Below are 56,398 nucleotides of genomic sequence, written 5' to 3'. Positions count from 1 at the left end.
GTGACCGGCCTGATGTGCCTGGGCGTCTCACTCGCCGGGCGGGGGCGTCCGGGCCGGGCCGGCCTGGCGCTCGGAGTCGCCGCCGCCCTCAAGTGGACCGCCTGGCCCGCGCTTCCCGTGGCGCTCGCCCTGGTCGCCGTACGCCGGGGCGGGCGGCCCGCGCTGCGGTGCGCGGCCGTGGGCGTGTCCACCGCGACGGCCGCGGTGCTGCCGTTCGCCCTCGCCGACCCCTCCGCCTTCCACCGGAACGTCGTCGCCTTCCCGCTGGGCCTCACCGCCACCCCCTCCCCCGCCGCCAGTCCGCTGCCCGGACGTCTGCTGGCGTCGCACGTGCCCGGTGGCTCGGTGATCGCGCTGGTGCTGCTCTGCGTGGGCGCGCTGCTGATCGCCCTGTCGCTGGCGGTACGTCCCCCGGGGACGGTGCGGGCGGCGGGCGTCCGGCTCGCGCTCGGCCTGGGCCTGGCCACGGCCCTGATGCCGGCGACGCGCTTCGGTTACCTGGTCTACCCGCTGGTGCTCGGCGTATTGGCGTACCAGTCGGCAGGTGGCCGCGGCACCGCCGACATTCCCTCCGTGCCTTCCGCGCCTTCCGCGCCCTCCGTGCCCTCTGTGCCCTCCGTGCCCTTCGTGGACAAGGCGGCCATCGCATGACGAGCGGCTCTCGCACCCGAACCCTGATCGTCACCAACGACTTCCCGCCCCGGCGGGGCGGCATCGAGACCTTCGTCCGGGAGTTGGCCGACCGCTTCCCGCCCGAGGAGGTGGTCGTCCTCACCTCCACACCGACCGCCACGGCGGATCCCGGCGAGCCCTTCCCGTACCCGGTGATCCGCCACCGGGCCCGCACCCTCCTCCCCACCCCCCGCGCCACCGCGCACGCCGCGTCCGTGGCGCGGCGGTACGGCTGCGACCGGGTGTGGTTCGGCGCGGCGGCCCCTCTCGGGCTGATGGCGGGCCGGCTCCGGCGGACGACCGGGATCCGTACCGCCGTCGCCACCACACACGGCCACGAGGTGTGGTGGGCCCGCACCCCCGGCACCCGGGGCCTGCTCCGCCGCGTCGGCACGGAGGTGGACACGCTGACCTGGCTGGGCGCGAGCACCCGGGGTCCCGTCGAGGCGGCCCTCGCGCCCGGAACCCGGACCGCCCGGCTGGTCCCCGGCGTGGACACCGCGGCCTTCCATCCGGCTCTGGACGGCGGCCCGACCCGGACGAGGTACGGCCTGGGCCACCGCCCGGTGATCCTGTGCGCGGCCCGGCTGGTCCCGCGCAAGGGCCAGGACACCTTGATCAGGGCGCTGCCCTGGGTCCGCAGAGCGGTCCCCGACGCCGTGCTGCTTCTGGTCGGTGACGGCCCGTACGCCGCCGCACTGCGTCAACTGGCCCTGGAAGAGGAGGTCCTGGATTCGGTCGTCTTCGCCGGTGGCCATCCCCACCGCGCGCTCCCGCCCTTCTACGCCGCCGCCGACGTCTTCGCCATGCCCTGCCGTACCCGCCGGCGCGGTATGGAGGTGGAGGGCCTGGGCATCGTCTACCTGGAGGCAGCGGCGTCCGGACTTGCGGTCCTGGCGGGCGACTCGGGCGGTGCCCCGGACGCCGTACGCGACGGCGAGACGGGTCATGTCGTCGACGGCCGCTCGGTGGCCGCGACGGCGGACCGGCTGATCAGGCTCCTGCGCAACCCCGGCCTCGCCCGCGAGATGGGCGGGAAGGGCCGCCATTGGGTGCGTACGGAATGGACCTGGGACCACTCGTACGCGACGCTGCGGGACCTGCTGTGCCGACCGGCGGGGAGTGCGCCGGGGCCCTAGGAGGCGGCCGTCGGGCCGGCCGGGCGGTCCGCCGTGACCAGCCAGGACGTGCTGAGCAGCCGGACCGTTCCGTCGGCCCCCTCGTGGCCGCGCAGATGGCCGGTGAGCACCTGACGGGCGCGGTCCTGTGCGGCCGTGTCGACCTGGCCCAGGAAGTGCCGGCCGGGCCCCGTGTTCAGCAGGAACTGTGCCGCGTCATCGGCTCCGTGCCCCCACACCCCGTATGCCTCGACCGCGTCGACGGCCACTGTGGAGAACCCTGCGGCGGCGAGGACGGCGCGGATCCGGTCCGGCGACGACAGGGAGAACATGCCGGGCAGTCCCGGCGCGCCGAAGTCACCGAGCGGCAGGACGTCGCGCAGTGCTGACATGGCCGTCACCCAGCCGTTGAGCGAGGGCTCGGCCGGGCAGACGAACGCCAGTCGTCCGCCGGGTCGCAGTGCCCGTCCGACGTTCTGGAACGCCGCCTCGGGGTCGGAGAAGAACATCACCCCGTACCGGCTGATCGCCGCGTCGAACGCGCCCGGCTCGAAGGGGTACGCCTGTGCGTCGCCCTGCTGGAACGCGGCGTTGGCGATGCCCTCCCTCGCCGCCCGGGACCGCGCCTCGGCCAGCATCGGGCCGGACAGGTCGAGGCCCAGCGCGCTGCCCCGTGGTGCCCGGAGGGCGGCGAGGCGCGTGGTCTGCCCGGAACCGCAGCCGAGATCGAGGGTCCGGTGTCCCTCCGCGAGCCCGGCGGCGTCGAGCAGCGGTTCGTTGAAACCTTCGTTCACGGCGTTCCACCGGTCCTGGGCGCGCGCCCAGTGGGCGCCTTCGGAGCCGTTCCACGCCTTCGCCTGCTCGGTGTTGACGATCTCGGACACGAGTGCCTCCTGCTACGGGACGGAGAATGGGCGTGCGCCCAAACACTATGGGCGTGCGCCCATAGTGGCAATCCCCTTACGATCCGGGGGGGGATCGCGCCGTGCGCGGCGCCGAACACCGGAAGGAAGGCAGGCCCATGTCACCGCGTGGAGTGGCGACGCCGGACGTGCGCGAGCGACTGTTCGCGGCCGCCGAGCGGATCGTGGAGAGGGACGGACCCGGGGCGCTCACGAGTCGGGCCGTCACCACCGAGGCGGGCTGTGCCAAGGGGCTGCTGCACACGCACTTCGCGGGGCTGGACGAGTTCGTGGCCGAACTCTGCCTCGACCGTTTCGCCCGGACGGCGGCGAAGGCGCGGGCCCTGGAGGGACTCACCGGGCAGGGCACGGTGGCCGGGAACCTCGCCTCCGTCGCCCTCTCACTCCTCGACCGCGGCGGCCCGGCTCTGTCGGGTCTGGCCATGACCCGCCCGGCCGCGGCGTCGCGCGTCCGCGAGGCCATGCGGGACGGCGGGCCGGGCTTCGCCGCGATCCAGGAGGCGATAGCCGGCTACTTGGAGTCCGAGCGGGGCGGCGGACGGCTGCCGGCCACCGTCGACCCGCACACCGTGGCCCTCGCCGTCGTCGGCACCGCCCACCACCTGCTGATGACCGGCTGGCCGGGCGCCCCCGACCCGCGGCCGGCCATGGACCGCCTGGTGGCCGCGCTGGTGGGTGGCTAGGCGGTTGGTACGGGCCGTCGGCGGACGGCCCCGCTGCGCCGGATCGGCGCTGTCCCGACCGGACGATGCCGTGCTGTTTCCGTCCCGCGGGGCGTGGTGGCGTCGCGGGTACCCGGTGTCCGGAAGGGTGAACTTTCCCGCCGGAATGTTCACCCTCCGCTCAGATGAGCCCCTTGAGGACATTCCGCCCGCGGTGTCCTCGCATCGCGGACAGTGCCCCCGCCGCACCGGGACCAGGCCGTCGCCACCGGGCTGGTCCACAGGGCTGATTCAGAGCGCGAGGCCCGTCAGGACCAGGACCCGCTCGTAGGTGTAGTCGTCCATCGCGAACCTGACACCCTCGCGGCCCACGCCGGACTGCTTGGCGCCGCCGTACGGCATCTGGTCGGCGCGGTAGGAGGGGACGTCGCCGATGACGACGCCGCCGACCTCAAGGGCGCGGTGGGCGCGGAAGGCGGCCTGGAGGTCGTGGGTGAACACGCCTGCCTGGAGACCGTACTTGGAGTCGTTGACGGCGGCGAACGCCTCGGCCTCGCCGTTCACCCTCTGGACGCTGAGGACGGGGCCGAAGACCTCCTCGCGGGCGAGGGTGGTGTCGGCCGGGAGGTCGGTGAGGACAGTCGGCGCGTACGAGGCGCCGTCGCGCTTGCCGCCGGTGTGGAGGATGGCGCCGGCCTCCACGGCCTCCCGCACCCAGGCCTCGACGCGCTCGGCGGCGGCCTCGCTGACCAGCGGCCCGACATCCGTCGCGTCGTCGTTCGGGTCGCCGGTGACCTGGGCCTCGACGGCGGCGACGACACGGGGCAGGAGACGGTCGTACACGGACGCGTCGGCGATCACCCGCTGCACGGAGATGCAGGACTGGCCGCCCTGGTAGTTGGAGAAGGTCGCGATGCGTGTCGCGGCCCGGTCCAGGTCGTCGTCGCTCGCCCAGTCGCCGAGGACGACGGCCGCGCCGTTGCCGCCCAGCTCCAAGGTGCAGTGCTTGCGCGGGACCGAGTCCATGATCGCGTAGCCGACCGTCTCGGAGCCGGTGAAGGAGATGACCGGCAGGCGCTCGTCCTGGACGAGGGCGGGCATGCGGTCGTTCGGGACCGGCAGGATGCTCCACGAGCCGGCGGGCAGCTCGGTCTCGGCGAGCAGCTCGCCGAGGATCAGGCCGGAGAGGGGGGTGGCGGGCGCGGGCTTGAGGATGATGGGCGCGCCGGCGGCGATCGCGGGGGCGATCTTGTGGGCGCACAGGTTGAGGGGGAAGTTGAACGGCGCGATGCCGAGAACGACGCCCTTCGGGAAGCGGCGGGTGAGGGCGAGGCGGCCCTGACCGCCGGCGTCGGTGTCCAGGCGCTGGGCCTCGCCGCCGTTGAAGCGGCGGGCCTCCTCGGCGGCGAAGCGGAAGACGGACACCGCGCGGCCGACCTCGCCGCGGGCCCACTTGACGGGCTTGCCGTTCTCGGCGGAGATCAGCCGGGCGATCTCCTCGGTGCGCTCCACCAGGCGCCGGCTGACGTGGTCCAGGGCGGCGGCGCGGATGTGGGCCGGGGTGGCGGCGAACTCGTCCCGTACGGCGTACGCGGCGGCCACGGCCTCCTCGACCTGGGCGTCGGTCGGCAGGCTCACCGTGCCGACCCGGCTGCCGTCCCAGGGGGACGTGACGTCGAAGGTGGCCTCGCCGGTGGCCTGGCGGCCGGCGAGCCAGAAGGCGTGGGTGGAAGTCATCGTGAGTCCCGGCCCTTCCGCGTTGGGGGTGTGTACGTGTCCGTGGCTTGCGGATCCACGGTAGGGCGGAGGACGGTGGGGGGCGTTTGTCCGGGGCGTAGTGGTGGGGGTGGGAGGTTCGACGTTGTGGCCAGGTGGGGGCGGGTGGGGAGGCCGGCCGGAGGGGTTGGCCGCCCACGCGCCCGGCCGTTCCTTCCGTCGACGGGGGGGGTCAGTCCGTTGACGTGGCCTTCAGTGCCAGCCACAGCTCCATCCGTACGTCCGGGTCGTCCAGGGAGCGGCCGAGGATCTCCTCGACCCGGCGCATCCGGTAGCGCAGGGTGTGCCGGTGGACGCCGAGGTCGGCCGCCGCCGCGTCCCACTGGCCGTGGCGGGAGAGCCAGGCGCGCAGGGACGCCACCAGGTCGCCCCGGCCGGTGGCGTCGTGGTCGCGCAGCGCCCGCAGCAGGCCGTCGGCGAAGGCGCGCACCGCGTCGTCGGCGAGGAGGGGGAGGACCGATCCGGCCGCCAGGTGTTCGTGCTCCACGCAGGCGCGCCCCCGGCGGCGGGCCACCGACAGCGCCTGTTCGGCCTGTTTGTAGGCGGCGGACGCGGCGATGGGCCCGGACGGCGCCGACAGGCCGACCACCAGGCCCTCCTCGTCGCCGCCCGCCATCGGCTCGGGTGCCGGGCGGCCGGTCTCCAGCGCCGTGGCGTACTCGACGCAGGCGGTGACGGCGGCGCCCCCGTCGGTGGCCAGCACCACCAGTCGCTCTCCCTCGGGGACGACCAGGACCGACTCGCCGGAGCGGGCGGCGGCCGACTCCACGACCTCGGCGAGCGCGTCGAGCGGGTCGCCGTCGGTGTCGGCGGCGGCCAGCGCGGCGGCGGAGGGCCTGGTCCGGGTGGCGGGCACGCGGGCGTGCGGGCCGGCGTGGGCACGCGCGGCGGACGCCGACGCGGACTCGGCGACGATCATCCGGAAGGGCGCGTCCAGCAGGCCGCCGTACAGGTCTCCGGCGACCGTGCGCGCGTGGTCGGGTTCGCCGGCCAGCAGCATGCGCAGTACGGCCGCGTCGATGCGCTGCTCCGCCTCGTGGAGGGAGCTCGAGCGTTCCGTGGTGAGCGTCAGCAGGGCGATGGCGGAGTGCACGGCGTACCGTTCGGCGGTGCCGAGGGCGGCGGCCGTACCGACGGCGAGTGCGGAGCGGGGCCTGCGGGAGGTGCCGAGGGAGTGGAGTTCGACCCGGTCGGCGTTCTCGGGGTGCTCGCTGCTCTCCGCTCCGCCGACGACGGAGGAGGCCGGTGCGGGGCGCTCGCGCAGCCGCTGCACGTCCGCCGTGAGCCGTGCGGCCCTGCGGCCCGCCCACTCGGGTGCGGTGGCGACGACGGCGCCCGAGGCGTCGTACAGCGCCGCCCAGCCGTCGACCTGGGCGGCCAGCGCGCCGAGCAGCCCTTCCGGGCCGTCGGTCAGCGCCTGCCTGGTCAGCTCCCGCTGGGCGGCGAACCCCGCGGTGACCGCGCGGTACTGGTCGGCGGCGATGGCGGCGGACACGGCCTTGCTGATGGCCAGGAAAGGAGTGCGGCGCGGTACCTCCAGGAGCGGCAGCCCCTCCTGCCGTGCCGCCTCGACCAGCGCGTCGGGGATGTCGTCGTAGTTCACCCCGACGGCGAACCCGAGCCCCACGACGCCGGCGCCCGCCAGCCGCTTCACGTACCGCCGCATCGCCTCGGGGTCCGCGGCGTCCAGCTTGAGCGCGGTGATCAGCAGCAGCTCCCCGCCCTCCATGTAGGGCACGGGGTCGGCGAGCTCGCTGACGTGCGCCCAGCGCACCGGCACGTCGAGGCCGTCCTCGCCCGCGCGCACGGTCAGCCTGAGCGCGGAGTGGTGGACGAGGGAGGCGAGCGTGGGAGGCATGGGGACCTTGAGCCTTCGGATCTGCGTCAGCGGCGTGAGGTGTCAGCTACTGGCGCGAGGTGTCAGCCGCTGGTGCGAGGTGGAGGTGCGAGGTGTGGGCCATCTGTGATCTTTTGGCCGTCGCGTATGAACGACCTGTGCTGATTCTGCCTCACTGTACGGTCCCCGGGTGCCCGCCCCGGACAGGTCACCCGCGCAGATCCACCAGCAGCGGCGGCGCGTGCTCCCCCTTGACCGTCGTCAGCGACAGCACCGCGTGTCCGGCGGGCACCGCGTGCGCCAGCTCGGACGCCGACCACCGCTCCCGCTCGACCTGCCGCACGGTCACCGCGCGCGCGGTGGGCGCCTTCCCCGTGATCACCCGGCGCACCATGTGCACGGCCTTGCCCGCGGGTGTCTCGGCGATGATCTGCCGGTCGGTGACGTCCCGGGCCTCGGTCCACTCCTTGCCCCACACCTCGGCGAAGTCCTGCCCGTCCCAGGGGGTGAGCCCGGACAGCGCCATCCGGCAGCCGATGGCCCCGAGCAGCGGCCCGCGCAGCGGACGCGGTACGTCGTCCAGGGTGCGCAGGGTGAGCACGACCCCGGCGCCCGCCGAGCGCAGCCGCTGCACGCCCCGTACGGCCTCCGGCGTCACCACGCCGCTCGCGTCGTCCAGCACCAGGCAGGCGAACAGCGACCGGTCCTCCCGTACCGAGACGCTCGCCGTGAACTGGGCGAGGATCAGCCGGGCCAGCATGCGCGAGGCGTCCGCGTGGCCGCGCTGGGGCAGGTCGATACGGACCCGCACCGGGTGGTCGAGGGCCTTGAGCGAGAACGGCCGGGACTGTCCCGAGGTGTCGAAGAAGGAGGCGAAGGCGGGCCGGTCCAGCAGCGCCACCCGATCGGCCAGTACGCCGCCCACGTCACCGGGGTGACCCATCTGGCGCTCACGCGCGTCCAGTTCGCGCAGCAGCGAGTCCTGCCCGGCCGCCCGCAGCCCCTCACGCAGTTCGGCCAGCGGCCCGGGCGTCCCGTCGAGCAGTTGCCGCAGCTCCGGGACGCCGGGGAAGCGTCCGTGCACCGCGCGGAAGGGGCCCAGGAGCTGGGCGAGGACGGTGGTGGAGCGGCGGGTGTCGCTGCCCGGGTGGGGTTCGGCGAGGTCTCCGGCCAGGGCCTCGGCGAGTACGACCGCGGCCTCGTCCGGGTCGGTCGTGCCGCCGTACAGGTCGAGGTCGTACACGGAGTCCGGGTTTCCGATCCGTACGACCACGTCGTAGGCGTCGGCCGGACCGAGGTCAGCGCCCGCGGCGCCGACCACGACGACCGCGGCCCGCCCGGCGAGCGCGTGCAGGCACAGCGACTCGGTGAGCGGCCGTACGACGCTACCGGTCTTGCCCGATCCCGCCGGTCCGACGGCGAGCAGTGAGGTGCCGAGCAGGTCGGGGCCGAGGGCCAGGCCGCTGCCGCGGTAGGCGTAGGGGTTGCGGGCGTCGTCGGCGGCCGTGCCGATCCGCACCTGCCCGGTGACCAGGTCGTGCCGGGCCTGCCGGGCGGGCAGGTCGCGGGCGCCGGAGGGGTGCGCGCAGGCGCCGGCGCCGTGGGCGAGCACCGCGCCGGTGAAGGTGGCGAGGCTGTGCCGGCCGCCCCGCACGCCCTGCCAGGCGCGGGTGATACGGGCGTGGTCGACGTCCCGCATGAGTCCTGAGCGCGCGTCGGCGGCGAGCCGCTCGGCGGCGTCATGGGCACCGGCGGCGCGTAGCGCGGGCCAGGCGGCGGGGTCTTCCTCGGGAGCGGGCGGGGGGCCACCGCCCGGCGCGGCGCGGCGCCAGGCGCCAGGGCCGTAGCGCCGCCAGATCTCGCTCCAGCGGCCGAGCCGGCCGACGCCGACCATGATGGCGCCGGCGATGAGGACGTAGTAGGCGTAGACGACCACGACCGAGGCGAAGCTGTGCGGCTGGGCCCAGGAGTCCGGGATCATCGCGTAGAGGGGCAGCAGCCACCAGCCGCCCAGGTAGCCGTTCCACAGCAGCGACCAGATCAGCCAGCCGACGAGGAAGGCGATCAGCGCCCCGCTCAGCAGCTGCCGTCCCGGCACGCGCTCCGGCTCCTCCTCCGGCCGGGGCCGGTGTCCGAACCGCCACACGCCGGGCAACGTCTCCGGGCGCGGGGTGCGCAGCCAGGACAGGAACGCGGAGCCGTCGGGCAGTGGCGGCACACCCGGCATGCCCGGCATCCCCGGCGCCCCGGGCACCCCCTCCGCCCCCAGCGTGCCCGGTGCGCCCGGCGCGCCGACCGGTCGCGGTGGCACCGACGGCGCCGGCGGCACCTCGGGAGGCCCCGCCGGACGCGGTACAGGATTCGCATGCGTACCCCGCGCGTCCCGGTTCCCGTCGCTGTCCATCGCCCTTGCCCCCTGACCAGCCGCTCCATCCACCATCAGCGAGTCAATCTAACGCCCTCCCAGGGGGAGTTCACCGCTTACGCGGCCGGGCCCGCGTCGCCGTGTCCCTATGTCGCCCTGTCCACCTCCTGTCCATCGCGGACAACCGACTCCGCGGACAACGCCCACATGGAGCATGCCGACGCCCCTCTCCCGGTCCTAGCCTGCGAGAAAAGAAGGCAAGCGTCCGTAAGATCCGCAAGACCCCAGGAGCCCCCATGACCGCCCTTCCGCAGGAGCGCCGCGTCGTCACCGCCATCCCCGGCCCGAAGTCGCGGGAGCTGCAGGCCCGCCGCACGGCGGTGGTCGCGCAGGGTGTGGGCTCCACACTGCCGGTCTTCGTCTCGCGCGCCGCCGGGGGCGTCCTCGAGGACGTCGACGGCAACCGTCTGATCGACTTCGGTTCCGGCATCGCGGTGACCTCCGTCGGCGCCTCCGCCGAGGCCGTCGTACGCAAGGCGTCCGCGCAGCTCGCCGACTTCACCCACACCTGTTTCATGGTGACGCCGTACGAGGGCTACGTCGCCGTCGCCGAGGCGCTGGCCGAGCTGACGCCGGGCGACCACGCCAAGAAGTCCGCCCTGTTCAACAGTGGCGCCGAGGCCGTCGAGAACGCCGTCAAGATCGCCCGTGCGTACACCAAGCGGCAGGCCGTCGTCGTCTTCGACCACGGTTACCACGGCCGGACCAACCTCACGATGGCCCTGACCGCGAAGAACATGCCGTACAAGCACGGCTTCGGTCCCTTCGCGCCCGAGGTGTACCGCGTCCCGGTCGCCTATGGCTACCGCTGGCCGACCGGCCCGGAGAACGCCGGCCCGGAGGCCGCCGCCCAGGCCGTCGACCAGATCGCCAAGCAGGTCGGCGCGGAGAACGTGGCCGCGATCATCATCGAGCCGGTGCTCGGCGAGGGCGGCTTCATCGAGCCGGCCAAGGGCTTCCTGCCCGCCATCAGCCAGTTCGCGAAGGACAACGGCATCGTCTTCGTCGCCGACGAGATCCAGTCCGGTTTCTGCCGCACCGGCCAGTGGTTCGCCTGCGAGGACGAGGGCATCGTCCCGGACCTGATCACCACGGCCAAGGGCATCGCGGGCGGTCTTCCGCTGGCCGCCGTCACCGGCCGCGCCGAGATCATGGACGCCGCGCACTCCGGCGGCCTGGGCGGCACCTACGGCGGCAACCCGGTGGCCTGCGCGGGCGCGCTCGGTGCCATCGAGACGATGAAGGAGCTGGACCTCAACGCCAGGGCGAAGAACATCGAGGCGGTCATGAAGTCCCGCCTGGCCGCCATGGCCGAGAAGTTCGACGTCATCGGCGACGTCCGGGGCCGCGGCGCGATGATCGCCGTCGAGCTGGTCAAGGACCGCGACACCAAGGAGCCGAACCCGGAGGCGACCGCCGCGCTCGCCAAGGCCTGCCACCAGGAGGGCCTGCTGGTCCTGACCTGTGGCACCTACGGCAACGTGCTGCGCTTCCTGCCGCCGCTGGTGATCGGCGACGACCTGCTGAACGAGGGCCTCGACATCATCGAGCAGGGCTTCACCCGCGTCTGAGCCCACCCCCGGGCGAGCACGCGCGCGAGTGCCCGAACGCGCATCTGAGCTGTGTTTCGCACGCCTGGTGCGGTGAACCGCAGAGCGTGTGAAGAAGGTGTGCGGGGTGGATGGCAGGACGCCGATGCCCCTGTCCTGAGCCCACCCCCTGCCGTAGGTTCGACGCAGATGAGAGATACACCCGCCCACAGGGGACTGTGGGCGGATCTCAGGCCGGGGCTTCCCCAGCTTCGACCTGGTCGTGCCTCGCGCACACAACCGGAGCCCGAGGGTTCCGGGTCTCCTCACCGATCGGACGGTCGCCCGCCCCAAACCCCCCGGGGCGCGCGGCGTTCAGGTCAGAACGGCCGTTCCGGCACCCGGGACGGTGGTTCACCGTAGGGCCGGCACACTCCCCCCCTTGTGCCGGCCCTTCGGTGTCTGACCTCGGCGGGCCTGCGAAGCTGGGCGTCATGCCGGTCTCCCCTCCTCGCGCGCTCCGCACTCTCATCGGGCTGCCCGTTCTCGTAGGGCTGTGCGTTCTCGTCGGGCTGCCCGTCCTCGTCTTCGCGCTGATCACCTGGCAGGTCGTCGCCGACGGCCCGCTGATCGGGGTCGACGAGCGGCTGAGCAGGGCGCTCGTCCACCCGGACCGGCCCTCCGAGCTACTGGCCGACCTCGGCAACGTGCAGGTGGCGGTGCCCGTCCTCGTCGTCGCGCTGGCGTACGTCGCCTGGCACGGGCGCGCCCGCGGTGTGGACCGCTGGTGGCTGCCGCCGCTCGCCGGGGCGCTGGCGATGGCCCTGGTGCCGGTGCTGGTCGCCCCGCTGAAGGCGTGGACCGACCGCCCGGGCACCCCGGCCGTTCCGCCGGCCGTCGGCTACTACCCCTCCGGCCACACCGCCACCGCGCTCGTCGCGTACGGCGCGGCGACACTGCTGCTCCTTTCGCTGCCGCGGTCGCCGGCCGTCCGCCGTGTGCTCGTTGCGCTCTGCGCGGTTCTCGTCCTCGGTGCCTCCTACGGGCTGGTGCGCCGGGGCTACCACTGGCCGCTGGACGTGGTGGCGAGCTGGTGCCTGGGGGCGGTGCTGCTGGCCGGCGTCGCGCTGGTGGCCGGCCGCGGCGCCCCGCCGGTCAGCCGAAGTACGCGTCGAAGTTCTTCTGGAACTCCCAGTTCGAGTACCGGTCCCAGTTGATCGACCAGGTCATCAGGCCGCGCAGGGCGGGCCAGGTGCCGTGGGTCGCGTAGGAGCCGCAGTCGGTCTTCTTGGTCAGGCAGTTCAGGGCCTTGGTGACCTCGGCCGGCAAGACGTGACCGTTGCCCGCGTTGGTGGAGGCGGGCATGCCGATCGCGACCTGGTCGGGGCGCAGCGGCGGGAAGACGTTGCCGGCGTCGCCGGCGACCGGGAAGCCGGTGAGGAGCATGTCGGTCATCGCGATGTGGAAGTCGGCGCCGCCCATGGAGTGGTACTGGTTGTCGAGGCCCATGATCGGGCCCGAGTTGTAGTCCTGGACGTGCAGCAGGGTCAGGTCGTCGCGCAGGGCGTGGATCACGGGGAGGTACGCCCCCGCCCTCGGGTCCTGGCCGCCCCACTTGCCCGTGCCGTAGTACTGGTACCCGAGCTGGACGAAGAAGGTCTCCGGGGCCATCGTCAGCACGAAGTCGTCGCCGTACTTGGCCTTCAGGGTCTTCAGCGCCGAGATGAGGTTGACGATGACCGGGGTCTTCGGGTTCTTGAAGTCCGTGTCGTCGGCGTCCAGGGACAGCGAGTGGCCCTCGAAGTCGATGTCGAGGCCGTCGAGGCCGTACTCGTCGATGATCTTCGAGACGGAGGAGACGAAGGTGTCGCGGGCGGCGGCCGTGGTCAGTCGCACCTGGCCGTTCTGGCCGCCGATGGAGATCAGCACCTTCTTGCCGGCCGCCTGTTTGGCCTTGATGGCGGCCTTGAACTCGGCGTCGCTCTCCACGTTCGGGCACTCGGCGACCGGGCAGCGCTCGAAGCGGATGTCGCCGGAGGTGACCGAGGTCGGCTCACCGAAGGCCAGGTCGATGACGTCCCAGCTGTCGGGTACGTCGGCCATGCGGGTGTAGCCGGAGCCGTTGGCGAAGCTGGCGTGGAGGTAGCCGACCAGGGCGTGGGCCGGGAGGCCGGAACCGCCGCCGTCCGAGCCCTCGGTGGTGGTCGCCGTGACCGTGGCGGAGCGTGCGGACTCCCCGGCGTCGTTGACCGCCGCGACCTGGAAGGCGTACGCCGTCGACGGAGTCAGGCCGGTCATGGTGGTGGAGGTTGCGGTGACCGTGCGGACCTTGGTGCCGTCGCGGTAGACGGCGTAGCCCGTCGCGCCCGGTACGGGCGACCAGGACAGGGCGACGCTGGAGGAGGTGACGGAGCCGGTCGTCAGACCGCCGGGGGCCGCCGGGGGCTGACCCGTCTCCCCGCCCGGACCGGTCAGTGAGATGTCGTCGGCGTGGTAGGCGCCGGTGCCGTACCAGCCGTGGGTGTAGATCGTGACCCTGGTGGTGGACGGCCCGGTGCGGAAGGTGGTCGCGAGCCGCTGCCAGTCGGGGGCGGACTGGGCCCAGGTGAAGACGTCGGTGGTGCCGGTGCCGCTCGCACCGAGGTGGACGTACGTGCCGCGGACGTGGCCGGAGAGGGTGTACTGGGAGTCCGGTCTCACCGTCACGGTCTGTGCGCAGCGTGCGTTGTCGGCGCCGGCCGGGGTGGCCTTCAGGGCCGAGGTGCCGCCGTGCACGGGCGAGGTCACGGTCGTGCCGCCTGTGCAGGTCCAGCCGTCGAGGCCGGACTCGAAGCCGCCGTTGCGGGCGAGGTCCGCGTCGGCCGCACGGGCGGCCGACGAGAGCGCGGTCGTGCCGGACACGGCGAGAGCCGCGGCGGTGATCAGCGTGACGAGGGGGCGACGGGCGAGAGGTCTGGAGCGTTCCACAAGTGCCTCCGTACATGGGGGAGATGGGGAGGGTGGAGCGCGCCCAACTTGGTCCAGACCAATTCTGTTGTCAACCCCTCGCGCGGCTCACCCCTCGTTCTCCCCGACCGCGAGAGCCGCCGCCGCCTCGTGCATCGCGAGTTCCAGGAGTGACGGATCGGTGAGGGTGCCGGTCCCGTCCGGCGGGATCAGCCAGCGGACTTGGCCGGACGACACCTTTGCCGAGTACGCCGTGGCTCCCGGGTGCGGCACCACGATCCAGGCCCCGAGTCCGACCGTCCGGACGCCGGTGCCCAGCCAGCGGGCCGCCGTGCCGGCCGGCACGAGGAAGCCCGTGCGCGCGTCGCCGGAGTCGGCGAGCACCGGGCCGGGTTGGTCCAGGACGCGGGAGAACACGTCGAGGGTCGTACGGCCGAGCCTGTTCGGCAGGACGAGCACGTCCCAGGCCTTGCCGGCGGGCAGCAGCGCGAGCCCCAGTGGGTCGCGCTCCCATTTCCGCAGGCAGGACCCGGGATCCGGTGCGACGGATGCCAGCCACGCGACCGCCGTCTTGGCGCCAGGCATGGAGAACCTCCCTTTCACTCGTGTGGACGCGGGATGCGTCGTCACGGAGGAGAGGGAGGTCTCGGGCGGGCATTACGCGGGTTGGCCGGCCCGCCGGGGTGAGCCGGGTCACATGCCCGCGTGCGGTACGCGGCTCAGCTGTCGAAGCCCAGCCCCAGTCTGTCCATCGTCCGCAGCCACAGGTTGCGCCGGCCGCCGTGCGCGTCCGCGCGGGCCAGCGACCACTTGGTGAGCGCGATGCCGGTCCAGGCGAAGGGTTCGGGCGGGAACGGCAGGGGCTTCCTGCGGACCATCCGCAGTTCCGTGCGCTCGGTGCGCTCGCCCGACAGCAGGTCGAGCATCACCTCGGCGCCGAACCGGGTGGCGCCCACGCCGAGACCGGTGTAACCGGCCGCGTAGGCGACCTTTCCCTGGTGCGCGGTGCCGAAGAACGCCGAGAAGCGGGAGCAGGTGTCGATCGCGCCGCCCCAGGCGTGCGTGAAGCGGACGCCCTCCAACTGCGGGAAGCAGGTGAAGAAGTGCCCGGCGAGTTTGGCGTAGGTCTCCGGGCGGTCGTCGTACTCGGCGCGCACCCGGCCGCCGTACGGGTAGATCGCGTCGTAGCCGCCCCACAGGACGCGGTTGTCGGCGGAGAGCCGGAAGTAGTGGAACTGGTTGGCGCTGTCGCCGAGGCCCTGCCGGTTGTGCCAGCCGACCGAGGCCAGCTGCTCCGCGGTGAGCGGCTCGGTCATCAGGGCGTAGTCGTAGACCGGGACGGTGTACGAGCGGACCCGCCTGAGCAGGCTGGGGAAGATATTGGTGCCGAGCGCGACCGTGCGGGCGCGGACCCCGCCGTACGGGGTGCGTACGGCCATGCCCGCGCCGTACGGCCTCAGGGTGAGCGCCGGGGTGTTCTCGTGGACGCGGACGCCGAGGGCGACGCAGGCACGCTTGAGGTTCCAGGCGAGCTTGGCGGGGTTGACCATGGCCACGCCCCGGCGGTCGTACAGGCCGGCCCGGAAGGTCGGGGAGTCGACCTGTTCCCGGACGGCCTCGGCGTCCAGGTACTCGACGCCGTCGGCGAGGCCCTTGGCGCGGATCTCCTCGTACCAGTCCTTGAGCTCCCGGGCCTGATAGGGCTCGGTGGCGACGTCGATCTCGCCGGTGCGTTCGAAGTCGCAGTCGAGGTCGTGGCGGGCGACCGCCGCCTCGATCGCGTCGAGGTTGCGGGCGCCCAGCTCCTGAAGCCGGTGGATCTCGTCGGGCCAGCGGGCCAGGCCGTTGGACAGGCCGTGGGTGAGGGAGGCGGCGCAGAAGCCGCCGTTGCGGCCGGAGGCGGCCCAGCCCACCTCGCGGCCCTCCAGCAGCACCACGTCCCGCCCCGGGTCGCGCTCCTTGGCGATCAGCGCGGTCCACAGTCCGCTGTAGCCGCCGCCCACGACCAGCAGGTCGCAGGTGTCGGCGCCGGTGAGGGCGGGCCGGGGGCGGGGGCGGCCGGGGTCGTCCAGCCAGTACGGGACCGGCTGGGCGTCGGAGAGGGATTTCGTCCAGTCGTTGCTGCGGCTCATGGCGCTCGGGGCCATGATTTCAACTCCCTACGAATGCGGTACGAGACGCGCTACGCCTTGCGGCGGTTTCGGCGGTTGCCGATGACCATGGAGGCCAGGACGAACAGCACGGCGATCACGAACATGGCCGTACCGACGACGTTGATCTGAACGGGCGTGCCGCGCTGGGCCGATCCCCAGACGAACATGGGGAAGGTGACGGTGGAGCCCGCGTTGAAATTGGTGATGATGAAATCGTCGAAGGAGAGCGCGAAGGCGAGCAGCGCGCCGGCGGCGATTCCGGGGGCGGCGATGGGGAGCGTGACCCGGACGAAGGTCTGGAAGGGACCGGCGTACAGGTCCTGCGCCGCCTGCTCCAGCCTCGGGTCCATCGACAGCACACGCGCCTTGACCGCCGTCACGACGAAGCTGAGGCAGAACATGATGTGGGCGATCAGGACCGTCCAGAAGCCGAGCTGGGCACCCATGTTGAGGAACAGGGTGAGCAGCGAGGCGGCCATCACGACCTCGGGCATCGCCATCGGCAGGAAGATCAGTGAGTTGATCGCGCCGCGCGCCCGGAAGCGGTAGCGGACCAGTGCGAAGGCGATCGCGGTGCCCAGCGCGGTGGCGCCGAGCGTCGCCCAGAAGGCGATCTGGAGGCTGAGCGACAGGGAATCGCACAGTCCGGCGACGCCGCACGGGTCCTTCCAGGCGTCCGTGGAGAACTGCTGCCACGCGTAGTTGAAGCGCCCGTTCGGTTTGTTGAACGAGAAGATCGTGACGATGACATTGGGCAGCAGGAGATAGGCGAGCGTCAGCAGTCCGGCGATGACGACCAGATTGCGCTTGAACCAATTGACGCTCGTGCCGAATATGCGACTCCGTCGCGCGTCCATCTAAACCAGATCCTCCGTGCCGGACTTGCGGATGTAGACGGTGACCATGGCGAGGATCGCGGCCATCAGGACGAAGGAGAGCGCCGCCGCCGTCGGATAGTCGAGGACCCGCAGGAACTGGGACTGGATCACGTTCCCGATCATGCCGGTGTCGGCCGAGCCCAGCAGGGAGGCGTTGACGTAGTCGCCGGTGGCCGGGATGAAGGTCAGCAGCGTCCCGGAGACGACGCCCGGCATCGACAGCGGGAAGGTGACCTTCCGGAAGACCGTGGACGGCTTGGCGTACAGGTCGCCCGCCGCCTCGTGCAGCCGGCCGTCGATGCGCTCCAGTGACGTGTACAGCGGCAGGATCATGAAGGGGAGGAAGTTGTACGTCAGCCCGCAGACCACCGCGAGCGGGGTGGCCAGCACCCGGTCGCCGGCCGTCCAGCCGAGCCAGCTGGTGACGTCCAGGACGTGCAGCGTGTTCAGGGCGCCGACGACCGGGCCGCCGTCCGCGAGGATCGTCTTCCAGGCCAGGGTGCGGATCAGGAAGCTGGTGAAGAACGGCGCGATCACCAGAATCATGATCAGGTTGCGCCAGCGGCCCGCCCGGAAGGCGATCAGATAGGCGAGCGGATAGCCGAGCAGCAGGCACAGCACGGTCGCGGAGGCGGCGTAGGCGACCGAGCGCAGGAACTGCGGCCAGTACTCGGACACCGCGTCCCAGTAGGTGGCGAAGTGCCAGGTGACCTTGTAGCCCTCCTCCAGAGAGCCCGTCTGGACGGACGTGGAGGCCTGGTAGATCATCGGCGCGGCGAAGAAGACGACCAGCCACAGGATGCCGGGCAGCAGCAGCCAGTACGGCGTCCAGCGGCCCCGCCCGCGCGCCGGCTTCTTCTCCGGCGCGGCCGGGGAGAGCGGCGGTGGCGCCTCGGTGAGGGTGGACATCAGGCGGCCTCGCCCTCGGCCACGCCGGCGTCGATGGCCTGGGCCGCGTCGAGGCCGAAGGTGTGGGCGGGGTTCCAGTGCAGGACGACGTCGGCGCCGGGCACCAGCCGGGCGTCGCGGTCGATGTTCTGGGCGTACACCTCGAACTCGGGGCAGGCCGCGCACTCGACCACGTACTGCGTGGAGACGCCGATGAAACTGGTGTTGCTGATCTTGCCGGTGATGCGGTTGCGGCCCTCGGGGACGGAGCCGGCCTCGTCGGCGAGGGTGAGGCTGATCTTCTCCGGGCGCACCCCGACCAGTATCTTGCCGCCGGCCCGGGCCGGCGCGGAGCACCGGGCGCCGGGCAGGACCAGCTTGTCGCCGGCCGCCTTCACCACGATGTCGTCGCCGCCGCGGGTGTCGACCTCGGCCTCGATCAGGTTGGAGGTGCCCAGGAAGTTGGCGACGAAGGTGGTGCGCGGGTTCTCGTAGAGGTCGGCGGGGGCGCCCAGTTGCTCGACGCGGCCCGCGTTCATCACGGCGACCTGGTCGGCCATCGTCATGGCCTCCTCCTGGTCGTGCGTGACATGTACGAAGGTGATGCCGACCTCGATCTGGATGCGCTTGAGTTCCAGCTGCATCTGGCGGCGCAGCTTGAGGTCGAGGGCGCCGAGCGGTTCGTCGAGGAGGAGCACCCTGGGGTGGTTGATCAGGGCACGGGCGAGGGCGACGCGCTGCTGCTGGCCGCCGGAGAGCTGGTGCGGCTTCTTGCGTGCCTGCTCGCCGAGCTGGACGAGGTCGAGCATCTCCCCGACCTGCTTCTTGACCGACTTGATGCCGCGCCGGCGCAGGCCGAAGGCGACGTTCTCGAAGATGTCGAGGTGCGGGAAGAGGGCGTAGGACTGGAAGACCGTGTTCACCGGACGTTTGTAAGGGGGGAGGGAGGTCACGTCCTGGTCGCCGAGGTGGACGGTGCCCCCGCTGGGCTGCTCCAGTCCGGCGATCATGCGCAGGGTCGTGGTCTTGCCGCAGCCGGAGGCGCCGAGCAGGGCGAAGAAGGAGCCCTGGGGCACGGTCAGGTCGAGCGGGTGCACGGCGGTGAAGGAGCCGTAGGTCTTGCTGATGCCGGCGAGGCGGACGTCGCCGCCGCGGTCCGTCGCGTCTGTCCGGGCCTTCGTCGTATTCGTCGTCGTCATCGTCGTCACGCCCCAGTGAGCTTCGCGAACTTCTCTTCGTAGGCCGTCTCTTCCTTCGAGCTCAGGGAGCGGAAGGAGTGGGACTTGGCCTGCATGGCCTGGTCGGGAATGATCAGCGGGTTGTTCGCCGCGTCCTCGTCGATCTTCGCAAGCTCGTCCTTCACCCCGTCGACGGGACAGACGAAGTTGATGTAGGCGGCGAGCTCCGCGGCCGGGCCCGGCTCGTAGTAGTAGTCGATGAGCCGTTCGGCGTTCGTCTTGTGCCGTGCCTTGTTGGGCACCAGCATGTTGTCGCTGGACGTGATGTATCCGCTGTCCGGGATGACGAAGTCGACGTCCGGGTTGTCCGCCTTGAGCTGGACGACGTCTCCGGCCCAGGCCAGGCAGGCCGCGAAGTCGCCCTTGCTGATGTCGGCGGTGTAGTCGTTGCCGGTGAAGCGGCGTATCTGACCGCTGTCGACGCCCTTCTGGAGGCGGGCGATCGCCGCGTCGTAGTCGTCGTCCGAGAAGCGGGCGGGGTCCTTGCCCATGTCGAGCAGCGTCATGCCGACGGTGTCGCGCATCTCGGTGAGGAAGCCGACGCGGCCCTTGAGCTTCGGGTTGTCGAGCAGGTCGGAGACCGAGGTGACCTCGATGCCGTCCAGCGCCTTCTTGTTGTAGGCGATGACGGCCGAGATGCCCTGCCAGGGGTAGCTGTAGGCGCGGCCCGGGTCCCAGTCGGGGTCGCGGAACTGGGGCGACAGGTTGGTGAAGGCGTGCGGCAGGTTGGCCGGGTCCAGTTTCTGTACCCAGCCGAGGCGGATCAGCCGGGCGGCCAGCCAGTCGGTGAGCACGATGATGTCGCGGCCGGTCTCCTGGCCCGCGGCGAGCTGCGGCTGGATCTTGCCGAAGAACTCGCTGTTGTCGTTGATGTCCTCCGTGTACGTGACCTCGATGCCGGTGCGCTGGGTGAACGCCTCCAGCGTCGGGTGCCGCCGGCCGCTGTCGTCGACGTCCATGTACTCGGTCCAGTTGGAGAAGGAGACCTTCTTCTCCTTCGCCGACCGGTCCTGCGCGGAAACGCCGCCCTCGGTCTTGCCGGCCGCCGGGATGCCGCAGGCGCTCAGCGTGCCGAGTGCGCCGGCCGCGAGCGCGCCGCCCGTGGAGGCGCGCAGCAGTGAGCGGCGGGTGAGTGCGGCCCTGCCGCTGGTGAAGCTGCGCCGCATGGCGGCCACTTGGGCCGGAGACAGGCGGTCGGGCTCGTACTGCTCCATGCGCGTGGTTGCCCTTTCGGGTGGGTCGGCCGTGGTCGGCGGCCTGGCGTGATGGCTAACGGTCCCCGAAGACGGTGCGGTGCCAGTCCTTGGCCGCCACCGCGGTGTTGTCGAACATGACGTGCTTGACCTGTGTGTACTCCTCGAAGGAGTAGGCGGACATGTCCTTGCCGAAGCCGGACGCCTTGTATCCGCCGTGCGGCATCTCGCTGATGATCGGGATGTGGTCGTTGATCCACACACAGCCCGCCTTGATCTCGCGGGTGGCGCGGTTGGCCCGGTACACGTCCCGGCTCCAGGCGGAGGCGGCGAGTCCGTACGGCGTGTCGTTGGCCAGCCGGATGCCCTCGTCGTCGCCGTCGAAGGGGAGGACGACCAGGACCGGCCCGAAGATCTCGGACTGGACGGCCTCGCTGTCCTGGGCGGCGTCGGCGATGAGGGTGGGCCGGTAGTAGGCGCCGTCCTCCAGGTCGCCCCGCGGTGCCTCGCCGCCGGTCACCACGCGCGCGTAGGAGCGTGCCCGGTCGACGAAGCCGGCGACGCGGTCCCGCTGGACGTGGCTGACCAGCGGTCCGAGGTCGGTGCCCGGCGCGAAGGGGTCGCCGACGCGGACGGTGTCCATGAGGGCGGCGGTCCTCTCGACGAACGCCTCGTACAGGGGCCGCTGCACGTACGCGCGCGTGGCGGCCGTGCAGTCCTGGCCGGTGTTGATGAGCGCGCCCGCGACCGCGCCGTGGACGGCGGCGTCGAGGTCGGCGTCGTCGAAGACCAGGAAGGGCGCCTTGCCGCCCAGCTCAAGGTGCAGGCGTTTGACGGTGGCCGTGGCGACCTCGGCGACGCGCTTGCCGACGGCGGTGGAGCCGGTGAAGGAGGTCATCGCCACGTCGGGGTGGCCGACGAGGTGCTCGCCGGCCTGCCGTCCGGTGCCGCTGACGATGTTGATCACGCCGTCGGGGATGCCCGCCTCGGTCGCGGCCTGGGCGAACATCAGGGAGGTCAGCGGGGTGATCTCGGCGGGCTTCAGCACGATGGTGTTGCCCGCGGCGATCGCCGGGAGGATCTTCCAGGCGGCCATCTGGAGGGGGTAGTTCCAGGGCGCGATGGACCCCACGACCCCGATCGGCTCGCGGCGGACGTACGAGGTGTGGTCGCCGGAGTACTCCCCCGCCGACTGCCCCTGCAGCAGGCGGGCGGCGCCGGCGAAGAAGGACGCGTTGTCGACCGTGCCCGGCACATCGAACTCACGGGTCAGCTTCAGCGGCTTCCCGCACTGCAGGGACTCGGCGCGGGCGAAGTCCTCGGCACGCTCGGCGAGCACCTCGGCGAACCGGTGCAGGGCGTCTGAGCGCTCCCCCGGGGTGGCGCCGGCCCAGCCGGGGAAGGCCTCCCGGGCGGCGGCGACGGCCGCGTCGACGTCGTCCGCGCCGGCGAGCTCGTAGGTGAGGACGTCCTCGCCGGTCGCCGGGTCGACGACCGTGTGCGTGTGCCCGGAGGTGCCCTTCGTCAGACGGCCCGCGATGTACTGGGCCCCGTCCGCGAAGCGGTCCTTCGCGGGGAACCGGGCCGGGGCGGCTGGGGCTGCGTTGGCCGGGTTGTGCATGTCGGCTCTCCTGGTCTCCCCCGTGGCGGTCTCCCCGTGCCGGGGGCCGGCGTGGCTCTGGCTCGATGTGAGTGCCGATCCTGACAGAGCACTAGGCCTCCAACAAGTGATTCCGTTGTTGCCATTTGGTTACGCGACGGAATCTGTCGACCAGGTGTCGAGTCGCCACGGAAAAGGACGGACGGAGTGTCAGTGGCGCGTGCCAGACTCGCGTGCATGGAGAGGACCACGGGGACGAGGACCACAGAGGAGAGGGCCACGGGGGCCATGGGGGTCATCGACAGCAGGGAAGCGCTGATCGGGCGGGTCCGGGCGGGCGCGAGGGTCAAGTACCTCCTGTTCTGGGGGCACCGGCCGCTCCCGGACGGCCGGATCGGGCCGGGCTGTCTGAGCCAGTGGTGGCCGTCGCCGTTCACCGTGGCCGGGGTGGAGTACGCGACGGCCGAGCACTGGATGATGGCGGGCAAGGCCCGGCTCTTCGAGGACGCGGAGGCCGAGCGGCGGGTGCTGGCGGCCGCTCATCCCGCCGGGGCGAAGAAGGCGGGGCGGCTGGTGCGCGGCTTCGACGAGGCGGTGTGGGAGCGGGAGCGGTTCCGGATCGTCGTCGAGGGCAGCGTCCACAAGTTCGCCTCGGACCCGGCGCTGCGCGCGTACCTCCTGAACACGGGACGGACGAAGCCGGACGAGGGTCCCCCGGCCGGGGACGGAAGACCCCCGGCCGCCGGGGGGAGGGTGCTGGTGGAGGCGAGCCCCGTGGACCGGGTGTGGGGCATCGGCCTGGCCCCGGACGACGAGGCGGCGACGGACCCGGAGCGGTGGCGGGGCGCGAATCTGCTGGGGTTCGCGCTGATGGCGGCACGGCAGAGGTTGCGCGAGAACGGTTGAAGGGGCGGCCCGGAGGCGCCCCCCGCTCCGTCAGCGGACCACGGAGACCGACACCGATTCGGAGGTGCCGTAGTAGGGGTCGTCGTACTCCGAGTCCTCGTTGATCGCGGCGATGATCGCGACGGCGATCAGGGCGGTCACGGCGATGCCCAGGACGATGCCGATGATGCCCATGACGAAACCGGCCTGCGCCTGACCGTGGTTGTTGGCCTCGCCGCGCTCCGCCCTCCGGCGTCCCTTGACACCGAAGATCACGGCGAGAGTGCCGAGTACCAGGGAGACCACGCCGTACATGCAGAACAGGCAGCAGGCGAGGATGCCCAGCACCATCGCCGCGGTGCCCATGCCGTTCTGCGGAGGCAGCGGAACACCGGGCCAGCCGTAGCTCTGCGGGTAGCCGGGGTAGCCGTACCCGCCGGGGGCGCCCGGACCGCCGGGACCACCCGGGCCGCCGGGCGCGACCGGCACAGGCGGCACCCTGTCCGCGGGAGCGGCGAAACCGGCGGGCGGCATCGGCATGCCGCCGGTCGGTATCCCCGTGACCGTCGCCTGGTCGTGCACGGACGGCGGTTGCCGCTGCCCGAACGGCACGGCGTCGGCGGGCGGCCGTCCCGGCTCCCACGGCTGCCCCGCCGCGCCGTGGCCCTTGGCCGGCGACGGCCCGTCCTCGGGGGGCGCCCATGGATTGTGCCCGCCGGCGGAGCCCTCACCCGGCTGTGCTGCGTCCGTCATGCTGTGTCCCCCTGGTCGATCGTGCCCGTCATGGTACGGTCCCGGGCCGTCCGGCGTGAGACCGGCCTACGATGATCCCCGACCCGCCGATCAGCCGATCACCCGCGTCCCGTCGGCCCGTGCCGGCCCGGGGCGCCGTTCTGGGGAGGAACCCATGCCCGAGCACCTCGTCGACCCCGACGTCCCGCGCGATCTGCACGCCTTCATCGCGGGGCTGCCGAAGGCCGAACTGCACGTCCACCACGTCGGCTCCGCCTCCCCGCGCATCGTCTCGGAACTCGCCGCACGCCATCCCGACTCCAAGGTTCCCACCGACCCCGAGGCCCTGGTCGACTACTTCCAGTTCACGGACTTCGCGCACTTCATCGACGTGTACCTGTCCGTCGTGGACCTGATCCGCACCCCGGAGGACGTCCGGTTGCTGACGTACGAGGTGGCCCGGGACATGGCCCGGCAGCAGGTGCGGTACGCCGAGCTGACCATCACCCCGTTCTCCTCCACCCGGCGGGGCATCGACGAGGGCGCCTTCATGGACGCGATCGAGGACGCCCGCAAGGCGGCCGAGGCCGAGTTCGGGACCGTACTGCGCTGGTGCTTCGACATCCCCGGCGAGGCCGGCCTGGAGTCCGCCGAGGAGACGACACGGCTCGCCACCGACGACCGGGTACGCCCCGAGGGGCTCGTCTCCTTCGGGCTCGGCGGACCCGAGATCGGGGTCGGCCGCCCGCAGTTCAAGCCGTACTTCGACCAGGCGATCGCCGCCGGGCTGCACTCGGTGCCGCACGCCGGCGAGACCACCGGCCCGCAGACGGTGTGGGACGCCCTCACCCACCTGCGCGCCGAGCGCATCGGGCACGGGACCAGCTCCGCCCAGGACCCGAAGCTGCTGGCGCACCTCGCCGAGCACCGCATCCCGCTGGAGGTGTGCCCGACCTCGAACATCGCCACCCGAGCGGTGCGCACCCTGGACGAGCACCCGCTCAAGGAGTTCGCGCGCGCCGGGGTCCTGGTGACCGTCAACTCCGACGACCCGCCCATGTTCGGCACCGACCTCAACAACGAGTACGCCGTCGCCGCCCGGCTCCTCGGCCTCGACGAGCGCGGGCTCGCCGAGCTGGCGAAGAACGGGGTCGAGGCGTCGTTCCTGGACGCGCCCGGCAAGACGCGGATCCGGGACGAGATCGACACGTACACCGCCGCCTGGCTCTCCTCCTGAGACGGGACGCCACCATGACCTCCCCGCGTGACGTGACCGCCGTGGCCCACCGCGGCGATCCGTACCTGCACCGCGAGAACACGATCGACTCACTGCGCTCCGCCCTCGACCGGGGCGCGGACGCGGTCGAGACCGACGTACGCCTCACCCGGGACGGCGTGCCCGTGCTGCTGCACGACGAGACGCTGAAGCGGCTCTGGCAGCGGGACCGGCCGCTGCGTTCCCTGTCGGCCCAGGAGGTGCGCGGGCTCACGGCAGGCCGGGTACCGACGCTCGCGGAGGCGCTGGCCGCGACCGGGGGCAGCCGGCTGATGCTCGACCTGCCGGGCGGACCGGACGAGCGTGCGGTCCGGCGCATCGTGGACGTCGTCCGCGAGTGCGGGGCGCGGGACCGCGTGTACTACTGCGCGGGTCCCGCCGCCATGCTCGCGGTGCGCGCGGCCGACCCGGCGGCCGAGATCGCGCTGACCTGGACCACGGCGGCCCCGCCCAGGCCCGCCGTGCTGGCGGCGGTACGGCCGCGCTGGCTCAACTACCGGTTCGGGCTGGTGGACCGGGCGCTGGCCGAGCGCGTCCACCGCGACGGCCACCTGCTCTCCGTCTGGACCCCCGACACCCGCCGCTCGATGCGCCGGCTGCTCGCCCTGGGCGTCGACTCGATCACGACGAACCGCATCGGCACACTGTGCGCCCTACGCGGCGACGGGCCCCTCCCGTAAGGGCGATCCCGTACAAGTCCCGTCACTGGTAAGGGACTTCCCCGAGGCCGACTCCGGGCCGGGCACCCTCCTCACCGACGATCCGCCGGGGGAGGCGGCGCACAAGGATGATCAGCGATCCTTCCGCCGGAACCGCCCAACCCCTGGAGCAGTCGATGCGTGCCCGTACCCACTCCGTCCTCGCCGCCTCCGTCGTCCTGGCCCTGTCCGTCGGCCCGTTGGCGGCCCCGGCGTTCGCCGCACCGCCCGCCTCCGTGGCCGCCCACGCCACCGACCGGCCCAGGGACGGGCTGGACAGGGATGCGCTGCGCGCCGCCATCGACGCCGTCCCGGACCAGCACGCCACGGCCGCCCTCGTGCGGGTCGGCGGCACCGACGGCGACTGGCGCGGCAACGCCGGCGTACGCGACCTGACCAGTGGCCGGCCCGCCCATCCGAACGCCCGTTTCCGGGCCGGTTCGGTCACGAAGGTCGTCACCGCCGCCACCGTCCTGCGGCTCGCCGCGCAGGACAGGATCGACCTGGACGCACCGGTGCAGGGTTACCTTCCCGACCTGTTCACGCCGGACTTCGAGAAGCCGATCAGCGTACGGCAGTTGCTGAACCACACCAGCGGCATCCAGCCGGGCGACGGGCTCGGCGACGACTTCGCGGAGGTGTACGCGCACCGCTTCGACACGCTCCCCCCGCAGCGGGTCGCGGCGTCGGCGATCGCGAAGGGACCGGAGTTCGAACCCGGGAAGCAGCAGCGCTACCTGAACATCAACTACACGATCCTCGGCCTGCTGATCGAGAAGGTGACGGGGCGCTCGTACGCCGCCGAGGCCACGCGTCTGGTCCTGCGCCCGGCCGGCATGCGTCACACGTACTTCCCGGGCACCGACCCCCGCGTCCACGGCCCGCACAACCGGGGCTACCAGACGGTGGAGCAACCGGACGGGACGGTGAGGCTGGTCGACGTGACCGAGTGGAACCACGCGGACCGCTGGGCGGCCGGCGACATGATCTCGACCCTCGCCGACCTGGAGCGGCTGCTCACGGAGCTGTTCGAGGGGCGGGTCGTGCCGCAGCCGGAGTTGGAGGAGATGTTCACGACCCCGGCGGGCGTCCCGGGCGCGACCCACAGCGCGGGCCTGCAGCGCAAGGAGGTGGGCGGCGAGGTCTTCTGGGGCAAGTCGGGATCCCGCTACGGCTACAGCGCGCTCATCGTCGGCACCCGCGACCTGAGCCGCACCCTCGTGTACTCGGTCAACGCCACGGACGCCAAGAGCTCGGACCCGAACCCGGTCATCGACGCGATCACCGTGGCCGCGCTGAAGTAGCCCCCGTAGCCCCCGTAGCGCCCGTAGCCCCCGTCAGCCGTCGCGCCACCACGTGCGACACGACCACCGCCGCGCCCGCCAGACCCACCCCCCGGACGAGGTCGCGCGGGCGCGTGGGGCGCAGGACACCGGCGCGGCGCAGCCGGTGCCGGGCCCATAGAGTGAACGGGACGACGACCAGGGGCGAGGTCACGGACCCGGGCGTGTAGCCGCGGACGAGCCCCGCCTGCGCGAGGTGGACCAGGCCGTGCAGCCCGAAGGCGTTGAGCGCGGTCTGGTACGCGGCCGACCGGCCGTCGGTCCGCCGCCCGGCGGCGGACGCGGAGGCCACGACCGCGGCCATCACCCCCACCGCGACGGTGAACTCCCGTCCGCCGACCGACCCGGCCCGCCGCCAGACGGCCTCCGGCACGCTGGGGAACCGCTCGCGCAGGGCGGGCAGCTCACGCCGCAACCAGCCCGGTACGGTCGCCAGTTCCTCGGCGTCGTGCAGCGCCCAGGCGGCCAGCAGCCCGAGCGTGACCGCCGCCCCCACCTTGTCGTCACCCGCTGGATTCACCACGTCTGATTCGCCACGTCTGATTCGCCACGTCTGATTCGCCACGCCGGTCAGTCTGCTAGGCACCCACGATCCCGTTCCACCGTTTCGCGAACTCCGACCGTTCCCCCGCCGCGATGTCCCGCGCGATCGCGAGCCGTTCGCGCATCGCCGCGTCCGGGAAGATCAGTGGATCCTCGGCCAGCGCGGCGGTCTCCTCGTCGTCGGAGGAGGCGAGCACGTCCTGCGCGGCGGGCACGGGGCAGACGTAGTTGACCCAGGCGGCCAGCTCGGCGGCGACCTCGGGCCGGTAGTAGTAGTCGATCAGCCGCTCGGCGTTGGCCTTGTGACGGGCCAGGTTGGGGATCATCAGGGACTCCGACCACAGCTCGGCGCCCTCCTCGGGGACGACGAACTCGATGTCAGGGTCGTCCGCCTGGAGCTGGATCACGTCACCGGAGTAGGCCTGGCAGGCCAGGACGTCCCCGCCGGCGAGGTCCTTGATGTAGTCGTTGCCGGTGAAGCGGCGGATCTGGCCCTTGTCGACCTGCCGCTCCACCAGGTCGCACATCGCGTGGAAGTCGTCCGCCGTCCAGTCGGTGATGTCCACGCCGTCGCCCTGCATCAGCAGCGCGAACGCCTCGTCCATGCCGGACAGCAGCGTCACCCGTCCCTTGAGGTCGTCCGCCCACAGCTCGGACACGTGCCGGATCTCCCGGCCGAGCCTACGGCGGTTGTACGCGATGCCGGTGATGCCCGACTGCCAGGGCACGGTGAACCTCCGGCCCGGGTCGAAGGCGGGCGATCGCAGCAGCGGGTCGAGGTGCTCGGTGACGTTCGGCTGACGGGAGCGGTCCATCTCCTGCACCCAGCCGAGCCGGACGAACCGCCCGCACATCCAGTCGCTGATGACGATCAGGTCGCGGTCGGTGGGCCGGTGGTTCATCAGGGACGGGCTGATCTTGCCGAAGAACTCGTCGTTGTCGTTGATCTCCTCGATGTACTCGACGGAGATGCCCGACCGTTCCTCGAACGCCTCCAGGGTCGGCCGCCGGCTCGGACGCTCGTCGTCGGTGTCGATGTACAGCGGCCAGTTCGCCCAGGTCAGCCGTGGTTCGGTGGCGGACCGGTCGGTCGCGGCACGGTCGCCCGGGGCGACGTAGGCGGCCGGCACGCCGCAGCCCCCCAGCGCTCCGGCCGCGGCGGAGCCGCCCAGGCCGCGCAGCAGGGACCGCCGGGAGAACGAGGGCGTCTTCGAGAGCGGGGACATGGCCGCAGGATGCCGCGCCCGCACCGCCGGGAACAATCGACGCCGCGTCTAGCTCGTTCGTCCAGCCCGGACACCCTGTCGACCTGGGCGGGCCGACCGTTCACACGGCGCCGCCCCGGACGGAGTTCCCGTCCGGGGCGGCGTCGCCGGAATCAGGCGTCACGCGTCCAGCGACGTCATCACGTGCTTGACCCGGGTGTAGTCGTCGAAGCCGTACGACGACAGGTCCTTGCCGTAACCGGACTTCTTGAAGCCGCCGTGCGGCATCTCGGCGACCAGCGGGATGTGGGTGTTGATCCACACGCAGCCGAAGTCCAGCTTCCTGGACATCCGCATGGCGCGCCCGTGGTCCTTGGTCCACACCGAGGAGGCCAGCGCGTACTCGACGCCGTTGGCCCACTGGACCGCCTGGTCCTCGTCGCGGAAGGACTGGACGGTGATGACCGGGCCGAAGACCTCCTTCTGGACGATCTCGTCGTCCTGCCTGAGGCCCGAGACTACGGTCGGGGCGTAGAAGTAGCCCTTCTCGCCGACCTGGTGGCCGCCCGCCTCGACCTTGGCGTGGGCGGGGAGACGCTCGACGAACCCGGCGACCTGCTTGAGCTGGTTGGCGTTGTTGAGCGGGCCGTAGGACACGTCCTCGTCGTCCGGCTGACCGGTCTTGGTCTCGGCCGCCGCCTTCGCGAGCGCGCTCACGAACTCGTCGTGGATCGACTCGTGGACCAGCACGCGGGTGGCCGCCGTGCAGTCCTGGCCGGCGTTGAAGTAGCCCGCCTCCGAGATGCCCTCGACGGCCTTGGGGATGTCGGTGTCCTCGAAGACGACGACCGGCGCCTTGCCGCCCAGCTCCAGGTGGACGCGCTTGAGGTCCTTCGACGCCGACTCGGCGACCTGCATGCCGGCCCGCACCGAGCCGGTGATGGAGGCCATCGCCGGGGTCTGGTGCTCGACCATCAGGCGGCCGGTGTCGCGGTCGCCGCAGATGACGTTGAAGACGCCCTTGGGCACGATCGAGCCGATGATGTCGGCCATCAGGGTGGTGGAGGCCGGGGTCGTGTCCGAGGGCTTGAGGACGACCGTGTTGCCCGCGGCGAGCGCCGGGGCGAACTTCCACACGCCCATCATCATCGGGTAGTTCCACGGCGCGACCTGCGCGCAGACACCGATCGGCTCGCGGCGGACCATGGAGGTCAGACCCTCCATGTACTCGCCGGCGCTACGCCCTTCCAGCATCCGCGCCGCGCCCGCGAAGAAGCGGATCTGGTCGACCATCGGCGGGATCTCCTCGGAGCGGGTCAGGCCGATGGGCTTGCCCGTGTTCTCCACCTCGGCCGCGATCAGCTCCTCGGCCCGCTCCTCGAACGCGTCCGCGATCTTCAGCAGGGCCTTCTGCCGCTCGGCCGGGGTGGTGTCGCGCCAGGCCGGGAAGGCCGCGGCGGCGGCCGCCATGGCGGCGTCGACGTCCGCCTGACCGGACAGGGGGGCGGTCGCGTAGGCCTCGCCCGTGACGGGGTTGACCACCTCCGTGGTCCGTCCGTCGGCGGCGTCCCGGAACTCACCGTCGATGTAATTGCGCAGACGACGCAGCTCGGTGCTCACTGCCGGCCCTCCAAGTTCGGGTGTCCAGTAACTGAGACACCCACCCTAGACGGAGACCTGACGTTTTCAACACCCCCGACCCGGGCCGGGTTGCGAAATCCGTAGTAGCAGGCCATGTACACAACGGATTTCATCGATCTGGCCTTGCGAAACTGTCGATACGTCGTGCACAGTGAAGCCGTGGCCAGTCGAAGCGCAGACCAGAAGGACTCCCGCGAGTCCAGGAACGGCGGTCCCCAGTTGGACGCCGTCTCCCTCGCCATCATCGAGCAGCTCCAGGAGGACGGCCGCCGGCCGTACGCCGCCATCGGCAAGGCCGTGGGCCTGTCGGAGGCGGCCGTGCGACAGCGCGTCCAGAAGCTCCTCGACCAGGGCGTGATGCAGATCGTCGCCGTCACGGACCCGCTCACCGTGGGCTTCCGCCGGCAGGCGATGGTCGGCGTCCGTGTCGAGGGCGACGTGGAGTCCGTCGCCGACGCGGTGACGGCCATGGCCGAGTGCGAGTACGTGGTGATGACCGCGGGCTCCTTCGACCTGATGGTGGAGGTCGTCTGCGAGGACGACGACCACCTTCTGGACGTCATCAACAAACGCATCCGGGCCGTCCCCGGTGTGCGCTCCACCGAGAGCTTCGTCTACCTCAAGCTCAAGAAGCAGACCTATATGTGGGGAACCCGATAATCGTGAGCACCGACAAGGACCTCAGCCGGACCGCGTACGACCACCTGTGGATGCACTTCACCCGCATGTCGTCGTACGAGAACGCCCCCGTCCCCACCATCGTCCGCGGTGAGGGCACCCACATCTACGACGACAAGGGCAAGCGCTACCTCGACGGTCTCGCCGGCCTGTTCGTGGTCCAGGCCGGACACGGCCGCACCGAGCTCGCCGAGACCGCCTCCAAGCAGGCGCAGGAACTCGCCTTCTTCCCGGTGTGGTCCTACGCCCACCCCAAGGCCGTCGAGCTGGCCGAGCGCCTGGCGAACGAGGCCCCCGGCGACCTCAACAAGGTCTTCTTCACCACCGGCGGCGGCGAGGCCGTCGAAACCGCCTGGAAGCTCGCCAAGCAGTACTTCAAGCTGACCGGCAAGCCGACCAAGTACAAGGTCATCTCCCGCGCGGTCGCCTACCACGGCACCCCGCAGGGCGCCCTGTCCATCACCGGCCTGCCCGCCCTGAAGGCCCCCTTCGAGCCGCTGGTCCCCGGCGCGCACAAGGTGCCGAACACCAACATCTACCGCGCCCCGATCCACGGCGACGACCCCGAGGCCTACGGCCGCTGGGCCGCCGACCAGATCGAGCAGCAGATCCTCTTCGAGGGCCCGGAGACGGTCGCGGCCGTCTTCCTGGAGCCCGTGCAGAACGCCGGCGGCTGCTTCCCGCCCCCGCCGGGCTACTTCCAGCGGGTGCGCGAGATCTGCGACCAGTACGACGTGCTGCTCGTCTCCGACGAGGTCATCTGCGCCTTCGGCCGCCTGGGCACGACGTTCGCCTGCGACAAGTTCGGCTACGTCCCGGACATGATCACCTGCGCCAAGGGCATGACCTCGGGCTACTCCCCGATCGGCGCGTGCGTCATCTCCGACCGCCTGGCCGAGCCGTTCTACAAGGGCGACAACACCTTCCTGCACGGCTACACCTTCGGCGGCCACCCGGTCTCCGCGGCGGTGGGTATCGCCAACCTCGACCTGTTCGAGCGCGAGGGCCTCAACCAGCACGTGCTCGACAACGAGGGCGCCTTCCGCGCCACCCTGGAGAAGCTGCACGACCTGCCGATCGTCGGTGACGTCCGCGGCAACGGCTTCTTCTACGGCATCGAACTGGTCAAGGACAAGGTCACCAAGGAGTCCTTCAACGACGAGGAGACCGAGCGCGTCCTGTACGGCTTCCTCTCCAAGAAGCTCTTCGAGAACGGCCTGTACTGCCGTGCCGACGACCGCGGCGACCCGGTCATCCAGCTCGCCCCGCCGCTGATCTCCAACCAGGAGACCTTCGACGAGATCGAGCAGATCCTGCGCGCCACGCTGACGGAGGCGTGGACGAAGCTCTGATCCAGGTGTCTGTCCTCGGCGTCTTATTCAGACGTCTGTCCTCGGCGTCTTATTCAGACGTCTGTCCTCGGCGTCTGATCCAGGCGTACTCCGATCATCCGTCTGGATGATCATCACCGGCCCCGGTGCCGTCCGTTCGAGTGGGAACGGCGGCCCGGGGCCGCGTGCTGTGCGGCTTCCCCCGGGAGGACTCCTTACGGTGCCCTTTGACCGATCAGCCCCTTCTTCGTTCCCCCGAAGGGGGACGTGACCGGGGAAATACGGATCAGAACCGAGGTGTACGCCCATGGAGGCTCCGCCGGACCACGACGTGCTCCGGGCCGACGCCCTGCACTTCCGGCACCACGACGGCTCGCCCGCGCTGCAAGGCGTGTCGCTCGGTGTCCGCGAGGGCGAGATCCTCGCCGTGAGCGGCCCGCGCGGCAGCGGCAAGACCACACTGCTGCGGTGTCTGTCCGGCCTGGTCCGGCCGCAGGACGGCGAGGTGTGGTTCGGGAACGTGCCGGTGCACACCATGGGCCCGCTCAGTCGCGAGCGACTGCGCCGCGACCGCTTCGGCTGGATCGACCCCGCCCCCGTGCTCGTCCCGGAGCTCAACACCTGGGAGAACGCCGCCCTCCCCCTCATGCTGCGCGGCGTCGGCCGGCGCCGCGCCAAGACCGCCGCACTGGAGTGGCTGGAGCGCCTCGACGTCGGCGACAAGGCCCATCGGCGCCCGGACGAACTCCAGCAGGCCGAGCGGCAGCGCGTCTGCATCGCCCGTGCCCTCGCCGTCGCCCCCGCGGTCCTCTTCGCCGACGAGCCGACGGCCCCCCTGCACCGCGCCGACCGCGCCCAGGTCCTGCGGACGCTCACCACGGCGGCCCGCTCGCACGGCATCACCGTCCTCCTCGCCACGCACGACGCGCGGACCGCCGCCCTCGCGGACCGCGCGGTGGCGCTGCTGGACGGACGGCGGGTGCGGACCCTGCACCTTCCTCCGGTCACCGAGACCGCGGTGGCCACGGAAGCCACGGGGACCCCCGGAACGGAAGGCCGGTCGGCGTGCTCGCTCTCCGCCTGACCCGCGTCGCCCGCCTCGCCGTCCAACTGCGCCGTCTGCTGGTCGCGGTGGCCTCGGCGGGCACGGGCTTCCTGCTGCTGTGCGCCCTCGGCCACGCGATGACCCACCCGGACACACCCGGCGCCTCCGCCCTCCGCCTGGCCTGGTGCGCGGCGCCGCTGGCCGCCACCGTGTACCTCGCCGTCGCCGTGGCCCGTACCGACCCCGGCTCCCGGCCCCGCCCGGGACTGTCGGCGATCGGCCTGGGCCCCGGCCGGCTGATGGCGGTCTCGGCGACGACGACGGCCCTGTCCGGCGCGCTCGGCTCGGTGGCGGCCCTCGTCGTCTTTCTGCACCTGCGCGGCGACCTGACGGGTCCGCCCTTCGACGGTGCCGCGGCCGACTCCCTGGCCGTCGGCCGGGCCCTCCCCGTCCCGGCGGCGCTGACCCTGCTGACCCTGGTACCGGCCACGGCGTCGGCCGCGGTGGCGCTGACGCTGCGCCCCCGAGAGCCCCGCCGCACCCCGTCCACCGGCTCGCGCGGCTACGGCCGCTTCGGCGCGTACGGCTGGGGCAAGGCCCGCGAGACCTTCGGGGCGTACGGCCGCTTCGGCGCCCGCCTGGCACCGGCGACGGCGGGCGGCGGAGCCACTGTGCCGGCCCGGCCCGCTGACACGACGGCTGACATGACCGCCGGCATGACCACCGCCCCCCTCGCGCCCACCCGGTCCGCTGGGGCCGCGCACGTGGACACCGCGCCGGTGAACGCGCCAGAAGACACTCCGCGAGCGCTGGCCGATGTCACCCGCGCCTCAGCCACAGCGGACGTCCCGCAGCCCACGCCGGACGCGGTACCCGCCCCCACGGCCCCGACCGGAACCCCGGCACCGGCCGGGACACCGACCGGGGCCGGAGCCGACGCTCCCCGTCCCCAGAACACCACCGCCCTCCCCTGGGGCGTCGCCGTGCTCACCGCGGGTCTCGCCGTCGAGACGTACGCCGGCAACACCGCGTCCCCCGACACCACCCCCTCCGCCGGCGTCCTCCTCGGCTGGGCCGTCACCGCCCTGGGCCTCGCCCTGGCCGGCCCGGGCCTCACCCATCTCTGCGGCCGCCTGCTCCAGGCAGCCCGCCCCGGTGCCCTGCGTCTGCTGGCCGGCCGGGTACTCATGGAGGAGTCGCGCCGTATCGGCCGTCCCCTCGGCGTCGTCTGCGCCGTGGCGTCCGCGGCCTACGTCGCCGCCACGCTGTACGACGGTGACGGACCGGCCTTCGGCCCGCTCAGCACCCTCGGCGCCCTGCTGGTGGCCGGCTGCGCGGTGGCCACCCTGCTCACCGCGGCGGTCGAGGCCAAACACGCCCGCACCGACACCACCGACGCCCTGCTGCGGCTGGGCGCGCCTCCCACGACCCTGCGCGCCGCCGCCGCGGTCCGCGCCGGCGCCCTGCTCGCCCTGTTCGGCCCGCTGACCCTGGTCGTCGCGGGGCTGGCGGCGCTGCCACTGGCCCGCTGAGCGCCGTAGCGGCCGCCGTGCTGTCCCGGGCTGCCCTGCGTGCTGCCGGTAGAAGATTTTCTCGAAGAAATCCGCGAACCAGCGATGAGTTTCGTGAGCCCGTCGCGTCTACCCCTTCGAACGGCATGACCACAGCAGGACACCGACGGGAGAGGCCCCCCATGTACCAGCAGATGATCTTCGTGAACCTGGCCACCGGCAACCTGGACGCCTCGAAGAAGTTCTTCACCGAGCTCGGTTACGAGATCAACGCCCAGTTCAGCGACGACACCACCGCGTCGATCCCGCTGAGCGAGGCCATCGTCGTGATGGTGCACACGCCGGAGAAGTACCGGCAGTTCACGAAGAAGGAGATCGTGGACTCGACGAAGTCCAGCGAGGTGCTGATCGCGCTGAGCGCCGAGAGCCGCGAGAAGGTCGACGAGCTGGTGGAGAAGGCGGTCGCCGCCGGCGGCTCGGTCTCCGGCGAGACCCAGGACCACGGCTTCATGTACGGCCGCGCCTTCGACGACCTCGACGGCCACACCTTCGAGGTCGTGTGGATGGACCCGGCGGCGGTCGAGGGCTGAGCAGGACACACGCCACAGCATGGGCGGGTGGACCCACACCCGCCCAGCCCGGGGCCCGGACACAGACACGGCTCGCGCCGGTGAACGGGTGGCGGGCGCAGACGCTGAAACGTCTCGGCGGTTAATAACACGGCAAAGCCAACGCCCTTGACCCGCATATGCGTTGACACTGCTTATGCACCGCTTATAGACCAGTGAGGCTCGTAGGTGTGCTGATGCCACGTCATGCACGCGTCAGCACCCTCTTCACCCCCCGCATCTGCGCTCCCGTAAAGGACAAACGTGGCAGTCCTGTCCATAATCAGTCGTACGGCATCACGCCGCGGCGTTCGCGCCCTCGGCGTCGCCTCCGCCTCGGTGGCCCTGGCCCTCGGCGCCGCCGGCAGCGCCCTCGCCTGCGACATCAGCGAGTTCTCCGCCGCCGCCGTGTGCGAGGGCGACAAGGGGGTCATCACCGTCACCGACGTGGACCCCGCCGGCATCCCCGCCACCGTCACCGTGTACCTCCAGAACAACGGTGCCGACGCCGAGAAGATCGGCGAGCAGGTGGTCAAGGGTTCGCGCGAAGGCAGCACCATCACCTTCCCCGCGGACTGGAAGCCGAACGCCGAGTACCGCGTCCACGTCAAGGCCGACAGCTACGTCGACGAGGACATCAAGCCGAACCTCGTGACCCCGTCGACCCCCTGCGAGACGGAGGACACCCCGGCCCCGACCCCGTCGGAGAGCTCCTCCACCCCGGCCGAGGAGACCGAGACGCCGGCTCCGGAGCCCTCCACGTCGGCACCGTCCACGTCGGATCCGTCGCCGAGCGCGAGCACCGCGCCGGCGGCCGTGCCGAGCAACGCCCCGTCCCCGGCGGCCGGTGAGTCCAACCTCGCCGAGACCGGCGCCGGCTCCAACACCGGCATGATCGTCGGCATCGCGGCGGCCCTGGTCGCCGTCGGTGGCACCGCCGTCTTCTTCGGCCTGCGCCGTCGCGGAGCGAACAGCGACCGCTGACGCCTCGCACACCGCCGCGTCGCGTCTCCTCGCGTCAGCCGAACGTCGCCTTCTCCAGCCAGAGTTCCAGCAGCGCGCGGTCGCCGAGTACCTGGAGTCCGGGGGCGTCCAACGGACGCCTGCGGTAGAAGGCCAGCAGCACGTCCGTGAGCGGGCCCCGCAGTGCCACGGTCGCCTTCTCGTGGCCGCGTCGCCAGGTGACGCCCTCCTCGGGGAGCTCGATCAGCCACTCCGCGTTCAGGCCGGCCGCGGTGTCGGTGGCGTGCAGGTGGATGCTCCGCCCCGGTGCGCGCAGTTCCTTCGTCGGCCCGTCCGGAACGACCCGCTGCACGAACCGCACGATCTCCAGCCACTCGTCGATCGCGTCCGCCGCCACGTCGGCCTCGACGGCTTCGAAGGGCCGGTCCGCCGTGAGTGCCGCGTCGGCCCCGTGGACGACGAGTTCGTGGGTCATCCGACGGGCCCAGAAACCCGCGGTGTGGTTACCGGACCACGACCATGCCCGCCCGTCCGGTCCGGCCTGACGCAGCGCGCGTACGACCGCCTCGCCGGACTCCCCCAGCCATGCCTCCAGCGCGGCCGCGTCCCCCGGGGTCCCCGGTCCTTCCGAGCCCGGCGCCCGGTCCAACGGGACCTCCTCCTCGGCGCGGGTGCGGACGATCAGTTCCGTCCAGCGCAGGGCCCGGCCGACATGCCGCACCAGGTCCTCCAAGGTCCAGTCCGGGCAGGTCGGCACGGTGGCGGACAGGTCGGCGCCAAGGGACAGCACGGACCCGAACCGGGCTATATGGGAGGCGATTTCGTCGCAGTAGCGGTCGTGGGCGAGGAGTGTCATGCCCGTCACCCTACGAGCGGGACGAGCCCCCGAGCACGGCGATTTCCGCCGCGTCGAACTCCACATCGACGGCCTCCCCGACCTCCGGCGCCGCCCGCAACGCGCACGCCGCCTCCAGGCGCGGCGCGTACTCGGGCTGGAGGTGGACGGCGACGTGGGTGCCCCGGAAGGTGCGGGCGGTGACCCTGCAGCGCAGGCCCTCGCCGGCGGGCACCAGACGGACCCCGGCGGGCCGTACCAGCAGGGTGCGCCTGCCCTGCGGGGCGTCGTCGGGGACCGGCACCTTGCCCCACGGAGTGTCCGCGGCCTGCCCGGCGACGGTCGCCTCGACGACGTTGTCGAAGCCGAGGAAGCGTGCCACGAAGGCGTCGGCCGGCCGCTGCCACACCTCGAGCGGTGTCCCCGACTGGGCGATCCGCCCGTCCCGCATCACGACGACCCGGTCGGCGAGCGCGAAGGCCTCGCCCTGGTCGTGCGTCACGGCGAGCACGGTGGTACCCAGCCGGCCGAACAGTTCCCGCAGTTCGACGACGAGCCGCTCCCGCAGCGAGCGGTCGAGCTGGCCCAGCGGCTCGTCCAGCATCAGCAGCCGGGGCCGGGGCGCCAGGGCGCGGGCCAGCGCCACCCGCTGCTGCTCACCGCCGGAGAGCGCGGCGACGGACCGGTGGGCGGCGCCGGGCAGCCCGACCAGTTCCAGCAACTTCCCGACCCGATCGCGCTGTTCGGCACGGGACGCGCCCCGCATCCGCGGCCCGAAGGCGATGTTTCCGGCCACGTCCCGCTGCGGGAAGAGCTGGTGGTCCTGGAACATCAGCCCGACCTCGCGCTTGTGCGCGGGCACCCCCGACTGGTCCCGTCCGTCCAGCGTCACCCGTCCGGCGTCCAGTGGCTGGAGCCCGGCGACCGCCCGCAGCAGGGTCGACTTGCCGCTGCCGCTGGGCCCGAGCACGCACACCACCTCGTGCTCGGCGACACCGAGATCGACGGCGTCGAGCACGGCCCATCCCCCGAAACGGACCGTCGCGCCCTCAAGGCTCAGCAGCATTCCCAGCACTCCCGCATCCCTAGAACTCCCCGCTCCGGTCGGTCCGCAGCCGCTCCAGCACCACCAGGGCCACCGCGCACACCAGCATCAGAATCGTCGAAAGAGCCATCGCCTGGCCGTAGTTCATGTCGCCGGGCCGCCCCAGCAGCCGCGCCACGGCGACCGGCAGCGTCGGGTTGTCGGGCCGCGCGATGAACACGGTCGCCCCGAACTCCCCGAGCGACACCGCGAAGGCGAACCCGGCCGCGACCAGCAGCGCCCGCCGCACCATCGGCAGGTCGACCTCCCGCCACACCCGCCACGGCGACGCCCCGAGCACGGACGCCGCCTCCCGCAGCCGTACGTCCACCGCCCGCAGCACCGGCAGCATGGTCCGTACGACGAAGGGGACGCCGACCAGGGCCTGCGCGAGCGGCACCAGGACCCAGGACGACCGGAGGTCCAGCGGGGGTTCGTCCAGCGCGATCAGGAACCCGAAGCCGACGGTCACCGCGGACACCCCGAGCGGCAGCATCAGCAGCGCGTCGAAGCCGCGTACGAAGCGGCCCGCGTCGCGGCGGGTGAGCGCGGTGGCGGCCAGCGCGCCGATCACCACGGCGATGGCGGTGGCCGCGACGGCGTACTGGAGGGAGTTGCCGATCGCCTCGATGGGCGGGACGAGGAAGGTACCGCCGTCCTCGCGGGTCAGCGCCCGGTAGTAGCCGAAGCCGGGTGCGCCCAGCGACCGCTCGACCAGCACGGCGAGCGGCAGCACCAGCAGCACGGCGATGGTGACCAGGACCCCGGCCAGCAGGGCCCACTGCCCGGTCCCGCGCGGCCGGCGCGCGGTCGTGGCCGCGTTCACCAGCTTCAGGGCCGTCTCCCGCCGCCGTACCGTCCAGGCGTGCACGGCGAGGATGGCGGCCACCGCGGCGAACTGGATCAGCGTCAGCACGGCTGCCGTGGACAGGTCGAAGATCTGGGAGGTCTGCCGGTAGATCTCCACCTCCAGGGTGGAGAAGGCGGGCCCGCCGAGGATCTGGACGACGCCGAAGGAGGTGAAGGTGAACAGGAACACCATCAGCGCGGCGGCGGCCACGGCGGGCGCGAGCGCGGGCAGGGTCACCTGCCGCCAGGCCCTCAGCCGCGAGGCGCCGAGCATCCGCGCGGCCTCCTCCTGCCGCGGGTCGAGTTGCGACCAGAGCCCGCCGACGGTGCGTACGACGACGGCGTAGTTGAAGAAGACGTGCGCGAGCAGGATCGCCCACACGGTGGTGTCCAGCCGTACGCCCCACAGCTCGTCGAGCAGTCCGCCCCGGCCCACCAGTGCCAGGAACGCCGTACCGACGACGACCGTCGGCAGCACGAACGGCACGGTCACCACCGCCCGCAGCACCTGCTTGCCGGGGAAGTCGAAGCGGGCGAAGACATAGGCGCCCGGCAGGGCGATCAGCAGGGTGAGCGCGGTGGAGGCCAGCGCCTGCCAGGTGGTGAACCACAGCACGTGCCGCACGTCGGGCTGCGCGAGCACCTCCCAGATCCGCCCGAACCGCCAGGTGCCGTCGATCTCCAGTCCGCGCGCGACGATCGCGGCGACGGGGTAGGCGAAGAACACCGCGAAGAACGCGACGGGCACGGCCATCAGGGCCGGCCGCGCCGCGTTCCCCGTGCGGCGCCTGCGCTTGGTCACTTGAGTACGAGTGAGGTCCACGACTTGACCCACTGGTCGCGGTTGTCGGCGATCTTCGCCGGGTCCATGGTCTCCGGGTCCTCGGCCTGCGGCCCGAACTTCCGGAACGCCTCGGGGATCCGCGCGCCCTCCCGCACCGGGTAGACGAACATGTTCAGCGGCAGGTCCTCCTGGAACTCCTTGCCCACGAGGAAGTCGAGGAGTGCCTTGCCGCCCTCGGGGTTGCCGGCGTTGCTCAGCAGACCCGCGTACTCGACCTGGCGGAAGCAGGTGCCGCTGGCGACGCCCGTCGGCGCGGTGGTCGGCTGCGGGTCGGCGTAGATGACCTCGGCGGGCGGGGAGGAGGCGTAGGAGACGACGAGCGGGCGGTCGCCCTTGGCCTTCTTGCCGCCGGACGAGCCGGAGAACTCCTCGTTGTAGGCCTGCTCCCAGCTGTCGACGACCTTGACGCCGTTCGCCTTCAGCTTCTTCCAGTAGTCCTGCCAGCCCTCGTCGCCGTACTCGGCGGCGGTGCCGAGCAGGAAGCCGAGGCCGGGCGAGGAACTGCCCGCGTTCTCGGTGACGAGCAGGTCCTTGTACTCGGGCTCGACCAGGTCGTCGAAGGAGTCCGGCGGGGTCAGCTCGTGCTTGCTGAAGTACGCCTTGTCGTAGTTGACGCAGACGTCGCCGGTGGTGACGGGAGTGACCCGGTGCTTGTCCTGGTCGGCCCGGTACTCGGGCAGGACCAGGTCGGAGCCCTTCGCCTCGTACGGCTGGAACAGCCCGTTGTCGAGCGCGCGGGACAGCAGCGTGTTGTCGACGCCGAAGAAGACGTCGCCCTGCGGGTTGTCCTTGGTGAGGACGGCCTTGTTGACGGCCTGGCCGGCGTCGCCGTCCTCCAGGACCTGGACCTGGTAGCCGGAGCTCTTCTCGAAGGCGGCGATGACGTCCTTCGACACGGCCCACGAGTTGTGGCTGACCAGGGTGACGGTCTTGGAGTCGCCGGCGCCCCGGCTGTCTCCGTCGGACGACGATCCGCACGCGGCCAGGCCGCCGACCATGCCGAGTCCGACGGCCAGGACGGTGGCCTTCTTGGTGATGCTCACTGAATTCCTCCTGGGTGACCAGGAGAAGACGCGGCCCCGCCCGGGACCCCTGGCGAGGGTCCCGGGCAGGGCGCAACAGCTCGAGTGGTGACCGATCTCCCTACCCAGAATGACCTGGGCCAGGTTCGGAGGGTCTGCGGCCGGTGCCGCACTCTCAGCGCTGTGGCGCTCCCCTGTCGGAATATGAAGATGTGGTTCCGTATGACGTGTACAGGTGCCGTACGCAGGTGTCGTACGACGATGTGCTGACGCCGGTCAGGTTACCGCTCGCTCGCGGCGAGCTGACCACACGCCCCGTCGATCTCCTGCCCACGGGTGTCCCGGATCGTCACCGGCACACCATGCGCCGCGATCGCCTCCACGAACGCCTTCTCGTCCTCGGGCCGCGACGCGGTCCACTTCGAACCCGGCGTGGGGTTGAGCGGGATGAGGTTGACGTGCACGGGCTTGCCCTTGAGCAGCCGCCCGAGCCGGTCGCCACGCCACGCCTGGTCGTTGATGTCCCGGATCAGCGCGTACTCGATCGACAGCCGGCGCCCGGACGTGGCCGCGTACTCGAACCCGGCGTCCAGCACCTCACGCACCTTCCAGCGCGTGTTGACGGGGACGAGGGTGTCGCGCAGCTCGTCGTCGGGCGCGTGCAGCGAGATGGCGAGGCGGCACTTGAATCCCTCGCCGGTGAAGCGGTGGATGGCCGGGACGAGACCGACGGTGGAGACGGTGATGCCGCGCTGGGAGAGGCCCAGCCCGTCGGGCTCGGGGTCGGTGAGGCGGCGGATGGAACCGACGACCCGGTTGTAGTTGGCGAGGGGCTCGCCCATGCCCATGAACACGATGTTGCTGAGCCGGGCCGGTCCCCCCGGGACCTCGCCGTCCCTGAGCGCCCGCATGCCGTCCACGATCTGGTGCACGATCTCGGCGGTCGACAGGTTCCGGTCCAGGCCGGCCTGTCCGGTGGCACAGAACGGGCAGTTCATGCCGCAGCCGGCCTGGGAGCTGATGCACATGGTCACCCGGTCCGGGTAGCGCATGAGGACGGACTCGACGAGCGTCCCGTCGAACAGCTTCCACAGTGTCTTGCGTGTGGTGCCCTGGTCGGTCGACAGATGCCGCACGACCGTCATCAGTTCGGGCAGCAGCGCCTCCTGGAGGCCCTGGCGCGAGCCGGCCGGGATGTCGGTCCACTGCTGGGGGTCGTGCGCGTACCGCGCGAAGTAGTGCTGCGAGAGCTGCTTGGCGCGGAACGGCTTCTCGCCGATCGCGGCGACGGCCTCCTTGCGCTCCGCGGGCGTGAGGTCGGCGAGGTGCCGCGGCGGCCGCTTCGCTGCGCGGGGCGCGACGAAGGTGAGCTCACCTGGGGCGGGACGGGCCACGGTTGGACAACTCCTCATGACGACGGGCCTGTGGCGAATCCCCGCTCGTGCGGGGACGACGGCGGCAGAGCCATGCCGAAGCCAGGAGACCTCACCGGACAACCCCCGCGTGGGCGGGGAAACACGAAAGGGCCCGCGACCGTGCGGGCCCTTCCAGACTACCTGAACGCTGTCAACCCGATCCGACGAAGATCACCAACAGCAGCCACACCACCGGCGCCGTCGGCAGCAGCGAGTCCAGGCGGTCCATGATGCCGCCGTGGCCCGGGAGCAGCGTGCCCATGTCCTTGATGCCGAGGTCACGCTTGATCATGGACTCGCCGAGGTCGCCCAGCGTGGCGCTGACGGCGACCGTGAGGCCGAGCAGCAGGCCCTGCCACCAGGTGCCGCCGTCGATCAGGAACTGCATGCACAGCGCGCCCGCCACCATCGCGAACGCCACCGCGCCGAGCAGGCCCTCCCGGGTCTTGCCCGGGCTGATGCGCGGGGCGAGCTTGGTCTTGCCGAAGCGCCAGCCGACCGCGTAGGCGCCGGTGTCGCTGACGACCGTCAGTATCAGGAAGACCAGGACACGCCACGCGCCGTCGTCCGCCATGAGCATCATCGCGACGAACGTGGCCAGGAAGGGCACGTAGAACGCCGCGAAGAGGCCTGCCGTGACGTCCTTGAGGTAGCCGTCCGGCGGCTCGGTCATCCGCCATACGAGGACCGCCAGTGCCGTGAGCGCCATCGCGACCCACGCGCCCTCGGAGCCCCGGACGTAGCCGGCGACCACCATCGCCGCGCCGCCGATCGCGAGCGGCACCAGGGGCGCCTTGATGCCCTTGCGCTCCTGGAGCCGCTTGGTCAGCTCCCACAGGCCCACCACGACGGCGACCACGATCACGCCGACGAAGGCGGCCTTGACGACGAACAGCGACGCCACGATCACCGCGGCGAGTCCGAGGCCGACCCCTATCGCGGCACCCAGGTCGCGCCCCGCGGTCTTCTTCTGCGGTTGCGGCTGCGGCTGCGGCTGCGCAGGCTGGGGGGCGTCGGGCATGGGCTCCGGATTCTGCGGCACCGCCGCATACGGCCGCGCCGACGGATTCTCGCCGCGGTACGCGTCGTCGCGCGGCGGCTCGTCTCGGAACAGGGGACCGCTCAGCCGAGCGGTCCCCTGGTCGTCATCCTGGTCTCCGCCGTGTTCAGGTACGCCGGGCACGATGGGCATGGGGCGAGTCTGCTGCGCGTAGTGCGCGTCGTACGCGGGACCCGCCGGGGCAGCGCCCCGGACAGGTCCCTGGTCGGACGGCCCCCAGTACCCGGCTTGTGGCGGCGGCGCTCCCCAGGAAGAGTCGTTCATCAGACCTCGAGCAGCTCCGCTTCCTTGTGCTTCAGGAGCTCGTCCACCTGGGCGACGTACTTGGCGGTGGTGTCGTCGAGTTCCTTCTCCGCACGGCGGCCCTCGTCCTCGCCGACGTCGCCGTCCTTGACCATCTTGTCGATGGTGTCCTTGGCCTTGCGGCGCACGGAGCGGATGGAGACCTTGGCGTCCTCGGCCTTGCTCTTGGCGACCTTGATGTAGTCGCGGCGGCGCTCCTCAGTGAGCTCGGGGAACACCACCCGGATGATGTTTCCGTCGTTGCTCGGGTTGACGCCCAGGTCGGAGTCGCGGATCGCCTGTTCGATGTTGCGCAGGGCGCTCTTGTCGAAGGGGGTCACCACGGCCATGCGCGGCTCGGGCACGGAGAACGAGGCCAGCTGGTTGATCGGCGTCAGCGCGCCGTAGTAGTCGGCCACGATCTTGTTGAACATCGCCGGGTGCGCACGGCCGGTGCGGATCGCGGCGAAGTCCTCCTTGGCGACCACGACGGCCTTCTCCATCTTCTCCTCGGCCTCGAGGAGGGTCTCTTCGATCACCACTTGCTCCTGCGTGTCTTGAGTAGGCCCGGCTGCGGTCCCCTGTCGGGGCGGCGGCCGGCTGCGTCGCGTTCTTCCTGCACGGTTCCCGACCGTCGGGACATTGTCCATCCCCCGGTCCGGCCCCGTCCCGTCCGTCCCCCGGACAGGTGGCGTCCGCGGACGGGGGGTGGTTCGCCGGTCAGTCCCGGCTGCCTTGGTCACCCACAAGCGTGCCGATCTTCTCACCCTTGACGGCGCGGGCGATATTGCCCTCCTTCAGGAGCTCGAAGACCACGATCGGGAGGCTGTTGTCGCGGCAGAGCGTGACGGCCGTCGCGTCGGCGACCTTCAGGTCACGGGTGATGACCTCGCCGTAGCCGAGCGCGTCGAACTTCACGGCGTCCGGGTTGGTCTTCGGGTCGGAGTCGTAGACCCCGTCCACGCCGTTCTTGCCCATGAGCAGGGCCTCGGCGTCGATCTCGAGGGCGCGCTGGGCGGCGGTGGTGTCGGTGGAGAAGTAGGGCATGCCCATGCCGGCGCCGAAGATGACCACGCGGCCCTTCTCCAGGTGGCGCACGGCGCGCAGCGGGATGTACGGCTCGGCGACCTGGCCCATGGTGATGGCGGTCTGCACGCGGCAGTCGACGCCCTCCTTCTCCAGGAAGTCCTGGAGGGCCAGGCAGTTCATCACGGTGCCGAGCATGCCCATGTAGTCGGAGCGGGCGCGGTCCATGCCGCGTACCTGCAGCTCGGCGCCACGGAAGAAGTTGCCGCCGCCGATGACGATCGCGACCTGTGCGCCGTCCCGGACGACGGCCGCGATCTCGCGGGCGATGGCGTGCACCACGTCGGGGTCGACGCCCAGGCCCCCACCGCCGGAGAAGGCCTCTCCGGACAGCTTCAGCATGAAACGGCCGCGTACTTTGCCGTCGTCGCTCTTCTCGGCCTTGGTGGTGGTCATGGAGATCTCGCCTCTTTTACGTGGGTCACACACGAAGAAGGCCATTGCCGGTGGGGCGTGATTCGCATCCCATACGCGGCAATGGCCTCCTCGTCAGATCTGCTGTCGCCCGGCGCCACACGCGCGTGCCCGACGGCATGCGCGAACGGCGCCGACGACTGCTGTCGACCCTACCGGGGTCGCACGTCCGTCGCGGTACGGACTCAGATGCCGACCTTGATGCGCGAGAAGCGCTTCAGGGAGACACCGGCCTCGTCCAGAACCTTCTGGACGGACTTCTTGTTGTCGAGCGCGTAGGGCTGGCCCAGCAGCGTGGCGTCCTTGAAGAAGCCGTTGAGGCGACCCTCGACGATCTTCGGCAGGGCGGCCTCGGGCTTGCCCTCGGCGCGGGTGGTCTCCTCGGCGACGCGGCGCTCGGACTCGACGACCTCGGCCGGGACGTCCTCCTTGGAGAGGTACTTCGGCGCGAAGGCGGCGATGTGCTGGGCGACACCCTTGGCCAGCTCGGCGTTCGGCTTGTCCAGCTCGACGAGGACACCGATCTGCGGGGGCAGGTCGGGCATCGTGCGGTGCATGTACGCGGTCACGAAGCCGCCGGAGAACTGCGCGAAGCGGTCCAGGACGATCTTCTCGCCGAGGTTGGCGTTGGCCTCGTCCACGAACGCCTGGACGGTCTTGCCGGGCTCGATCTCGGACGCGAGCAGCGCCTCGATGTCGGCCGGGGCGGCCTTGGCGACGTGCTCGGCGATGGCCTTGGCGACGTTCTGGAACTTGTCGCCCTTGGCGACGAAGTCCGTCTCGCACTTCAGCTCGACGAGGACACCCGAGGTGTTGTCGTCGGCGATGATCGAGACGACCGCGCCGTTCTCGGCAGAGCGGCCCTCGCGCTTGGCGACGCCCTTCTGACCCTTGATGCGGAGCGCCTCGACGGCCTTCTCGACGTTGCCCTCGGCCTCGTCCAGCGCCTTCTTGCAGTCCATCATGCCGGCGCCGGTGAGCTCACGAAGCTTCTTGACGTCGGCGGCGGTGTAGTTCGCCATGAGTCTGTGAATCTTTCTGGAAGTCTGGAAGATCGAAGATCTGCGGGATCACGGACCTACATGGAGCTGCAGGTCCATGACCTTCCACCGACCTACGGGTGAACGGCGGGAGCGGTTTCGATGTCACCGCTCCCGCCGTCGACGCCGTCGGGACGGTCAGGCCTGCTCGCCCTCGGCGGCCGGAGCCTCGGCGGCGGGCGCCTCTTCGGCCGGAGCCTCGGTGGCCGCGGCCTCGGCGGCGGGGGCCTCCTCGGCGGGGGCGGCCTCGGCAGCCGGAGCCTCGGCGGGCTTCTCGGCGGTCTCGGCGTCGGCCTTCTTCTCGGCCTTCTCACCCTCGAGCAGGTCGCGCTCCCACGCGGCGAGCGGCTCACCGGCGGCCTTGTCACCCTTGTCACCGGCAGCGGCGCCGGAGCGGGCGATGAGGCCCTCGGCGACGGCGTCGGCGATCACGCGGGTGAGCAGGGTGACGGAGCGGATCGCGTCGTCGTTGCCCGGGATCTTGTAGTCGACCTCGTCGGGGTCGCAGTTGGTGTCGAGGATGGCGACGACCGGGATGTTGAGCTTCCGGGCCTCGCCGACCGCGATGTGCTCCTTCTTGGTGTCCACGATCCAGACGGCGCTGGGCACCTTGGACATCTCGCGGATACCGCCGAGGGTCTTCTCCAGCTTGGCCTTCTCGCGGGAGAGGACGAGCAGCTCCTTCTTGGTGAGGCCGGAGGCGGCCACGTCCTCGAAGTCGATCTGCTCGAGCTCCTTCAGGCGCTGAAGGCGCTTGTAGACGGTCGAGAAGTTGGTGAGCATGCCGCCCAGCCAGCGCTGGTTGACGTAGGGCATGCCGACGCGGGTGGCCTGCTCGGCGATGGCCTCCTGCGCCTGCTTCTTCGTGCCGACGAACATGACCGTGCCGCCGTGGGCGACGGTCTCCTTGACGAACTCGTAGGCGCGGTCGATGTACGACAGCGACTGGAGCAGGTCGATGATGTAGATGCCGTTGCGCTCCGTGAAGATGAACCGCTTCATCTTCGGGTTCCAACGACGGGTCTGGTGACCGAAGTGGACGCCGCTTTCCAGCAGCTCCCGCATCGTGACGACGGCCATGGCCGTATCTCCTCGAGTTTCTCGGTTGTGCCGCGCAAACCGGACGGCTTCCGCGCCTGACGCCCGCGATGCGCCTGCCGCAAAGGACCGAGGGGCGCTGACACCAGCCTGGACGGGCCTCGTGTCGGGGCGTGCGAAGTCGACCCGGTGACCCGGATCGCCATCAGAAGTGTACGGGACCCGCGGGGTACCGGGTGACGCGGCTGTCCACAAGTGGGGAACAGTGCACAGGTCCGGGCGCGATCGGTACTGGTGCGGGACGGTTCTCGCATGCGAGCGAGGCGTTGTGCGAGTGCGTGTACGTGGGTGGTTCTGCTGCTGGCCGTCCTGGCCCCGGGACCGCCGCGACCGACGCCGACCGTGTCGGGTCCGGCGACCGCGCCGACTCTGTCGGCCGTGTCGACGCCGGTGGCGACGGCGGAGGCGGGGGCGGTGGTGGCGGCGGACGCCGGGCCGGTCCCGGGGCCGGTGGTGGCGGCGGACGCCGGGCCGGTCCCGGGCCCGGGGGTGCCGACGGTGGCCCGCCACTGGCCGGTCGGCACCCGGCCCCCGGTCCTACGGGGCTGGGAGCCTCCGGCGACCCCGTACGGCCCGGGCCACCGCGGCGTGGACCTCGCCGCGGTGGCCGGTGCCCCGGTACGGGCGGTGGCGGCGGGGAGGGTGTCGTTCGCGGGGCGGGTGGCGGGGCGGGGCGTCGTCTCGCTGGAGCTGACGGGAACGGGTGACCCGCCGCTGCGGACGACGTACGAGCCGGTCGAGGTGTCCGTGCGGAAGGGCGACGAGGTGGCGGCGGGCGAGGTGCTCGGCACGGTGGAACCGACGGGCTCCCACTGCGCGGCCTGCCTGCACTGGGGCCTGCTGCGGGGCGACGTCTACCTGAACCCCCTGTCGGTGCTCCCACCCTGGCTGCTCGCCGGTGGCCCGTCGAGGTTGCTGCCGGTCCTGGGCGTCCCCCTGCCCGCCGCGAGCACAGGCGACCGGGCCGGTGCCCTGACAGCCGGGGACACCTCCGTGAGCGGCCGTGATCCCAGGGCTTCGCCCGACCGGGCGATCAGCCCCGCACGCCCCGCAACGCCATGGAGACCGCCGCCTCCGTGACGGCCGTCGGCTCCTCCGCCGCGCCCAGCTCGATCCGCCGCACGGCCGCGTCCACGACTCCCTGGAGCAGCATCGCCGCCAGCCGCGGCTGGGCGTGCCCCATCTCGCCCAGCGCCTCGACGATCATCGCGATCAGCCCGCCGTGCGCCGCCCGGATCTTCTCCCGCGCGCCGGCGTCGAGCTCGCTCGCGGAGATGGCCACGACGGCCCGGTGCCGCCGGTCCCCGACCAGATCGAGCTGCTTGCGCACATACGCCTCGACCTTGGCCCCGGGGGTCGCCTCGCGCTCCATCGCCGCCTCGACCTCCGCGGCCCAGACCGGGAAGTCGACGGCACACAGCTCCTCGACGACCGCTGCCCGCGACCGGAAGTACTCGTAGACGGACGACCGGGCCAGGCCCGTCCGTTCGGCGAGGGCGGGGAAGGTCAGCGCTTCCGTCCCGCCGTCGGACAACAGGGAGCGTGCCGCGTCCAGCAGGGCGGCACGCTGCATCGACCGGTGCTCGGCCACGGAGGCCGCTCGAATCCTTGGCACGTCACCACTTTACGGACGCACCGCCCCGGACGGGAGTCACTCACCCGACCGCACGTAGGCCGACAGAGTCACCAGTGGGACCGAGCATGTGCCATAACGCCAGGTCAGCGGCCAAAACTCGCCAGCTTCGCCCGCAGCTGCAACACCGACTTGGTGTGAATCTGACTGACCCGGCTCTCCGTCACACCCAGCACGTTCCCGATCTCGGCGAGTGTGAGGCCCTCGTAGTAGTACAGCGTGACGACGGTCTTCTCCCGCTCGGGCAGCGTGTTGATGGCGCGCGCCAGGAACCGCCGCAGTTCCCGGTCCTCGGCGACCTCCACCGGATTGTCGGCGGCGGTGTCCTCCAGCGTGTCCATGAGACTGAGCCGGCCGCCGCCCTCGCCCCCGGCGTGCAGCAGCTCCTCCAGCGCCACCACGTTGGCCAGCGACAACTGACTGAACACCGCGTGGAGGTCCTCCACCGCGATCCCCATCTCGCCGGCCACCTCGCTCTCCGAGGGGGTGCGGCGCAGCCGTGCCTCCAGCGTCGCGTACGCGCGCTCCACGTTCCGCGCCTTCTGCCGGACCGAACGCGGGATCCAGTCCAGCGCCCGCAGCTCGTCGATCATCGCGCCCCGGATCCGGGTGATCGCGTACGTCTCGAACTTGATCTCCCGGTCGATGTCGAACTTCTCGATCGCGTCGATCAGCCCGAACACACCCGAGGAGACGAAGTCCGCCTGCTCGACGTTGGGTGGCAGTCCCACGCTCACCCGGCCCGCCACGTATTTCACCAGGGGCGAGTAGTGCAGGATCAGCTGTTCCCGCAGCCGCTCGTCCCCCGTCGCCTTGTACGACCGCCACAGCTCGTCGAGCGTCGAGGGGGCGGGCGGTCGCACGCTGCCACCGTCGCGGGCGGCTGGGGGGAGCGCCGCCCGGTCGGACCCGGAGGTGTGCTGGGGCATTCGTCGCCTTGTGCCGTTCTGCCGTGATGTGGTGTGCCTGGATGAGGCCGCCGGTCTGCTGTCTACGTGGGGGTCCTCGTGAGCGTAGCGTGACTGGACTGTCGCGGTGTGCGAAGAGCGAGGCGGGACCGTACGCAGATACGTTCCGCTGAACGCTCCACAGGGGGCGCGATGATCGCTCTACGTGATCACTCGAATACCTCAACTGCCACTGTTCCCAAGGGCGTCGGGGTTCCCCCGGACGGCCGAACACGCTGAGTCAGTACGGAGCGCGGCCATCGCGGACGGACATCATCATCTGGCGTGTCAACTTCCAGCCGTCGCCGTGTCGTTCGACGTAACCAAGCGCTCGAAGCTCGTACAGTCTCGCGATCGCGTCGTCCTGCGTGGTCTGTGCGCGGCGCGCCACCTCGGCCGCCACCGCCGCTCCGCGTGCGGGGAGCCCGGCCAGCACCTGGCGGGTGCGGGGTTCCAGCAGGTCGGTGGGGAGCACCGGCCCGCGCCGGTCCGGGGGCAGCTCGCCCATGTCGCCGACCAGTTCGACGACCTCGGCGGCGTCGTTGACGAGCACCGCGTCGCCGCGCAGCAGCTCGTGCACCCCCGCCGACAGGGCGCTGGTGGCCGGTCCGGGCACGCCCATCGTGTGCCGGCCCAGGCGCTGGGCGGCCCGTGCCGTGACCAGCGAGCCGCTGCGGTAGGCGGCCTCGACGACCACGGTGCCCCGGGTGAGCGCGGCGATCACACGGTTGCGCAGGATGAACCTGCTCGGCGTCGGGTGATCGCCCGGTGGCAGCTCCCCGACGACGAGTCCCTGTTCCGCGATCCGGGTGATCAGCCCGGTGTGCCCGGGCGGGTAGGGGCGGTCCACGCCGCAGGCGAGGACGGCGGCGGTGGCGCCGCCCGCGCCCAGGGCGCCCCGGTGCGCGGCGCCGTCGACCCCGTAGGCGCCGCCGGACACGACGACCCAGCCGCGTTCGGCGAGTCCGGCGGCGAGGGTGGCCGCCATGTGGGCGCCGTAGTCGGTGCAGGCCCGGGCGCCGACCACGGCCACTGACCTCAGCGCCCACATGCGCAGACTGGGCCCGCCGCGCACCCACAGGCCGAGGGGCCTGGCGTCCCCGAGGTCGTCGAGCTGCCGCGGCCACTCGGCCGCCCCGGGGGCGACGAACCGCACCCCCGCGGCCCGGGCGACGGCGAGGTCCCGGCGCGGCTCGGCCCGGCCCGCCCGGGCACACAGCCCGGCCCACCGCTTCTCGCTCACCCCCGGCAGGGCCCGGCCGCCTTCGCGCAGCCTCCGCACCACCTCCGCGACGCCGCGCTCCCGCACCCACCGCCCGCCGGTCTCGTCTCCGGGCTCGAGCACCCGGGTGAGGAAGACCCGGCCGAGCGACTCGTCGTCCGGCTGCCCGCCCGGCACCTCGTCGCCGCCGTCGCCGGGCCCGTCGTCCCCGCCCTGATCACCGCGCCGGGCCGCGTCCCCACCTCTGGGGTCGGCACCCCGGGGCACGGCGTCTCCTCGGGCGACGCCGCCGCTTCGGGGCAGGGCCTCGCCCCGGGGCACGGCATCGCACCCGAGCACGGCGTCCAGCCGGGAGGCGGTGCCGCCCCTGCGTGCGGCGCCGTGCGCGACCGGATCGTTGTCCTTGGAGACAGCGCCGCCTCCCTCGGTCATGGCGTCGTCCTCGGGTACCGCGCCTCCCCCGGTCACGCCGGCGCTCCGAGGACCATGGGGGCGCCCCTCGGCACCCCTGTGCGCAGTTGCAGCGCCAGGGCGACATCCCCCGCTTCGGGCCGGTCGTGGCCGACGAGATCCGCGACGGTCCAGGCGACACGCAGGACCCGGTCGAGGCCGCGGGCGGTGAGCACGCCCCGTTCCAGGCAGTGCTCCGCGTCCTCCAGCGCACCGGGCGCGGCGCGCCAGCGGCTGCGGAGCTCCCGTCCGGGCACCTCGCTGTTGGAGCGCCACGGGGTGTCCGCGAGGCGCGCGGCCGCCCGGTCCCGGGCCGCCCGCACCCGGTCGGCGACCGTCGCGGTGGTGTCGCCCCGGACAACCGTGTCGGCCAGCTGGCTGCGGGTGACCCGGTCCACCCCGACCCGGAGGTCGACCCGGTCGAGAAGCGGGCCGGACAGCCTGGCCTGGTAGCGGCGGATCGCCGAGGAAGGGCACTCGCACAGGTCGTTCGTCCGCGAGAACCGCCCGCAGGGGCAGGGATTGGCGGCCAGCACCATCAGGAACCGTGCCGGGAACCGCACCACGCCCGCACTGCGCGCGATGACGACGTGCCCGGACTCCAGCGGCTGACGCAGGGCATCCAGCGCGTGACTGCTGAATTCTGGTGTTTCATCCAGAAAGAGCACGCCTCGATGCGCCAGTGACACGGCGCCCGGTCGCCCGATGCCGGGGCCACCGCCGACCAGGGCCTGCATCGTGGCGGAGTGGTGCGGCGCGCAGTAGGGAGCCGCGTCGATCAGTGGCTTGCCCGGCGGCAACAGACCCGCCACGGAGTGCACCGCGGTGACCTCCAGCGACTCCGCCCGGCAGAGCTTGGGCAGGACGGCGGGCAGCCGTTCGGCGAGCATGGTCTTCCCGGCGCCGGGTGGCCCCTCCAGGAACAGGTGGTGGCCACCGGCCGCGGCGATCTCCACCGCCGTACGGGCCGGCTCCTGGCCCACGACGTCGGCGAGGTCGTGGCCGTGGTCGTGGTGCGTGGCTCCCATGCCGCGCATCCCGGTGGCGGCGCCCGTGCCGGGCATGCGCAGGCCGGCGAGGAGCGGGTCGGGCCGGCCCTCCTGGTCCGGTTCCTCCTCCGGCACGGGCTCGTCGGCGAGGACGGCGATGAGCTGGCGCAGACTGCGTACGCCGAGCACCGACACCCCGGGCACCAGGGACGCCTCGGCCGCGGCGCACTCCGGGACGACGACCTGTTCGTAACCCGCCTCCGCCGCTGCGAGCACCGCCGGCAGGATGCCGCGCACCGGTCGTACCCGTCCGTCCAGGCCCAGCTCTCCGATCATCACGATGTCGGCGAGCACCCGGGGGTCGATGCGCTCGGCGGCGCCGAGGACCGCCGCGGCGACCGCCATATCGAATCCGCTGCCGCTCTTGGGCACCGAGGCCGGGCTGAGGCCCACCGTCAGCTTCTTCTGCGGCCACTCCGCACCCGAGTTGACCACCGCCGCCCGCACCCGGTCGCGGCTCTCGGTCAGGCTTTTGTCCGGCAGCCCCACCAGCGTGAACGCCGCCACCCCGGGTTCGAGGTCGGCCTGGACCTCGACCACCACGCCCTCGACGCCGACGAGCGCCACGGAGCACGTACGCGCGAACCCCATCACGCCACCCCCCGCGCGTGCTCGACCGCGGGGGCGCCGCGTCGCGGGAGGAGGACACCGACCAGGTCGATGCGGACTCCGCCGGGCGGAGCCCCTCCGTGGGTCTGGGTCCAGCGCTCGGCGAGCCGTCGCAGCCGCTCCGCCTTCTCGGGCGTCACCGCGGCCATGGGGTGCTCGAAGGAGCCGCCCCTGCGTGTCTTGACCTCGCAGATCACCAGGACGTCGCCGTCCCGGGCGACGATGTCGATCTCGCCCGTCCGGCCGCAGCGCCAGTTGCGCTCCAGGACCGCCATGCCGGCCTCGGCCAGCCGGCGGGCGGCGAGTGTCTCGCCGTACTTGCCCATCGCACCACGTGCGTTCATGTCGGCACCACCTCCGGCGCCAACGATGAGGGCAGCTCAGCAAGCTGTTGGATCTTGGTGGACGGTCAGCCGACTGTGGACAACTCTGTCACCCACACGAGTGCGGCTCCTGGCCCGTCAGCCGCTGGGAAGCTCCAGGTCGCTCTTGTTCAGCTCCTCGATGTTCACGTCCTTGAACGTCAACACCCGCACCTGCTTCACGAACCGGGCCGGCCGGTACATGTCCCAGACCCAGGCGTCGGCCATGGACACCTCGAAGAACACCTCACCCTGAACCGAGTGCACCTGCATCTCGTAGTCGTTGGTGAGGTAGAAGCGCCGCTCGGTCTCGATCACGTACTTGAACAGACCGACGACATCGCGGTACTCCCGGTAGAGCTTGAGCTCCATCTCGGTCTCGTACTTCTCGAGGTCCTCGGCGCTCATGGCATGTTCCCCTTCAGCCGTGCGGTCCCACCATTGTGCGCCAGTCCCGTGTACCCCTAGACGATTTCGGTGTCCAGGGTCACCGGCCCGGCCGGGGGCCCTTCGTCGAGCAGCTTGCGCAGCAGCCCGGCGAGTCTGGTCGGATACACCGTCTCATGTGCCCGGGTCAGTTCCTGACACGTCCACCAGCGCGATCCGGCGACACTGCGCCGCTCCAGCTCGGTCAGGCCCGCGGCCTCGGTCGCGGTCTGGGTCGTACGGGCCAGGTAGTACCACTCGTCCTGGTCCCAGCGTCGGCCCGCGAAGGGGAACGAGCACCTGCGCCGCCACAGCACCGGGCCGAGTTCGATGTCGGTGATGCCGGTCTCCTCGACGAGTTCCCGCCGGGCGGCCTCCTCACGAGTCTCGTCGCCCTCCACGCCGCCGCCGGGGGTGAACCACCAGTCGTCGGCCGGATCGTCCGGTTCGTGCCCGTGCAGCAGCAGGATGCGGTCGTCGGGGTCGAGCAGCACCACCCGTGCCACCCTGCGCAGCCCGCCCTCGTAGGAGTCCTGCCCCGTCCGCGGCGACTCAGCGGGCACCGGTGGCCCCCGTCCCGGTCCGGGCGCGGGAGGCGGCGGCCCGCTTGGCGAAGGGACCGTAGGCCGCGCCGCCGAGGATCAGTACGGCCCCGGCGATCACCAGCGCGACGACCGTCCGCAGCGGACCCGGCGAGGAGAGGCCGCCCAGCGTCTCGAAACCGGACGGTCGCTCCAGCATGCCGTTCATGGGCCAGACCACGGCGTCGACACGGGCGTCCACGGCCCCGCGCGAAACCGTGCCGCCGGCGGCGTCGGCGAGGTGGGCGGTGGAGTCCAGGGAGGTGTCGCGCTGGTCGCCGAGCAGGAACAGGCGGCCCTCGGGAACGGTCACGGTCGGGAAGCCGCTGATCTCGGCCGGCGTACCGTCGGGCAGGTACGTCTCGTCGATGACCTTGCCGTTGACCTTGAGCCTGCCCTCCTGGCAGCAGGAGACGGTGTCCCCGCCGACCGCGACCACACGCTTGACCATCGGGGCGTTGGCCCAGGCCTCGTCCTTGAAGACGACGACGTCACCGCGGCGGACGTCACCGCCGTCGACGCGCTGGGCCAGCACCCGGTCACCCGCGTCGATCGACGGTGCCATCGAGCTGGTCGGCACGGTGTAGGGGCGGTAGACCACCGCTCCCCAGGCGAAGCCTCCGAGGAACAGCACCAGACCCAGCGCCACGGCGAGATTGGACAGTCGCTGCCCGGTCCTGCTGCCCGCCGGGCCCTTGTTCGTGCCGCCGCCAGGCGGGGCCGTACGTGTCGTGCTCTCGCCACCCATGGATCCGCACCTTACCCGGCAGTACCCGAACGGGGCAGCCCCTCCCGGGGTCTGGCCCGGGAGGGGCTGGAAGGGCTGCCTCGGCGACGACCAGCTGCCTCAACGGCCGGCCGCCGCTCAGGAGGGGCGTACGGTCCGAGCCGCTCAGCGGGTCTCGGCGGGCGCGACGCGCCTGCGGCGCCACCAGACGACCGGGACGACTCCGGCGAGGGCCAGCCCCTGGGGCGCGACCGACAGCGCGGCGGCGGCCGACGACTGGGCCTGCAGACCCTCCTGGTCGAAGGTGTCGGGGACCGGCAGGTTGTCCCAGCGGTTCATCGGCCAGGCGATCACGATGGCGCGGCCGACGACCTCCTTCACCGGGACCATGCCGCCGTGCTCGTCCGACTGGTTGTAGCGGGAGTCCCGGGAGTTCTGCCGGTGGTCGCCCATGACCCAGATGGAGCCCTCGGGGACCTCGACCTTGAACTGGCCGCCCTGGTCGTCGACGCTGCACGGCGTGTTGTTGGGGTAGACGTAGTCCTGCTCGTTCAGCGCCTTGCCGTTGACCTTGAGCGGGCCGGTCCCCTTGCACTCGACGGTGTCGCCGCCGACTCCGATGACGCGCTTGATGAGGTCCTTCTCGTCCGCGGACGGCATCAGGCCGATCCAGCTGAGGACCGTCTGCAGTGCGTTCGGGTCGGGCGTCGGCTCGCCCGCCAGCCAGTCGTCCGGGTCGTGGAAGACGACGATCTCGCCGCGCTCGGGTTCCGAGCCGAACCAGGGCGTGAGCTTGTCGACCAGGACACGGTCACCGATCGTGAGGGTGTTCTGCATCGAGGCGGACGGAATCGAGAACGCCTGGACCAGGAACGTCTTGATCAGCAGCGCGAGTACCAGCGCGATGCCGATCAGGATCGGCAGTTCCTTCCAGAAGGAGCGCGGCTTCTTGGCCGCGGGAGGTGTCGCCGGGGATGTCCCGCCCACTCCCTCGTCCTGCGTTCCGCTCTGTTCGTCCGTCACCCTGCCGTCCTCGGTCCCGGAGTCGTGCCCGGAGGCCGGGGCG

51 protein-coding genes, 1 pseudogene and 1 riboswitch (3 of these 53 only partly in view) are annotated in these 56,398 nt (G+C 71.8%); of the genes and pseudogenes, 16 read left to right on the top strand and 36 right to left on the bottom strand.

Annotation, left to right across the window (positions count from 1 at the left end; genetic code table 11):
- Both QC283_RS15030 and QC283_RS15025 read left to right on the top strand, forming a co-directional pair.
- A protein-coding gene (locus QC283_RS15030; RefSeq protein WP_279561996.1) for a glycosyltransferase 87 family protein crosses the window boundary here: on the top strand, positions 1-651 show its 3' portion. The gene continues 534 nt to the left of window position 1, outside the view; 651 of the gene's 1,185 nt are visible here — the last part of the coding sequence; the start codon falls outside the window, past its left edge; its stop codon occupies positions 649-651.
- Positions 648-1,811, top strand: a complete 1,164-nt coding sequence (locus QC283_RS15025; protein WP_279561995.1) for a glycosyltransferase family 4 protein — start codon at positions 648-650, stop codon at positions 1,809-1,811. Before QC283_RS15030 ends, QC283_RS15025 begins: the two co-directional genes overlap by 4 nt.
- Here the strand turns inward: QC283_RS15025 and QC283_RS15020 are convergent.
- Positions 1,808-2,674: a class I SAM-dependent methyltransferase gene (locus tag QC283_RS15020; RefSeq protein WP_279561994.1), complete on the bottom strand. Its 867-nt coding sequence runs from the start codon at positions 2,672-2,674 to the stop codon at positions 1,808-1,810. The genes QC283_RS15025 and QC283_RS15020 overlap by 4 nt on opposite strands.
- 137 nt (positions 2,675-2,811) lie before the next feature.
- Here QC283_RS15020 and QC283_RS15015 point away from each other — a divergent pair, with 137 nt between their 5' ends.
- A complete protein-coding gene (locus QC283_RS15015; protein WP_279561993.1) occupies positions 2,812-3,396 on the top strand; it encodes a TetR/AcrR family transcriptional regulator in 585 nt (194 codons plus the stop codon).
- Positions 3,397-3,666: 270 nt separating this feature from the next.
- Here QC283_RS15015 and QC283_RS15010 read toward each other — a convergent pair whose 3' ends face one another.
- The 3 genes from QC283_RS15010 to QC283_RS15000 all read right to left on the bottom strand — a co-directional run bounded on the left by QC283_RS15010 (position 3,667) and on the right by QC283_RS15000 (position 9,392).
- Positions 3,667-5,112: an aldehyde dehydrogenase family protein gene (locus tag QC283_RS15010; RefSeq protein WP_279561992.1), complete on the bottom strand. Its 1,446-nt coding sequence runs from the start codon at positions 5,110-5,112 to the stop codon at positions 3,667-3,669.
- Positions 5,113-5,323: 211 nt separating this feature from the next.
- Entirely contained in the window at positions 5,324-7,009 is a 1,686-nt protein-coding gene (locus QC283_RS15005) for a PucR family transcriptional regulator (RefSeq protein WP_279561991.1), read from the bottom strand.
- A 187-nt stretch (positions 7,010-7,196) separates the two neighbouring features.
- Positions 7,197-9,392 carry an ATP-binding protein gene (locus tag QC283_RS15000; protein ID WP_279561990.1) on the bottom strand — a complete coding sequence of 732 codons (2,196 nt, stop codon included), beginning with the start codon at positions 9,390-9,392 and terminating at the stop codon, positions 7,197-7,199.
- 257 nt (positions 9,393-9,649) lie between these two features.
- Between QC283_RS15000 and gabT the strand changes: the two genes are divergently transcribed.
- Positions 9,650-10,984 carry a 4-aminobutyrate--2-oxoglutarate transaminase gene (gabT, locus tag QC283_RS14995; RefSeq protein ID WP_279561989.1) on the top strand — a complete coding sequence of 445 codons (1,335 nt, stop codon included), beginning with the start codon at positions 9,650-9,652 and terminating at the stop codon, positions 10,982-10,984.
- Between the two features lie 452 nt (positions 10,985-11,436).
- Entirely contained in the window at positions 11,437-12,159 is a 723-nt protein-coding gene (locus QC283_RS14990) for a phosphatase PAP2 family protein (RefSeq protein ID WP_279561988.1), read from the top strand.
- Here the strand turns inward: QC283_RS14990 and QC283_RS14985 are convergent.
- The 8 genes from QC283_RS14985 to QC283_RS14950 form a co-directional block, all read right to left on the bottom strand.
- Positions 12,098-13,909: a chitinase gene (locus QC283_RS14985; protein WP_279561987.1), complete on the bottom strand. Its 1,812-nt coding sequence runs from the start codon at positions 13,907-13,909 to the stop codon at positions 12,098-12,100. The genes QC283_RS14990 and QC283_RS14985 overlap by 62 nt on opposite strands.
- Positions 13,910-13,996: 87 nt before the next feature.
- Positions 13,997-14,473: a hypothetical protein gene (locus QC283_RS14980; protein ID WP_279561986.1), complete on the bottom strand. Its 477-nt coding sequence runs from the start codon at positions 14,471-14,473 to the stop codon at positions 13,997-13,999.
- A 134-nt stretch (positions 14,474-14,607) separates the two neighbouring features.
- Positions 14,608-16,035 carry an NAD(P)/FAD-dependent oxidoreductase gene (locus QC283_RS14975; protein WP_279561985.1) on the bottom strand — a complete coding sequence of 476 codons (1,428 nt, stop codon included), beginning with the start codon at positions 16,033-16,035 and terminating at the stop codon, positions 14,608-14,610.
- 35 nt (positions 16,036-16,070) lie between these two features.
- The gene (locus QC283_RS14970; RefSeq protein ID WP_279561984.1) at positions 16,071-16,898 is read right to left on the bottom strand and encodes an ABC transporter permease; all 828 of its coding nucleotides are present in this window, start codon (positions 16,896-16,898) and stop codon (positions 16,071-16,073) included.
- Complete coding sequence (locus QC283_RS14965) at positions 16,899-17,828, bottom strand: ABC transporter permease (protein WP_279561983.1); 930 nt, start codon at positions 17,826-17,828, stop codon at positions 16,899-16,901.
- On the bottom strand, positions 17,828-19,006 hold the full coding sequence (locus QC283_RS14960) for an ABC transporter ATP-binding protein (RefSeq protein WP_279561982.1): 1,179 nt from the start codon (positions 19,004-19,006) through the stop codon (positions 17,828-17,830). The genes QC283_RS14965 and QC283_RS14960 overlap by 1 nt, the downstream gene beginning before the upstream one ends.
- A gap of 5 nt (positions 19,007-19,011) precedes the next feature.
- Complete coding sequence (locus tag QC283_RS14955) at positions 19,012-20,259, bottom strand: ABC transporter substrate-binding protein (RefSeq protein ID WP_279561981.1); 1,248 nt, start codon at positions 20,257-20,259, stop codon at positions 19,012-19,014.
- Positions 20,260-20,314: 55 nt separating this feature from the next.
- The gene (locus QC283_RS14950) at positions 20,315-21,859 is read right to left on the bottom strand and encodes a gamma-aminobutyraldehyde dehydrogenase (RefSeq protein WP_279561980.1); all 1,545 of its coding nucleotides are present in this window, start codon (positions 21,857-21,859) and stop codon (positions 20,315-20,317) included.
- A 216-nt stretch (positions 21,860-22,075) separates the two neighbouring features.
- Here QC283_RS14950 and QC283_RS14945 point away from each other — a divergent pair, with 216 nt between their 5' ends.
- Positions 22,076-22,744 (top strand): NADAR family protein, encoded by a 669-nt coding sequence (locus tag QC283_RS14945; RefSeq protein WP_279561979.1) that lies wholly within the window; start codon positions 22,076-22,078, stop codon positions 22,742-22,744.
- A gap of 30 nt (positions 22,745-22,774) precedes the next feature.
- On the opposite strand, the gene QC283_RS14940 is transcribed toward QC283_RS14945, so the two are convergent.
- Positions 22,775-23,476: a DUF4190 domain-containing protein gene (locus QC283_RS14940; RefSeq protein ID WP_279561978.1), complete on the bottom strand. Its 702-nt coding sequence runs from the start codon at positions 23,474-23,476 to the stop codon at positions 22,775-22,777.
- A 55-nt stretch (positions 23,477-23,531) separates the two neighbouring features.
- Here QC283_RS14940 and QC283_RS14935 point away from each other — a divergent pair, with 55 nt between their 5' ends.
- The 3 genes from QC283_RS14935 to QC283_RS14925 all read left to right on the top strand — a co-directional run bounded on the left by QC283_RS14935 (position 23,532) and on the right by QC283_RS14925 (position 26,733).
- Positions 23,532-24,692, top strand: a complete 1,161-nt coding sequence (locus QC283_RS14935; protein WP_279561977.1) for an adenosine deaminase — start codon at positions 23,532-23,534, stop codon at positions 24,690-24,692.
- A gap of 14 nt (positions 24,693-24,706) precedes the next feature.
- Positions 24,707-25,411 carry a glycerophosphodiester phosphodiesterase gene (locus QC283_RS14930; protein ID WP_279561976.1) on the top strand — a complete coding sequence of 235 codons (705 nt, stop codon included), beginning with the start codon at positions 24,707-24,709 and terminating at the stop codon, positions 25,409-25,411.
- A gap of 155 nt (positions 25,412-25,566) precedes the next feature.
- Positions 25,567-26,733, top strand: a complete 1,167-nt coding sequence (locus tag QC283_RS14925) for a serine hydrolase domain-containing protein (RefSeq protein ID WP_279562012.1) — start codon at positions 25,567-25,569, stop codon at positions 26,731-26,733.
- Here QC283_RS14925 and QC283_RS14920 read toward each other — a convergent pair.
- From QC283_RS14920 to QC283_RS14910, 3 genes are all read right to left on the bottom strand, one after another.
- Positions 26,711-27,295 (bottom strand): HXXEE domain-containing protein, encoded by a 585-nt coding sequence (locus tag QC283_RS14920; RefSeq protein WP_279561975.1) that lies wholly within the window; start codon positions 27,293-27,295, stop codon positions 26,711-26,713. The genes QC283_RS14925 and QC283_RS14920 overlap by 23 nt on opposite strands.
- A gap of 55 nt (positions 27,296-27,350) precedes the next feature.
- Positions 27,351-28,541 carry a polyamine ABC transporter substrate-binding protein gene (locus tag QC283_RS14915; RefSeq protein ID WP_279561974.1) on the bottom strand — a complete coding sequence of 397 codons (1,191 nt, stop codon included), beginning with the start codon at positions 28,539-28,541 and terminating at the stop codon, positions 27,351-27,353.
- A 159-nt stretch (positions 28,542-28,700) separates the two neighbouring features.
- Positions 28,701-30,140 (bottom strand): gamma-aminobutyraldehyde dehydrogenase, encoded by a 1,440-nt coding sequence (locus QC283_RS14910; RefSeq protein ID WP_279561973.1) that lies wholly within the window; start codon positions 30,138-30,140, stop codon positions 28,701-28,703.
- A 165-nt stretch (positions 30,141-30,305) separates the two neighbouring features.
- Here QC283_RS14910 and QC283_RS14905 point away from each other — a divergent pair, with 165 nt between their 5' ends.
- The 6 genes from QC283_RS14905 (at position 30,306) to QC283_RS14880 (ending at position 36,318) form a co-directional block, all read left to right on the top strand.
- Positions 30,306-30,821: an Lrp/AsnC family transcriptional regulator gene (locus QC283_RS14905; protein WP_279561972.1), complete on the top strand. Its 516-nt coding sequence runs from the start codon at positions 30,306-30,308 to the stop codon at positions 30,819-30,821.
- Between the two features lie 2 nt (positions 30,822-30,823).
- Positions 30,824-32,191: an aspartate aminotransferase family protein gene (locus QC283_RS14900; protein WP_279561971.1), complete on the top strand. Its 1,368-nt coding sequence runs from the start codon at positions 30,824-30,826 to the stop codon at positions 32,189-32,191.
- Positions 32,192-32,477: 286 nt separating this feature from the next.
- A complete protein-coding gene (locus QC283_RS14895) occupies positions 32,478-33,254 on the top strand; it encodes an ABC transporter ATP-binding protein (protein ID WP_279561970.1) in 777 nt (258 codons plus the stop codon).
- The gene (locus QC283_RS14890) at positions 33,236-34,747 is read left to right on the top strand and encodes a hypothetical protein (protein WP_279561969.1); all 1,512 of its coding nucleotides are present in this window, start codon (positions 33,236-33,238) and stop codon (positions 34,745-34,747) included. Before QC283_RS14895 ends, QC283_RS14890 begins: the two co-directional genes overlap by 19 nt.
- A 161-nt stretch (positions 34,748-34,908) precedes the next feature.
- The gene (locus tag QC283_RS14885) at positions 34,909-35,316 is read left to right on the top strand and encodes a VOC family protein (RefSeq protein ID WP_055421720.1); all 408 of its coding nucleotides are present in this window, start codon (positions 34,909-34,911) and stop codon (positions 35,314-35,316) included.
- A 282-nt stretch (positions 35,317-35,598) separates the two neighbouring features.
- Positions 35,599-36,318 (top strand): LAETG motif-containing sortase-dependent surface protein, encoded by a 720-nt coding sequence (locus QC283_RS14880; protein ID WP_279561968.1) that lies wholly within the window; start codon positions 35,599-35,601, stop codon positions 36,316-36,318.
- Between the two features lie 34 nt (positions 36,319-36,352).
- Here QC283_RS14880 and QC283_RS14875 read toward each other — a convergent pair whose 3' ends face one another.
- The 10 genes from QC283_RS14875 to rpsB all read right to left on the bottom strand — a co-directional run bounded on the left by QC283_RS14875 (position 36,353) and on the right by rpsB (position 47,308).
- On the bottom strand, positions 36,353-37,153 hold the full coding sequence (locus tag QC283_RS14875; protein WP_279561967.1) for a maleylpyruvate isomerase family mycothiol-dependent enzyme: 801 nt from the start codon (positions 37,151-37,153) through the stop codon (positions 36,353-36,355).
- A 10-nt stretch (positions 37,154-37,163) separates the two neighbouring features.
- Complete coding sequence (locus QC283_RS14870) at positions 37,164-38,198, bottom strand: ABC transporter ATP-binding protein (protein WP_443032603.1); 1,035 nt, start codon at positions 38,196-38,198, stop codon at positions 37,164-37,166.
- A 19-nt stretch (positions 38,199-38,217) separates the two neighbouring features.
- Positions 38,218-39,819, bottom strand: a complete 1,602-nt coding sequence (locus tag QC283_RS14865; protein WP_279562011.1) for an ABC transporter permease — start codon at positions 39,817-39,819, stop codon at positions 38,218-38,220.
- A gap of 44 nt (positions 39,820-39,863) precedes the next feature.
- Positions 39,864-40,952, bottom strand: a complete 1,089-nt coding sequence (locus QC283_RS14860; protein WP_279561965.1) for a thiamine ABC transporter substrate-binding protein — start codon at positions 40,950-40,952, stop codon at positions 39,864-39,866.
- Between the two features lie 79 nt (positions 40,953-41,031).
- Positions 41,032-41,137: riboswitch (TPP riboswitch) on the bottom strand.
- A gap of 75 nt (positions 41,138-41,212) precedes the next feature.
- Positions 41,213-42,343, bottom strand: coding sequence for a 23S rRNA (adenine(2503)-C(2))-methyltransferase RlmN (rlmN, locus tag QC283_RS14855; RefSeq protein WP_279561964.1), 1,131 nt, complete (start codon positions 42,341-42,343; stop codon positions 41,213-41,215).
- Positions 42,344-42,497: 154 nt separating this feature from the next.
- Positions 42,498-43,670: a phosphatidate cytidylyltransferase gene (locus tag QC283_RS14850; protein WP_279561963.1), complete on the bottom strand. Its 1,173-nt coding sequence runs from the start codon at positions 43,668-43,670 to the stop codon at positions 42,498-42,500.
- Complete coding sequence (frr, locus tag QC283_RS14845; protein ID WP_279561962.1) at positions 43,670-44,227, bottom strand: ribosome recycling factor; 558 nt, start codon at positions 44,225-44,227, stop codon at positions 43,670-43,672. Before frr ends, QC283_RS14850 begins: the two co-directional genes overlap by 1 nt.
- 181 nt (positions 44,228-44,408) lie before the next feature.
- On the bottom strand, positions 44,409-45,170 hold the full coding sequence (pyrH, locus tag QC283_RS14840) for a UMP kinase (RefSeq protein ID WP_279561961.1): 762 nt from the start codon (positions 45,168-45,170) through the stop codon (positions 44,409-44,411).
- A gap of 203 nt (positions 45,171-45,373) precedes the next feature.
- A complete protein-coding gene (tsf, locus tag QC283_RS14835; RefSeq protein ID WP_279561960.1) occupies positions 45,374-46,210 on the bottom strand; it encodes a translation elongation factor Ts in 837 nt (278 codons plus the stop codon).
- Between the two features lie 156 nt (positions 46,211-46,366).
- On the bottom strand, positions 46,367-47,308 hold the full coding sequence (gene rpsB / locus QC283_RS14830; RefSeq protein ID WP_279561959.1) for a 30S ribosomal protein S2: 942 nt from the start codon (positions 47,306-47,308) through the stop codon (positions 46,367-46,369).
- A 468-nt stretch (positions 47,309-47,776) separates the two neighbouring features.
- Between rpsB and QC283_RS14825 the strand changes: the two genes are divergently transcribed.
- Positions 47,777-48,406, top strand: coding sequence for a murein hydrolase activator EnvC family protein (locus QC283_RS14825; protein WP_443032604.1), 630 nt, complete (start codon positions 47,777-47,779; stop codon positions 48,404-48,406).
- Here QC283_RS14825 and QC283_RS14820 read toward each other — a convergent pair.
- A complete protein-coding gene (locus QC283_RS14820) occupies positions 48,360-48,917 on the bottom strand; it encodes a TetR/AcrR family transcriptional regulator (RefSeq protein ID WP_279562010.1) in 558 nt (185 codons plus the stop codon). The two genes, QC283_RS14825 and QC283_RS14820, sit on opposite strands and share 47 nt — an antisense overlap.
- 128 nt (positions 48,918-49,045) lie before the next feature.
- Entirely contained in the window at positions 49,046-49,888 is an 843-nt protein-coding gene (gene whiG, locus QC283_RS14815) for an RNA polymerase sigma factor WhiG (RefSeq protein ID WP_279561957.1), read from the bottom strand.
- A gap of 259 nt (positions 49,889-50,147) precedes the next feature.
- Positions 50,148-51,560, bottom strand: coding sequence for a DNA-processing protein DprA (gene dprA, locus QC283_RS14810; RefSeq protein WP_443032602.1), 1,413 nt, complete (start codon positions 51,558-51,560; stop codon positions 50,148-50,150).
- A 32-nt stretch (positions 51,561-51,592) separates the two neighbouring features.
- The gene (locus QC283_RS14805; protein ID WP_279561956.1) at positions 51,593-53,218 is read right to left on the bottom strand and encodes a YifB family Mg chelatase-like AAA ATPase; all 1,626 of its coding nucleotides are present in this window, start codon (positions 53,216-53,218) and stop codon (positions 51,593-51,595) included.
- On the bottom strand, positions 53,218-53,580 hold the full coding sequence (locus QC283_RS14800) for a YraN family protein (RefSeq protein ID WP_279561955.1): 363 nt from the start codon (positions 53,578-53,580) through the stop codon (positions 53,218-53,220). The genes QC283_RS14805 and QC283_RS14800 overlap by 1 nt, the downstream gene beginning before the upstream one ends.
- A 117-nt stretch (positions 53,581-53,697) precedes the next feature.
- The gene (locus tag QC283_RS14795) at positions 53,698-54,006 is read right to left on the bottom strand and encodes a DUF2469 domain-containing protein (RefSeq protein ID WP_003993268.1); all 309 of its coding nucleotides are present in this window, start codon (positions 54,004-54,006) and stop codon (positions 53,698-53,700) included.
- A 56-nt stretch (positions 54,007-54,062) separates the two neighbouring features.
- Positions 54,063-54,587, bottom strand: a complete 525-nt coding sequence (locus QC283_RS14790) for an NUDIX hydrolase (protein ID WP_279561954.1) — start codon at positions 54,585-54,587, stop codon at positions 54,063-54,065.
- The gene (gene lepB / locus QC283_RS14785; protein WP_279561953.1) at positions 54,577-55,353 is read right to left on the bottom strand and encodes a signal peptidase I; all 777 of its coding nucleotides are present in this window, start codon (positions 55,351-55,353) and stop codon (positions 54,577-54,579) included. The genes QC283_RS14790 and lepB (QC283_RS14785) overlap by 11 nt, the downstream gene beginning before the upstream one ends.
- A gap of 144 nt (positions 55,354-55,497) precedes the next feature.
- On the bottom strand, positions 55,498-56,398 hold the 3' portion of the coding sequence (gene lepB, locus QC283_RS14780) for a signal peptidase I (protein WP_279561952.1). Its footprint extends 92 nt past the window's final position; 901 of the gene's 993 nt are visible here — the last part of the coding sequence; its start codon lies beyond the right edge, outside the window; it ends in the stop codon at positions 55,498-55,500.
- Positions 56,384-56,398: pseudogene (gene lepB, locus QC283_RS39445) on the bottom strand (signal peptidase I); its annotated part runs 1,068 nt beyond the window's last position; the annotation flags it as partial. The pseudogene lepB (QC283_RS39445) and the gene lepB (QC283_RS14780), both read right to left, overlap by 107 nt.

The organism is Streptomyces sp. DH41, from assembly GCF_029813785.1.
In the GTDB taxonomy this organism is placed as follows: Bacteria; Actinomycetota; Actinomycetes; order Streptomycetales; family Streptomycetaceae; genus Streptomyces.
Note: the sequence above shows the minus strand (reverse complement) of the source record. Positions and strands in the feature narration are given on the sequence as shown.

Bases quoted from the DNA above. Each gene is read 5' to 3' on its own strand.
- QC283_RS15025 (WP_279561995.1), top strand. From the start codon at position 648: ATGACGAGCGGCTCTCGCACCCGAACCCTGATCGTCACCAACGACTTC.
- QC283_RS15015 (WP_279561993.1), top strand. From the start codon at position 2,812: ATGTCACCGCGTGGAGTGGCGACGCCGGACGTGCGCGAGCGACTGTTC.
- QC283_RS15010 (WP_279561992.1), bottom strand. From the start codon at position 5,112: ATGACTTCCACCCACGCCTTCTGGCTCGCCGGCCGCCAGGCCACCGGC.
- QC283_RS15005 (WP_279561991.1), bottom strand. From the start codon at position 7,009: ATGCCTCCCACGCTCGCCTCCCTCGTCCACCACTCCGCGCTCAGGCTG.
- QC283_RS15000 (WP_279561990.1), bottom strand. From the start codon at position 9,392: ATGGACAGCGACGGGAACCGGGACGCGCGGGGTACGCATGCGAATCCT.
- gabT (WP_279561989.1), top strand. From the start codon at position 9,650: ATGACCGCCCTTCCGCAGGAGCGCCGCGTCGTCACCGCCATCCCCGGC.
- QC283_RS14990 (WP_279561988.1), top strand. From the start codon at position 11,437: ATGCCGGTCTCCCCTCCTCGCGCGCTCCGCACTCTCATCGGGCTGCCC.
- QC283_RS14980 (WP_279561986.1), bottom strand. From the start codon at position 14,473: ATGCCTGGCGCCAAGACGGCGGTCGCGTGGCTGGCATCCGTCGCACCG.
- QC283_RS14975 (WP_279561985.1), bottom strand. From the start codon at position 16,035: ATGGCCCCGAGCGCCATGAGCCGCAGCAACGACTGGACGAAATCCCTC.
- QC283_RS14970 (WP_279561984.1), bottom strand. From the start codon at position 16,898: ATGGACGCGCGACGGAGTCGCATATTCGGCACGAGCGTCAATTGGTTC.
- QC283_RS14965 (WP_279561983.1), bottom strand. From the start codon at position 17,828: ATGTCCACCCTCACCGAGGCGCCACCGCCGCTCTCCCCGGCCGCGCCG.
- QC283_RS14960 (WP_279561982.1), bottom strand. From the start codon at position 19,006: ATGACGACGACGAATACGACGAAGGCCCGGACAGACGCGACGGACCGC.
- QC283_RS14955 (WP_279561981.1), bottom strand. From the start codon at position 20,259: ATGGAGCAGTACGAGCCCGACCGCCTGTCTCCGGCCCAAGTGGCCGCC.
- QC283_RS14950 (WP_279561980.1), bottom strand. From the start codon at position 21,859: ATGCACAACCCGGCCAACGCAGCCCCAGCCGCCCCGGCCCGGTTCCCC.
- QC283_RS14945 (WP_279561979.1), top strand. From the start codon at position 22,076: ATGGAGAGGACCACGGGGACGAGGACCACAGAGGAGAGGGCCACGGGG.
- QC283_RS14940 (WP_279561978.1), bottom strand. From the start codon at position 23,476: ATGACGGACGCAGCACAGCCGGGTGAGGGCTCCGCCGGCGGGCACAAT.
- QC283_RS14930 (WP_279561976.1), top strand. From the start codon at position 24,707: ATGACCTCCCCGCGTGACGTGACCGCCGTGGCCCACCGCGGCGATCCG.
- QC283_RS14925 (WP_279562012.1), top strand. From the start codon at position 25,567: ATGCGTGCCCGTACCCACTCCGTCCTCGCCGCCTCCGTCGTCCTGGCC.
- QC283_RS14915 (WP_279561974.1), bottom strand. From the start codon at position 28,541: ATGTCCCCGCTCTCGAAGACGCCCTCGTTCTCCCGGCGGTCCCTGCTG.
- QC283_RS14895 (WP_279561970.1), top strand. From the start codon at position 32,478: ATGGAGGCTCCGCCGGACCACGACGTGCTCCGGGCCGACGCCCTGCAC.
- QC283_RS14885 (WP_055421720.1), top strand. From the start codon at position 34,909: ATGTACCAGCAGATGATCTTCGTGAACCTGGCCACCGGCAACCTGGAC.
- QC283_RS14875 (WP_279561967.1), bottom strand. From the start codon at position 37,153: ATGACACTCCTCGCCCACGACCGCTACTGCGACGAAATCGCCTCCCAT.
- QC283_RS14870 (WP_443032603.1), bottom strand. From the start codon at position 38,198: ATGCTGCTGAGCCTTGAGGGCGCGACGGTCCGTTTCGGGGGATGGGCC.
- QC283_RS14865 (WP_279562011.1), bottom strand. From the start codon at position 39,819: ATGGCCGTGCCCGTCGCGTTCTTCGCGGTGTTCTTCGCCTACCCCGTC.
- rlmN (WP_279561964.1), bottom strand. From the start codon at position 42,343: ATGAGGAGTTGTCCAACCGTGGCCCGTCCCGCCCCAGGTGAGCTCACC.
- QC283_RS14850 (WP_279561963.1), bottom strand. From the start codon at position 43,670: ATGAACGACTCTTCCTGGGGAGCGCCGCCGCCACAAGCCGGGTACTGG.
- pyrH (WP_279561961.1), bottom strand. From the start codon at position 45,170: ATGACCACCACCAAGGCCGAGAAGAGCGACGACGGCAAAGTACGCGGC.
- tsf (WP_279561960.1), bottom strand. From the start codon at position 46,210: ATGGCGAACTACACCGCCGCCGACGTCAAGAAGCTTCGTGAGCTCACC.
- rpsB (WP_279561959.1), bottom strand. From the start codon at position 47,308: ATGGCCGTCGTCACGATGCGGGAGCTGCTGGAAAGCGGCGTCCACTTC.
- whiG (WP_279561957.1), bottom strand. From the start codon at position 49,888: ATGCCCCAGCACACCTCCGGGTCCGACCGGGCGGCGCTCCCCCCAGCC.
- dprA (WP_443032602.1), bottom strand. From the start codon at position 51,560: ATGACCGAGGGAGGCGGCGCTGTCTCCAAGGACAACGATCCGGTCGCG.
- QC283_RS14805 (WP_279561956.1), bottom strand. From the start codon at position 53,218: ATGGGGTTCGCGCGTACGTGCTCCGTGGCGCTCGTCGGCGTCGAGGGC.
- QC283_RS14800 (WP_279561955.1), bottom strand. From the start codon at position 53,580: ATGAACGCACGTGGTGCGATGGGCAAGTACGGCGAGACACTCGCCGCC.
- QC283_RS14795 (WP_003993268.1), bottom strand. From the start codon at position 54,006: ATGAGCGCCGAGGACCTCGAGAAGTACGAGACCGAGATGGAGCTCAAG.
- lepB (WP_279561953.1), bottom strand. From the start codon at position 55,353: ATGGGTGGCGAGAGCACGACACGTACGGCCCCGCCTGGCGGCGGCACG.